This window comes from Nocardia sp. NBC_01730 (genome assembly GCF_035920445.1).
Taxonomy (GTDB): Bacteria; Actinomycetota; Actinomycetes; order Mycobacteriales; family Mycobacteriaceae; genus Nocardia.
Genome location: NZ_CP109162.1, coordinates 8,622,829 through 8,676,891, shown reverse-complemented (window position 1 = coordinate 8,676,891; position 54,063 = coordinate 8,622,829). Strand labels below are relative to the sequence as shown.

At 67.8% G+C, this 54,063-nt stretch carries 49 protein-coding genes (1 of these 49 only partly in view); 16 read left to right on the top strand and 33 right to left on the bottom strand.

Going from position 1 to position 54,063, the window contains the following annotated elements; translation table 11 throughout:
- Nucleotides 1-119: 119 nt before the first annotated feature.
- From tyrS to OHB12_RS35960, 3 genes are all read right to left on the bottom strand, one after another.
- Nucleotides 120-1,409: a tyrosine--tRNA ligase gene (gene tyrS, locus OHB12_RS35970; protein ID WP_327114935.1), complete on the bottom strand. Its 1,290-nt coding sequence runs from the start codon at nt 1,407-1,409 to the stop codon at nt 120-122.
- A 290-nt stretch (nt 1,410-1,699) separates the two neighbouring features.
- Nucleotides 1,700-2,122 carry a DoxX family protein gene (locus OHB12_RS35965; RefSeq protein ID WP_327114933.1) on the bottom strand — a complete coding sequence of 141 codons (423 nt, stop codon included), beginning with the start codon at nt 2,120-2,122 and terminating at the stop codon, nt 1,700-1,702.
- Nucleotides 2,123-2,194: 72 nt separating this feature from the next.
- On the bottom strand, nt 2,195-2,851 hold the full coding sequence (locus OHB12_RS35960) for a DNA-3-methyladenine glycosylase (RefSeq protein WP_442799920.1): 657 nt from the start codon (nt 2,849-2,851) through the stop codon (nt 2,195-2,197).
- 448 nt (nt 2,852-3,299) lie between these two features.
- Here OHB12_RS35960 and OHB12_RS35955 point away from each other — a divergent pair, with 448 nt between their 5' ends.
- From OHB12_RS35955 to OHB12_RS35940, 4 genes are all read left to right on the top strand, one after another.
- Complete coding sequence (locus OHB12_RS35955; RefSeq protein ID WP_327114931.1) at nt 3,300-4,823, top strand: multicopper oxidase family protein; 1,524 nt, start codon at nt 3,300-3,302, stop codon at nt 4,821-4,823.
- 94 nt (nt 4,824-4,917) lie between these two features.
- On the top strand, nt 4,918-5,649 hold the full coding sequence (locus tag OHB12_RS35950) for an ABC transporter ATP-binding protein (RefSeq protein ID WP_327114930.1): 732 nt from the start codon (nt 4,918-4,920) through the stop codon (nt 5,647-5,649).
- A complete protein-coding gene (locus OHB12_RS35945) occupies nt 5,646-6,440 on the top strand; it encodes an ABC transporter permease (protein ID WP_327114929.1) in 795 nt (264 codons plus the stop codon). Before OHB12_RS35950 ends, OHB12_RS35945 begins: the two co-directional genes overlap by 4 nt.
- Nucleotides 6,437-7,075 carry a TetR/AcrR family transcriptional regulator gene (locus OHB12_RS35940; RefSeq protein ID WP_327114927.1) on the top strand — a complete coding sequence of 213 codons (639 nt, stop codon included), beginning with the start codon at nt 6,437-6,439 and terminating at the stop codon, nt 7,073-7,075. Before OHB12_RS35945 ends, OHB12_RS35940 begins: the two co-directional genes overlap by 4 nt.
- A 39-nt stretch (nt 7,076-7,114) precedes the next feature.
- Here the strand turns inward: OHB12_RS35940 and OHB12_RS35935 are convergent, their stop codons facing one another.
- From OHB12_RS35935 to OHB12_RS35910, 6 genes are all read right to left on the bottom strand, one after another.
- Nucleotides 7,115-7,624: a L,D-transpeptidase gene (locus OHB12_RS35935; protein ID WP_327114925.1), complete on the bottom strand. Its 510-nt coding sequence runs from the start codon at nt 7,622-7,624 to the stop codon at nt 7,115-7,117.
- A gap of 269 nt (nt 7,625-7,893) precedes the next feature.
- Complete coding sequence (locus OHB12_RS35930) at nt 7,894-8,127, bottom strand: Trm112 family protein (protein ID WP_327114923.1); 234 nt, start codon at nt 8,125-8,127, stop codon at nt 7,894-7,896.
- Nucleotides 8,128-8,136: 9 nt separating this feature from the next.
- Nucleotides 8,137-8,742 (bottom strand): GtrA family protein, encoded by a 606-nt coding sequence (locus OHB12_RS35925; protein ID WP_327114921.1) that lies wholly within the window; start codon nt 8,740-8,742, stop codon nt 8,137-8,139.
- Complete coding sequence (locus OHB12_RS35920; protein WP_327121795.1) at nt 8,739-11,126, bottom strand: hypothetical protein; 2,388 nt, start codon at nt 11,124-11,126, stop codon at nt 8,739-8,741. Before OHB12_RS35920 ends, OHB12_RS35925 begins: the two co-directional genes overlap by 4 nt.
- 122 nt (nt 11,127-11,248) lie before the next feature.
- Nucleotides 11,249-11,746, bottom strand: a complete 498-nt coding sequence (locus tag OHB12_RS35915) for a GtrA family protein (RefSeq protein ID WP_327114919.1) — start codon at nt 11,744-11,746, stop codon at nt 11,249-11,251.
- Nucleotides 11,743-14,058, bottom strand: a complete 2,316-nt coding sequence (locus OHB12_RS35910; protein WP_442800170.1) for a hypothetical protein — start codon at nt 14,056-14,058, stop codon at nt 11,743-11,745. Before OHB12_RS35910 ends, OHB12_RS35915 begins: the two co-directional genes overlap by 4 nt.
- Before the next feature lie 269 nt (nt 14,059-14,327).
- Between OHB12_RS35910 and OHB12_RS35905 the strand changes: the two genes are divergently transcribed.
- Nucleotides 14,328-15,428 carry a glycosyltransferase gene (locus OHB12_RS35905; RefSeq protein ID WP_442799919.1) on the top strand — a complete coding sequence of 367 codons (1,101 nt, stop codon included), beginning with the start codon at nt 14,328-14,330 and terminating at the stop codon, nt 15,426-15,428.
- Nucleotides 15,418-16,557: a dTDP-4-amino-4,6-dideoxygalactose transaminase gene (rffA, locus tag OHB12_RS35900; protein ID WP_327114917.1), complete on the top strand. Its 1,140-nt coding sequence runs from the start codon at nt 15,418-15,420 to the stop codon at nt 16,555-16,557. The genes OHB12_RS35905 and rffA overlap by 11 nt, the downstream gene beginning before the upstream one ends.
- 41 nt (nt 16,558-16,598) lie before the next feature.
- On the opposite strand, the gene OHB12_RS35895 is transcribed toward rffA, so the two are convergent.
- Both OHB12_RS35895 and OHB12_RS35890 read right to left on the bottom strand, forming a co-directional pair.
- Nucleotides 16,599-17,198: a class I SAM-dependent methyltransferase gene (locus OHB12_RS35895; RefSeq protein WP_327114915.1), complete on the bottom strand. Its 600-nt coding sequence runs from the start codon at nt 17,196-17,198 to the stop codon at nt 16,599-16,601.
- 88 nt (nt 17,199-17,286) lie between these two features.
- The gene (locus tag OHB12_RS35890) at nt 17,287-20,235 is read right to left on the bottom strand and encodes an acyl-CoA synthetase (protein WP_327114913.1); all 2,949 of its coding nucleotides are present in this window, start codon (nt 20,233-20,235) and stop codon (nt 17,287-17,289) included.
- Nucleotides 20,236-20,522: 287 nt separating this feature from the next.
- On the opposite strand from OHB12_RS35890, the gene idi reads away from it, so the two are divergent.
- Both idi and OHB12_RS35880 read left to right on the top strand, forming a co-directional pair.
- Entirely contained in the window at nt 20,523-21,098 is a 576-nt protein-coding gene (gene idi / locus OHB12_RS35885) for an isopentenyl-diphosphate Delta-isomerase (protein ID WP_327114911.1), read from the top strand.
- 173 nt (nt 21,099-21,271) lie between these two features.
- Nucleotides 21,272-21,622 (top strand): hypothetical protein, encoded by a 351-nt coding sequence (locus OHB12_RS35880; protein WP_327114909.1) that lies wholly within the window; start codon nt 21,272-21,274, stop codon nt 21,620-21,622.
- A gap of 6 nt (nt 21,623-21,628) precedes the next feature.
- Here the strand turns inward: OHB12_RS35880 and OHB12_RS35875 are convergent, their stop codons facing one another.
- From OHB12_RS35875 to OHB12_RS35865, 3 genes are all read right to left on the bottom strand, one after another.
- Complete coding sequence (locus OHB12_RS35875) at nt 21,629-22,357, bottom strand: aspartate/glutamate racemase family protein (protein WP_327114907.1); 729 nt, start codon at nt 22,355-22,357, stop codon at nt 21,629-21,631.
- Nucleotides 22,357-23,856, bottom strand: coding sequence for an NCS1 family nucleobase:cation symporter-1 (locus OHB12_RS35870; protein ID WP_327114905.1), 1,500 nt, complete (start codon nt 23,854-23,856; stop codon nt 22,357-22,359). The genes OHB12_RS35875 and OHB12_RS35870 overlap by 1 nt, the downstream gene beginning before the upstream one ends.
- Before the next feature lie 87 nt (nt 23,857-23,943).
- Nucleotides 23,944-24,666, bottom strand: a complete 723-nt coding sequence (locus OHB12_RS35865; protein ID WP_327114904.1) for a GntR family transcriptional regulator — start codon at nt 24,664-24,666, stop codon at nt 23,944-23,946.
- Between the two features lie 155 nt (nt 24,667-24,821).
- Here OHB12_RS35865 and OHB12_RS35860 point away from each other — a divergent pair, with 155 nt between their 5' ends.
- The gene (locus tag OHB12_RS35860; protein ID WP_327114902.1) at nt 24,822-25,982 is read left to right on the top strand and encodes a serine hydrolase domain-containing protein; all 1,161 of its coding nucleotides are present in this window, start codon (nt 24,822-24,824) and stop codon (nt 25,980-25,982) included.
- 211 nt (nt 25,983-26,193) lie between these two features.
- Complete coding sequence (locus tag OHB12_RS35855; RefSeq protein WP_327114900.1) at nt 26,194-28,830, top strand: ATP-binding protein; 2,637 nt, start codon at nt 26,194-26,196, stop codon at nt 28,828-28,830.
- A gap of 235 nt (nt 28,831-29,065) precedes the next feature.
- On the opposite strand, the gene OHB12_RS35850 is transcribed toward OHB12_RS35855, so the two are convergent.
- The 4 genes from OHB12_RS35850 to OHB12_RS35835 all read right to left on the bottom strand — a co-directional run bounded on the left by OHB12_RS35850 (nt 29,066) and on the right by OHB12_RS35835 (nt 32,437).
- Nucleotides 29,066-30,040 (bottom strand): ABC transporter substrate-binding protein, encoded by a 975-nt coding sequence (locus OHB12_RS35850; protein ID WP_327114898.1) that lies wholly within the window; start codon nt 30,038-30,040, stop codon nt 29,066-29,068.
- A gap of 39 nt (nt 30,041-30,079) precedes the next feature.
- A complete protein-coding gene (locus OHB12_RS35845; RefSeq protein WP_327114896.1) occupies nt 30,080-31,105 on the bottom strand; it encodes an ABC transporter permease in 1,026 nt (341 codons plus the stop codon).
- Complete coding sequence (locus OHB12_RS35840; protein ID WP_327114894.1) at nt 31,102-31,908, bottom strand: ATP-binding cassette domain-containing protein; 807 nt, start codon at nt 31,906-31,908, stop codon at nt 31,102-31,104. The genes OHB12_RS35845 and OHB12_RS35840 overlap by 4 nt, the downstream gene beginning before the upstream one ends.
- 205 nt (nt 31,909-32,113) lie before the next feature.
- Complete coding sequence (locus OHB12_RS35835) at nt 32,114-32,437, bottom strand: DMT family transporter (RefSeq protein WP_327114892.1); 324 nt, start codon at nt 32,435-32,437, stop codon at nt 32,114-32,116.
- A 123-nt stretch (nt 32,438-32,560) separates the two neighbouring features.
- Here OHB12_RS35835 and OHB12_RS35830 point away from each other — a divergent pair, with 123 nt between their 5' ends.
- Nucleotides 32,561-33,826 (top strand): hypothetical protein, encoded by a 1,266-nt coding sequence (locus tag OHB12_RS35830; protein ID WP_327114890.1) that lies wholly within the window; start codon nt 32,561-32,563, stop codon nt 33,824-33,826.
- A gap of 73 nt (nt 33,827-33,899) precedes the next feature.
- Here the strand turns inward: OHB12_RS35830 and argH are convergent, their stop codons facing one another.
- The 9 genes from argH to OHB12_RS35785 all read right to left on the bottom strand — a co-directional run bounded on the left by argH (nt 33,900) and on the right by OHB12_RS35785 (nt 43,659).
- A complete protein-coding gene (argH, locus tag OHB12_RS35825; protein WP_327114888.1) occupies nt 33,900-35,321 on the bottom strand; it encodes an argininosuccinate lyase in 1,422 nt (473 codons plus the stop codon).
- 162 nt (nt 35,322-35,483) lie between these two features.
- On the bottom strand, nt 35,484-36,686 hold the full coding sequence (locus OHB12_RS35820) for an argininosuccinate synthase (protein WP_327114886.1): 1,203 nt from the start codon (nt 36,684-36,686) through the stop codon (nt 35,484-35,486).
- A gap of 556 nt (nt 36,687-37,242) precedes the next feature.
- Complete coding sequence (locus OHB12_RS35815; RefSeq protein WP_442799918.1) at nt 37,243-37,758, bottom strand: arginine repressor; 516 nt, start codon at nt 37,756-37,758, stop codon at nt 37,243-37,245.
- A 169-nt stretch (nt 37,759-37,927) separates the two neighbouring features.
- Nucleotides 37,928-38,878 (bottom strand): ornithine carbamoyltransferase, encoded by a 951-nt coding sequence (gene argF, locus OHB12_RS35810; protein WP_327114882.1) that lies wholly within the window; start codon nt 38,876-38,878, stop codon nt 37,928-37,930.
- Nucleotides 38,875-40,077, bottom strand: coding sequence for an acetylornithine transaminase (locus tag OHB12_RS35805; protein WP_327114880.1), 1,203 nt, complete (start codon nt 40,075-40,077; stop codon nt 38,875-38,877). Before OHB12_RS35805 ends, argF begins: the two co-directional genes overlap by 4 nt.
- Nucleotides 40,074-41,009: an acetylglutamate kinase gene (argB, locus tag OHB12_RS35800; RefSeq protein ID WP_327114878.1), complete on the bottom strand. Its 936-nt coding sequence runs from the start codon at nt 41,007-41,009 to the stop codon at nt 40,074-40,076. Before argB ends, OHB12_RS35805 begins: the two co-directional genes overlap by 4 nt.
- Nucleotides 41,006-42,238 (bottom strand): bifunctional glutamate N-acetyltransferase/amino-acid acetyltransferase ArgJ, encoded by a 1,233-nt coding sequence (gene argJ, locus OHB12_RS35795; RefSeq protein ID WP_327114876.1) that lies wholly within the window; start codon nt 42,236-42,238, stop codon nt 41,006-41,008. Before argJ ends, argB begins: the two co-directional genes overlap by 4 nt.
- Complete coding sequence (gene argC, locus OHB12_RS35790) at nt 42,235-43,308, bottom strand: N-acetyl-gamma-glutamyl-phosphate reductase (RefSeq protein ID WP_327114874.1); 1,074 nt, start codon at nt 43,306-43,308, stop codon at nt 42,235-42,237. Before argC ends, argJ begins: the two co-directional genes overlap by 4 nt.
- Before the next feature lie 27 nt (nt 43,309-43,335).
- Nucleotides 43,336-43,659 (bottom strand): hypothetical protein, encoded by a 324-nt coding sequence (locus tag OHB12_RS35785; RefSeq protein WP_327114872.1) that lies wholly within the window; start codon nt 43,657-43,659, stop codon nt 43,336-43,338.
- On the opposite strand from OHB12_RS35785, the gene OHB12_RS35780 reads away from it, so the two are divergent.
- Both OHB12_RS35780 and OHB12_RS35775 read left to right on the top strand, forming a co-directional pair.
- Entirely contained in the window at nt 43,658-43,897 is a 240-nt protein-coding gene (locus OHB12_RS35780) for a hypothetical protein (protein ID WP_327114871.1), read from the top strand. The genes OHB12_RS35785 and OHB12_RS35780 overlap by 2 nt on opposite strands.
- The gene (locus OHB12_RS35775) at nt 43,894-44,676 is read left to right on the top strand and encodes an isocitrate lyase/PEP mutase family protein (RefSeq protein WP_327114870.1); all 783 of its coding nucleotides are present in this window, start codon (nt 43,894-43,896) and stop codon (nt 44,674-44,676) included. Before OHB12_RS35780 ends, OHB12_RS35775 begins: the two co-directional genes overlap by 4 nt.
- 177 nt (nt 44,677-44,853) lie before the next feature.
- On the opposite strand, the gene OHB12_RS35770 is transcribed toward OHB12_RS35775, so the two are convergent.
- Nucleotides 44,854-45,345 (bottom strand): pyridoxamine 5'-phosphate oxidase family protein, encoded by a 492-nt coding sequence (locus tag OHB12_RS35770; RefSeq protein WP_327114868.1) that lies wholly within the window; start codon nt 45,343-45,345, stop codon nt 44,854-44,856.
- 62 nt (nt 45,346-45,407) lie between these two features.
- Between OHB12_RS35770 and OHB12_RS35765 the strand changes: the two genes are divergently transcribed.
- Nucleotides 45,408-46,379: a helix-turn-helix transcriptional regulator gene (locus OHB12_RS35765; RefSeq protein ID WP_327114866.1), complete on the top strand. Its 972-nt coding sequence runs from the start codon at nt 45,408-45,410 to the stop codon at nt 46,377-46,379.
- Nucleotides 46,380-46,430: 51 nt separating this feature from the next.
- On the opposite strand, the gene OHB12_RS35760 is transcribed toward OHB12_RS35765, so the two are convergent.
- Nucleotides 46,431-47,648, bottom strand: coding sequence for an epoxide hydrolase family protein (locus tag OHB12_RS35760; RefSeq protein WP_327114864.1), 1,218 nt, complete (start codon nt 47,646-47,648; stop codon nt 46,431-46,433).
- 63 nt (nt 47,649-47,711) lie between these two features.
- Between OHB12_RS35760 and OHB12_RS35755 the strand changes: the two genes are divergently transcribed.
- Nucleotides 47,712-48,680, top strand: coding sequence for a helix-turn-helix transcriptional regulator (locus OHB12_RS35755; RefSeq protein ID WP_327114862.1), 969 nt, complete (start codon nt 47,712-47,714; stop codon nt 48,678-48,680).
- 124 nt (nt 48,681-48,804) lie between these two features.
- On the opposite strand, the gene OHB12_RS35750 is transcribed toward OHB12_RS35755, so the two are convergent.
- Nucleotides 48,805-50,001: a Cmx/CmrA family chloramphenicol efflux MFS transporter gene (locus tag OHB12_RS35750; RefSeq protein WP_327114860.1), complete on the bottom strand. Its 1,197-nt coding sequence runs from the start codon at nt 49,999-50,001 to the stop codon at nt 48,805-48,807.
- 584 nt (nt 50,002-50,585) lie between these two features.
- Between OHB12_RS35750 and OHB12_RS35745 the strand changes: the two genes are divergently transcribed.
- A complete protein-coding gene (locus OHB12_RS35745; RefSeq protein WP_327114858.1) occupies nt 50,586-51,146 on the top strand; it encodes a TetR/AcrR family transcriptional regulator in 561 nt (186 codons plus the stop codon).
- Here the strand turns inward: OHB12_RS35745 and OHB12_RS35740 are convergent.
- The 3 genes in view from OHB12_RS35740 to OHB12_RS35730 are tightly spaced (at most 9 nt apart) and all read right to left on the bottom strand, a layout consistent with a single transcriptional unit that may run on beyond the window.
- Entirely contained in the window at nt 51,139-52,593 is a 1,455-nt protein-coding gene (locus OHB12_RS35740; protein WP_327114855.1) for a GntP family permease, read from the bottom strand. The genes OHB12_RS35745 and OHB12_RS35740 overlap by 8 nt on opposite strands.
- 9 nt (nt 52,594-52,602) lie before the next feature.
- Nucleotides 52,603-53,232, bottom strand: coding sequence for a bifunctional 4-hydroxy-2-oxoglutarate aldolase/2-dehydro-3-deoxy-phosphogluconate aldolase (locus tag OHB12_RS35735; RefSeq protein ID WP_327114853.1), 630 nt, complete (start codon nt 53,230-53,232; stop codon nt 52,603-52,605).
- Nucleotides 53,229-54,063: the 3' portion of an N-acyl-D-amino-acid deacylase family protein gene (locus OHB12_RS35730; protein ID WP_327114851.1), read on the bottom strand. 779 nt of this gene lie beyond the right edge of the window; only the last 835 of its 1,614 coding nucleotides appear in the window; its start codon lies beyond the right edge, outside the window — the gene reads right to left on this strand; it ends in the stop codon at nt 53,229-53,231. Before OHB12_RS35730 ends, OHB12_RS35735 begins: the two co-directional genes overlap by 4 nt.

Sequence of the window (54,063 nt, the reverse complement as noted above, 5' to 3'; positions counted from 1 at the left end):
CGCCGGAAAACGCTACGTCAAATCGCCTGAACAAGCCCGTGTTTTCGCAGGTCAGAGACTTGCCAACGGGGCAAGGAAAGGCTTGAATCACAATAATGTGATTCAAGCCACCGCGATCTTCATGCGCCCGCCTTCAGAACTCCTGCGAGGTTCTTCTTGCCGCGGCGCAGCACCAGCCACCGACCGTGCAGGTAGTCGGTGTCGGCGGGCGTCCATTCGATGTCGGAGATTCTGACGTTGTTCACCGAGGCTCCGCCTTCGTTCACGGCACGCCGGGCGGCGCCGCGGCTCTCGCAGAGACCTGTCGCGACGAGCAGGTCCACTACGGTGTTCGGCTCGCCCGCCTCGACCTGCGCGATTTCGCCGTCGACCGCGGCCTCGCGCAGCGCGGCCCCCAGCGTCGGCTCGTCGAGGTCGCGCAGCTCGCCACGGCCGAACAACGCACGGCTGGCCAACCGCACCGCGCGGGTGTTCGCCTCGCCGTGCACCAGCGTCGTCATTTCGGCCGCGAGCGTGTGCTGCGCTTCTCTGGCGTGCGGACGCTCGGCGGTCGCCTGCTCCAGCTCGTCCAACTCCTCGCGGGAAAGGAAGGTGAACCAGCGCAGGTAGCGCAGTACATCGGCATCGGCGGTGTTGACGAAGTACTGGTACCACGCATAGGGGCTGGTCATCTCCGGGTCGAGCCACAGGCTGCCACCGCCGGTGGACTTGCCGAACTTCTTGCCGTCGGCGGAGGTCACCAGCGGGACGGTCAGGGCGTGCACGTGCGCGCCGTCGACGCGGCGGTTGAGCTCGACGCCCGCGATGATGTTGCCCCACTGGTCGGAGCCGCCGACCTGCAGCGTGCAGCCGTGCTTGCGGCGCAGCTGCAGGTAGTCGTTCGCCTGCAGGAGCATGTAGCTGAACTCGGTGTAGGAGATGCCCTCGCCGTCGAGGCGCCGCTTGATGGTGTCGCGGGCAAGCATGACGTTCACCGAGAAATGCTTGCCGATGTCGCGCAGGAAGTCGACGACCGACAGCGGGCCGGTCCAGTCCATGTTGTCGACGATGACGGCGCCGGTCGGCGAATCGTCCAGATCGACGAAGCGCTCCAGTTGAGAGCGGATCCGCTCAGCCCAGCTCGCCACGGTGTCGGTCGAGTTCATGGTCCGCTCGCCGATGTCGCGCGGATCGCCGATGAGCCCGGTAGCGCCGCCGGCTAGCACGATCGGGCGATGGCCCGCGCGCTGGAATCGCTTCAGCGCGAGCAGGGGCACCAGATGACCCGCGTGCAGGCTGGCGGCGGTGGGATCGAAGCCGGCATAGAGGGTCAGCGGCCCGGCGGTCGCCGCCGCGCGCAGGGCATCCAGGTCGGTGGACTGCGCGATCAATCCGCGCCAGGTCAGTTCATCGATGATGTCGCCGCTCACGCTGTCCCATCTTTCCGCACGAGGTCTGTGTCCCTGTGTGCGCCTGGGTCTGATTGTGCGACGACGCGCAGTCGAGCGGCGGTTCTCACGCGTTCGGACCGTCGCGAAACGCGGATAGGAATGTCGACAACCGTCGTTATCGGACACCCGGTGAATGCACCAGCCTCGAGCGCCGCTCTACCAGGTAGAGAGGACGATGCCCGCAACCGTTACCGCGTGCACGATCTCCGCTACGCGGCACGACGATCGGCGGGCCGAAGTCCGCCGATCGTCCCTGGTTTCCGAAGTCCTCAGCGGGACAACATCTCCCGCAGCACGACGATGCCGTCGCGCCGCCGGTAGGCCAGCCAGGCGAACAGCACCGCGAGCACAAGCGGGAACGGCGCCAGGCCTGGTGCACCCATGATGAACGCTTGGGTGGCGGCAGCCAGCACCATGGTGACCGAAAGGCCCGCCGCGGCAAGCCCGCTCAGCCGGGGCACCAGCAGACCGATGCCGCCTGCGATCTCGACGATGCCGGTGAGGTAGCGGAACCAGTCGCCGAGTCCGATTTCGTTGAAGATCCGTACGGCGTCGGCCTGGCCGAACACCTTCGGCAGGCCCGAGGCGATGATGAAGAACAGGCAGAGCACGATCTGCAGGGTCCACAGGGTTCGATTGAGCACCTTGCCCGAGCGATCGGCGGTGGGAGCGACGGCGGCGACGGCGGTCATAGCGTTTCCTTCGGGTCGGTCGCGCCAGGCAGTGGCGCGTTCACCTGATAGGACGGGGGTGCTCGCGAGAACTCATCGCGCGTCGCCCGACATTCTTCGACCGCTGGTCATGCCGACTCCGTGGCCGGCAGTGGCACGGGGACTGCGTCGATAAACCGACACCGCGCGGGAACCGGTGAGCCAGAACCGCCACGGCACATCGGCCGCGGTGCTGACACCCACCCGGGGACCGCTGGCGATCTCGGTGAACTCGACCGGCCGGTTCAACTCCAACCGGATCGAGGAGGACGGGTCGAACAGCGGGGTTCCGTAGTCGCTCAACACGATTCCCAACGCACTGCCGAGATTGCCCGGGCCACGTGCCAAGTCGAGATCAGAACGCGCCCCCGGACGCCGCGCCTGGACCGTCTCCCGTCCGGCGATCACCTCACCGGAGCGGATCAGCACGGCACTGGCTGTCCCGTTCGGTCCGCTCGTCACGTTCACGCAGGTGTGCATCCCGTAGCTGAGGTACACATACAGCACACCGGCAGGCCCGAACATGACCCCGTTGCGCTCGGTGCGCCCACGCCCCGAATGCGAGGCCGGGTCCGGCCACGGTCCCGCAGGATCTCCCCCGTATGCCTCGACCTCGATGATCCGTACCCCCACCGCTCCCGACCACAAGGTTGCCCCGAGCAGACGCCTGGCAGCGGCGGGCGGTTCGACGGCGAGTTCTTCGGCAGACACAGCCGCTATTGTCCTCGACGGCTGGGACGGATGATCGGCAGCCACTCGAAGACACGCCGTGGCTGACGCAGGTCGGCTCCGGCAGCTCTGTCACCACAATCGGATATGCGCGCTGCGCCGGCCCTCGCACAGCGTCACCATGTCGAGTCAAAACGTGCATGAGCTGGGTGATGGTGAAGACGAAGACGAGGTCGAAGAACAGTTCCAGCGTCAGGGCCCGCACCTGCCCGCCTGCGGCGGAGAGCTCCGCAGCTCTGATTGGTCACGGCAGGAGCCTGGAACGCGGGGTCACACCGTGATCTGTCATCCGCGCCGGTACGGCACCACCCGAAGGTGTCGATGCCGAGGTAACCCTGACTCGCACGAGGCGGACATCGGGGGCGAACCGGGGAAGAAATGGGGGCGCTCCCGGATGTGTTGTGGCACCGCCGATTTCTACCGTCATGCCATGTCGTCGAATTCCCGGCCGCGCAAGTGGCGGCGGTTGCTTGTCGTCCTCGTCGCGTTCGTGACGTTGCTGGTGCTGATGATCGGCGCCGGCGTCACCTGGGTGTATGTCGAGGCGACCGTGTCCACCGTCGGCAGCACGCGATTCGTCAACGAACTCGCCATCCCTCCGTTGGCGCCATCACGAACGGAAGCCGACGGGACCCGCACTTTCGAACTCGACATGCGCTCGGGGCGAAAGGAATTCCGGCCCGGCCAGGCAACACAGACATGGGGATTCAACGGCGACCATCTCGGGCCGACACTACGGGCCCGGCGCGGAGAGAAGGTAGCGGTCGCCGTGCGCAACAACCTGTCGGAGGCGTCCACCGTGCACTGGCACGGTATGCACCTGCCCGCCGCACTGGATGGGGGTCCGCACCAGATGGTGCAGCCCGGCGCCATCTGGACGCCGAACTGGACCGTGGATCAACCCGCAGCGACGCTCTGGTACCACCCACATCCGCACGGCGCGACCGAAACGCACGTCCGGCGGGGACTGGCCGGTATGTTCCTGCTCGACGATGACGTGTCCGCATCCCTCGCCCTGCCTGACACCTACGGCGTGGACGACCTGCCGGTGATCGTCCAGGATGTGAAATTCGACGGCGCGGCGTTCGATTCCTCCCACGCGATCTTCCGGGACGTCGGATTCCTCGGCGATCGGACGATGGTCAACGGGACGCTGACGCCGTACCGGAGCATCGGCGACGAACTCGTCCGCCTGCGCCTGCTCAACGCCTCGACCGCGCGGACCTACACCTTCGGATTCTCCGACGCGCGCCCGTTCTCGCTCGTCGCCACCGACGGCGGCCTGATGGAGCATCCGATCGCACTCGATCGGCTGCGGCTCTCCCCCGGCGAGCGGGCCGAGATCGTGGTGCAGGTGCGGCCCGGCGAGCGAACGGTGTTGCGCAGCAGTGAACTCGACGCCGGACTCAGCTTCTGGACACAGCGATTCTCCGGAGGCGACGACACATTCGACATCCTCGAGCTGCGCGCGGCCGACACGCTACGGCCGTCACCGGACCTACCCGAAACGCTGGTGAGCCCGGTCGCGCCGGACGGCACCGATTCGGTGCGGGAACGGCGTTTCGAGGTGAATCTCGCCGGCATCAACGGCACGCCGATGGCGATGGACCGCATCGACTTCACCGTCACCCGTGGCACCGCGGAGACCTGGGTGGTGCACAACAACGACGGCATGCCGCACAACTTCCATATCCACGACGTCCAGTTCCGGGTGCTCGCGGTGGACGGCGACGCACCGCCCGCCGCGCTGACCGGCCCGAAGGACACCGTCTTCCTGCCACCCGACGGCACCGTGCGGCTGGCCATGCGATTCGACGGCCCGGCCGATCCGAACTCGCCGTACATGTATCACTGCCATCTGCTATGGCACGAGGACCAGGGAATGATGGGCCAGTTCGTGGTCGTCGAGCCCGGCGTGAGGGCGGGGACGCCGCCCAGCCACCACGGCCATTGACCTTGGGACGACACGCGACGACGCTTGCCAGTTCGTCGCACCCGCGCTAAATTCATCATACAGTGAATTCAACACTCGATGAATTGAGGCGACCATGTCGCAACCGATGCCATCCCCGGCCGTCGACATCCGGAACCTGCGGGTCTCCCGCGGCGGCCGCGAAGTCCTGCACGACGTGTCGCTGACCATCCCGCGCGGCTCGATCACCGGACTACTCGGGCCGTCCGGGTGCGGCAAGACCACACTGATGCGCAGCATCGTCGGCACCCAGATCGTCGAATCGGGCGATATCTCCGCGCTCGGCCGCCCGGCGGGCTCGGCGGGATTACGCCACCGGATCGGCTATGTGACCCAGGCGCCGAGCATCTACTCCGACATCAGCGTCCGCGAGAACGTCGCGTACTTCGGCGCGCTTTACGGCCGCGACCGCGACGCCGTAGACGACGCCATGGTGGCGGTCGGCCTGAACACGCACGCCCACCAGCGCGGCGACGAGCTCTCCGGCGGCCAGCAGACCAGAGCCTCGCTTGCCTGCGCCCTGGTCGCCCAGCCCGAGCTGCTGATCCTGGACGAACCGACGGTCGGCCTGGATCCCGTTCTGCGCGTGGACCTCTGGAAGCAGTTCCGCGAATTGGCCGCGGGCGGAACGACATTGCTGGTTTCCAGCCACGTCATGGACGAGGCCGAACACTGCGACCGACTGCTGCTGATGCGCGACGGGCACCTGCTCGCCCAGCTCAGCCCCAACGAGCTCCGCGCGGAGACCGGCGAACAGAACCTGGAGACCGCCTTCCTCACCCTGATCACGATGGGACAGAACGCATGACCGCCACCCTCGAACCCGCGACGCGGCGCATACCGACGCTGCGACCCTACGCCGCGACCACCAGCCGTATCCTGCGGCAGTTGCGCAACGATCATCGCACCGTCGCCATGATCCTGGTGGTCCCCGCACTGCTGATGTCGCTGCTGTACTTCATCTACAAGGACACCCCGACCAACCCCCTGAACCCGGTCCCACTCTTCGACCGGGTCGGCATCACGATGCTCGGCATCCTGCCGTTCATCGTGATGTTCCTGATCACCGCGATAGCCATGCAGCGCGAACGCACCTCGGGCACGCTGGAGCGGCTGCTGTCCACGCCGTTGTCGAAGCTCGATCTGCTCGCCGGGTACGGCACCGCCTTCTCGCTGGCCGCGGCCGCGCAGGCGGCCGTCGCCTGTCTGGTCTCGTTCGGACTGCTGGGGCTCGACTCGGCGGGCAGCCCCGGCTGGGTCGTGCTGATCGCGGTGGTCGACGCGGTGTGCGGCGTCGCCCTCGGTCTGCTGGCAAGTGCGTTCGCGCGCACCGAATTCCAGGCCGTACAGTTCATGCCGGTCGTAGTGGCGCCGCAGATCTTCCTGTGCGGCTTGCTCGTTCCGCGCGGCCAACTGCCCGATTGGCTGGAGGCGATCAGCAACGTGATGCCGTTGAGCTATGCGGTCGATGCGCTACAACAGGTTTCCACGCACCCGGAGGCGACCAGCGAGATGTGGCGCGACCTGGCCATTGTCGTCGGGTTCACCATCGTCGCCCTCTGCCTCGGCGCAGCGACGCTACGACGGCGGACGGCGTGACGACAGGCAAAGGATCCGACGGCGCCGACCGTCCTACCCGCAGCGGTCGCAGACCGGGACAGTCGGGCGCCCGCGCGGCGATCCTCGCGGCCGCCCGTACTCGCTTCTCCGACGCCGGTTTCGACAAGACCTCGGTCCGCGCGATCGCCACCGATGCCGGTGTCGATCCGGCCCTGGTACATCACTACTTCGGCACCAAACAGGGGCTCTTCGCCGCGGTCGTGGAACTACCGGTCGACCCGGACGCCACGCTGCGGATCATCGACTCGGTGCCGGTGGACCAGTTGGGCGAGAACATGATTCGGGCGGTAGTCGCCGTATGGGACTCCCCTGCGGGTCCCGGGATCATCGCGGTGGTGCGGAGCATCCTGGCAGGCAACGACGACCCGGCGCTGGCGAGGACATTCATCCTCGAAGTCGTGTTGGAACGAGTCAGGCAGCGCATCGCCACCGCGGACGACGACGGTCGCGCCCGGGTCGCGCTGGTGGGGTCGCAGATGATCGGCGTCCTGGTGGCCCGCAAGATCATCGGCGTCGAGCCGATGGCATCCATGCCTGCCTCCGATCTGGTCGCGGCGGTGGGGCCCACGCTCCAGCGCTATCTCACCGGCGACATCGGGCAGAAACCGTTGTGATTACCGTGCGGTCGGGTCGGCACAGTCGCAGCGGACCGGTCACTCCACGACTTCGACAATGTCACCCGGATTCAGATACTCGTAGAACGCCTTGGCACCCTCGTGGAGCATCCGGACGCAACCGTGCGACTTCTTCTCGATCGGTCCCACATGGAAAGCGATGTCGCCGTTGAAGAAGACCGCATACGGCATCGGAGCGTTGTGCATCGTACTCCAGTGGAACTCACGCTTGAACGAAACGCGGAAGACGCCGGGCGGCGTCTCGTATCCCGGCATCCCGTGGGAAATCGGGGTCGGACCGTAGACCACCCGGCCCTCGTCCATCAGCCAAGCGTCGTCGGTCGACAGCCGCATACAGGCCCGGGCGGCCGTGGAACAGGGCGCCGTGGGCGGTGGGGGCGGAATCAGCGCAGGGATACCGGGAATGTCCGGGCCGCCCGGCCAGAGTGGTTCGGCCTGCGCGGGCACCGCCATGGCGAATCCCACTGACGCGACACCGAAGACGATCGCACATCGGGCTGTCCAGTTACGTAAACGCAAGCTGCTCATTACGCTCCTGACCTCTCTACCCTTCCACCGCCTGCCTCGCTCACCAGGCTGGTCGGACCCCCCTGCACTGGAGGGTCCGGACCTTCTCGAGGTGTAAATGATCATGGCGGACCCCGCTTCGCCCGGTCAATGGCCGCACTCGAACGTGACGGATCCGTTGCCGAGCGCCGTCTTCGCCCACAATCGCGACAGGCGAGTCACGGCGAAACAAGGGTGGATGGGCCGGTAGCGGCAGGCCGCGATCGACCAGGAGATGGCTCGAGCAGGGATCAGGTGTCGGACTGCTCGGCGGTGAATGCCTCGTGTTCGGCGTCGGTCACGTCTCTTGCTTCGTCGATGAGCAGCACCGGGATTCCGTTCTCGACGGGGTATGCCCGGCGCAGGCGCGGGTTGTAGAGCAATGTGCTGCCGTCGGCGGCACGGACCAGATGTAGCGGGCCCTTGTCCTGCGGGCAAGCCAGCAGGCTCAGCAGTGTGGCGTCCAAAGTGGTGTGCTCAGGCATATGGTGAACCTACCTCCCGTGCACGTCCAGCCGGGAACCGTCCGCGTCGGCCGCGGGCGCGCGGCGAAACGAGATGTACCGGTGCCCGAAGAAGCTCGCGACCGCGACCAGCGCCATCACCACGACCGCCGACGCAATGCGCGGCAGGTGCAGGACCGACACGGCCAGCTGGAGCAGCACCATGTTCAGTAGCAGCCCACCGGAATTCACGGCGACGAAAGCGCCGAAGTCACGCGCCAAGTGCCCGCGCACCCGGAACACCAAGGTGCGGTGCAGGACGAACGCGACGACCACGCTGATGCTGTAGGCCGCAGGGGGCGCGACGGCGGCGGGTACCCGGTCGCCGAGCACCGCCAGCCACATCACCGTCAGCGCCATGCCGAGGGCGGTGTTCACCACACCCACCATGGCGAAGGCGATCTCCTGCCGTCGCACCACTCGCAAGAGCGGCCCAGGGTCGGCGGCAGCCGGCCCGGTCAGGTCGGCACGGTCGGGCTCCGCATCTGCCGAGTACGACGAATCCAACGCAGGGACAACGATCCGCGCCGTCGCTCCCGTGGCATCCGGGCGCCGCGCGTCCACTCTGCGCGCGCCGACCGGGTCCACCGCGCTCATCGGACGGCGTCCGCCAGATCGGGTTCGGTGGGATCCGGGGTACCGGTGTCCTGCGGCGTCGGCTCCTCGGTCGGTTCGCGTCGCCTGCCGCGCAGATACGCCCACTCCAGCACGCCGACGCCGAGCAGCCCGAGCAGCGCCGCCGATCCGCCGATCCGCCAGCCGGGCGGCTGCCACGTCAGCACCAGGTCACCGGACGTCGTGCCCGCCGGAATATCCACGGCGACAAAGGTTTTCGCGACCTCCGCGAAGGGAATGTCGCGGCCGTCGAGAGTCACGTGGTAGCCCGGCCAGCCGAGCCGCGCGAACACGACCCGTCCGCCATCGTTCGAACTCACCCGCACCCGGCTCGTCGTATCCGATTCCGCGACCGAGGTGGCGGTTCCACCCTGCACGGCGGCGATCCGGCCGTTCTGGGTCGAGATCAGGCCGCCTTCGCGTTCCAGCACCGCGATGTACTTCTCGTGCCCCGGGTAGTCGACCCACTTCCAGCCGGGCGGCGCGGGCTGGTCGCGTGCGTCCGGGTACAGGGCGCGCTGCAGTACGACACGGTCGACCTTCATCAGGTCGACGATGGTCTCGCCGGTGGTCGGCTCGGTCGCGAAGGCCCGACGGTAGGCGTCGGGGCAGACGCTGGTGTCCCAGCGCATGCACAGCATTTCGCCGAACCAATAGTGCCCATTCGGCGTGTACCCGCTGACGTAAGTCAGCTCGAGGTCCTTGGCGTAGTTGCCGAACACCAGCGACCCGTATGCACCGTCCAGCCTCCGCTCATCCGGCCCGATGAGCATCCGGTCGCCGAGTTGCAGCGTGGTGCCAGGGAAATCGGGGAATGCTGCCTTCATCTCCGACCGGTTCTCCGGCAGGTTCCAGCCCATCGGCGTCGGCTGGGCGGCCCACACCTGTAGGAACGCGATCGGGAATGTCGAAACCATCACCAGCGCACAGGCCGCGACCGTGCCACGCCTGCGCCCGATCCACACCACCGCGGCCCCGAGCGCCGCCACCGCCGATGCCGCGACAACGTGCCACACCACCTCGCGCGGAGCCGCCGAGAACGATCGCGCCCACAGCAGACCGATGAGCACCGCGGCAGCGACCCCGCGCCGCCGCCAACCGTCGAAAGTCGCAAACCGACCGAGCAGCACGCACACCAGAACCAGCAGGCCAAGCGCCACCATCGGCAGCACCCGAACGGGCCAGCGCAGGGGGCCGATGGTGCCGGGGCCCGCGGTCCACATCAGCGCCATCACCGTGAACAGCGCGGGTGCGGTGAGCTCACGCGCCGAATCGAGCGCCTTACGCCAGTCGACGAAGGCCAGCGCCGGAATCAGGAACCAGGCGATGTAGACCACCGGCATCGGCTGCACGTAGCCCCACCAGGAGTTGAACGCGGGCAGCGTACTGGGCAGGCTCGCGTTGAGCGACTCCGACCACGGCACGGTGAGGAACTGATCGTTGTTGATCTGTGCCGTGCCCCGCCAGGTCACCTTCGCCGACAGCATGCTCGGCAGGTAGGTCATCAGACCGGTCAGCGCGGCACAGACCGCCACCGTGAGCAGGCGCAGCGGCGGCCGCCACTTCTTCTGGTAGACAAGTTCACCGACCGCGACGGCGCCGATCATCAGACCGGCCTCGACCGCCGGGAAGATGTACTGCACCGAGATAGCCAGGTAGAGGAAGACGAACGTCGGAATCGGCCCGCTGTGTTCGATGCGGCGTCCGCGGAACCCTACGTGGTTACGCAAGCTGCCGCCTCCGGGCCCGTCGCTCCCGCCGGGTTCGATGCGGCGTCCGCGGAACCCTACGTGGTTACGCAAGCTGCCGCCTCCGGGCCCGTCGCTCCCGCCGGGTCCACGCGCGTACCGCACGCCGGAGGCCCACGCGTGCACCAGCCAGGCTGTGCCGGTGAACGCGGTCATCCAGCTGGCTTCGTCGAAGAACAGCAGCCATCCGGTGAACGGGATGGCGCTACCGGCCACCGCAGCCCATGGCGCCTTCGCACCGTAAGCCAGGCAGATCCGATAGACGCCGAGTCCGAGGATGATGGCGAAGATCAGCTTGACCACGGTGGCATACAGCGCGAGGTTACCGACCGAGGGCGCGATCAGATCGATCAGCAGCTGCGGTGGATTGAGCAGACCCGCCTCTTCGATGGTGTAGTTTCCCGCCATCCAATGCTCGGGAACCAGTGCGGGGAACTGTCCTGCGCGCAGTTGTCTGCCGAGCATCACCCACAGCGGCGCGTACTGCGATTCCGTGTCATCGGTGTAGAAATGCCGAATGTTGGCGAATAGAACCGCAACATACCCCGCGACCACCCCGAGCGCGGTAATGATGCCCCATATGTAGACGTCTCGCGAAGCAACGGTTCTACTTTCCACCACGAGTCACAGACCCTACAGGCAAGCCGGTGTTATCCGGGCAAGCCAGTGCCGTGACACCGTCCGATGACGTAATGCGTTGTCGTCGTGGGCTCCGCGACATCGGTGATGACCGGGGAAACCTATCCGACCGCACCTGGGGATCGGACCTCCGGTCGGCGGAACGAGATGTACCGATGGCCGAAGAAACTGGCGACCGCGACCAAGCCCATCACCACGACCGCCGACGGAATCCGCGGCAGGTGCAGCGCCGAGACAGCCAGCGACAGCAGCACCGTATTCATCAGCAGCCCACCGGAATTCACTACGACGAAGCCAGCGAAATCGCGCACCAAACGGCCACGCACCCGGAACACCAGGGTCCGGTGCAGGACGAAAGCCACGACGATGCCCATACCGTAGGCCAGCACGACCGCGACGGCGGGTGGCCACGCGTCACCCAGCACCGCCAGCCACGCCACGGTCAGCGCGATGCCGAGCACCGTGTTGCACACGCCGACCAGCGCGAAAGCAACCTCCTGCCTGCGCACGACGCGCACCAACGGTCCCGCGGTGGACGCGCAGGCCGACGTCGGGTTCGTGGCGGCTGGTGCGTCGTCGGAGCGTGCGTTCGCCCTCATGACACGACGTCAACCAGCTCGCGGTCCGGCTCGCCTGTCACCTGATCACCGGTCCGCTCCGGCTCCGTACGTCGCCGTGACCGCACGTAGAGCCACTGCAGGATGCCGATGCCGAGCAGGCCCGCTACTCCGGTCGCGATGCCGATCTTCCAGCCCGGCGGACGCCAGGTCAGCACCAGTTCGGCATTCTGGGTGCCCGCGGGCACCTGGACGGCGACGAAGGACTTGGCGACCGTCGTGATCGGAATCGATCTGCCATCCAAGGTGACTCGGTACCCAGGCCAGCCGAGCCGCGAGAACACGACACGACCGCCTTCGGCCGAGGACACCCGCACCCGGCTGGTGGTGTCGGTTTCGGAGATCGAGGTCGCGGTCACGTCGTCGGCGTCCGCGACGCGGCCGTTCGTCGTCGAGATGGGACCGGCCACTCGTTCCAGCACCGCGATGTAGCGCTCATGACCGGGATAGTCGACCCATTTCCAGCCCTCGGGGGCGGGTTGGTTCGGTGCCTCCGGGAACAGCGCCCGTTGCAACACCACTCGGTCCAGTTTCATCAGATCGACGAGAGGCCGCCCGGTGGTCGGCTCCGGCGCGAACATCCGCCGGTAGGCGTCCGGGCAGACGCTGCCGTCCCAGCGCATGCAGAGCATCTCGCCGAAATAGAAGTGCCCGCTAGGGGTGTAGCCGTTGACGTAGTCGAGTTCGACTCCCCTGGCGTAGTTGCCGAAGACAAGCGATCCATAGGCGCCTTCGACACTCTTGTCCTGCGGCTGCAACAGACCACGATCACCCAGCTGGATGGTGGTGCCCGCGAAATCCGGGAAGGCTGCCTTCGCCTCCGAACGATGTGCGGGCAGATTCCACGCCATCGGAGTGGGTTGCGCGGCACTGACCTGGAAGTACGCGATCGGGAACATCGCGACGATAGCCAGTACGCAGGCCGCTGCGGTACCCCTGGTGCGCCCGAGCCACACCGCCCCGGCCACCAACGCGGCGAGCGCCAGCGCCGCGACCACGTGCAGGACCGCGTCGTGCGGGTCGGCGGAGAACGAACGCACCCACAGCAGCAGGATCAACACACCCGCCGCCGTGCCGCGGCGCTTGGGATCGGCCACCGTGCCGTAGCGACCGACCAACACGCACACCAGCACGAGCAGACCGATAGCCAGCATCGGAAGTACCCGAGCGGGCCAGCGCAGCGGCCCGATCGACCCTGGGCCCGCGGTCCACATCAGCATCGTGATCGCGAATATCGCGACCGCGCTGAGTTCGCGCCAGGACTCCCGTGCGCGGCGCCAGTCGATGAACGCCAGCGCCGGAATCAGGAACCAGGCGATATAGGTGACCGGAAGTGGCTGAACGTAGCCCCACCACGAACTGAACGCGGGCAGCGAGCTGGGCAGGCTGGCGTTCAGCGACTCCGACCACGGCACCGTGAGGAACTGGTCGTTGTTGATCTGCGAGGTGCCGCGCCAGGTCACCTTCGCGGAGAGCATGGAGGGCAGGAAGGTCAGCAGACCCGCGAGCCCGGCACAGCCCGCCGCGACGGTCAGCCGAACCACCGGCTGCCACTTGCGCTGATACACGAACTCGCCCACGGCCACCGCCAGCAGCATCAGAATCGCCTCGACCGCGGGGAAGATGTACTGCGTCGAAATCGTCAGATAAAGGTAGACGAACACCGGGATCGGGCCGCCGTGTCCGAAGCGGCGTCCGCGGTGCCCTACGTGGCTACGCGAGCTACCGCCTCCGGGCCCGTCGCTCCCGCTGTGTTCGATGCGGCGTCCGCGGGGCCCTACGTGGCTACGCGAGCTACCGCCTCCGGGCCCGTCGCTCCCGCCGAGACCGCGCGTGTAACGCACCGATGCGGCCCACGCGTGCACCATCCACGCGGTGCCGGTGAGCGCGGTCATCCAGCTGGCTTCGTCGAAGAACAGGAAGAAGCCCGACATCGGCAGCGCGATGCCCGCCGCCGCCGACCACGACGGCCGCCCACCGTAGGCGAGGCAGATGCGGTACACGCCGAGCGCGGCGATGATCGAGAAGATCAGCTTCACGACGGTGGCGTACAGGGCGACATTGTCCACCGAAGGCGCGATCAGATCGATCAGGAGCTGCGGTGGGTTGAACAGGCCCGCGTCGTCCATCGTGTTGTTGCCCGACATCCAGTGCTCCGGCACCATCACCGGGAAGTTGCCCTCGCGCAGCGCGCGGCCCAGCCCCACCCACAGCGAGGTGTACTGGGATTCGGTGTCGTCGGTAAAGAAATGCCGAAGGTTGGCGAGCAGAACAGCGACATAGCCCGCGATCACTCCGAGTGCGGTGATGACCCCCCACCGATAGATATCTCGCCGCGAATAACCATCCTGCCGCGAGTCGAGCACTGCACTGTCCGTCACGAGTTCCCAACCCTACAGGCCAGCTCCTCGCTTGGCATCGGTCGCCGACGCCACCATGATGAGGGGGTGATCAGCTGCTCCGGTAACCCGAAACCGCACCGTGCTAGAGTCCACAACGGCTCGGGCCCTGCTGTCTTGCAGCGAGTGCCGGTACGCACCGTCATCGAAAGTCGATCCAGCTGATGCCGATTCCCCCCGTCCGTACACTCCGTTCCGGCGCCCCCGCGACGAACGGTGATCCGGCTCGGCCCGGCATGGACCGGCCGCACATGGTGTCGGTGGTCGTGCCGGTGTATCGGGGCGAGGAAACCATCGCCGGACTGGTCGCCGAACTACACGGTCTGACGCGCCCCACCGAAACTCCGGGTGGCATCACGTTCACCGTCACCGAGATCATCCTGGTGCACGACCATGGCCCCGACCGTTCCGACGTGGTGCTGCAGGAACTGCACCAGACCTACGCCGAGGTGCGCACCGTCTGGCTCAGTCGCAACTTCGGCCAGGATGCGGCGACGATCGCCGGGATGTCGGCCGCGGGCGGCGACTGGATCGTCACTATGGACGAGGACGGTCAGCACGACCCACACTTCATCGCCGACTTCCTGGACACAGCGCTGACCCAGCGTGCCGACCTGGTGTATTCCAAGCCGACCAACACCAGGCCGCACGGGTTCCTGCGCAATCTGACCTCACGCGGGGCCAAGGTGGTGCTCGCGACGCTGTTCGCGTTCCCGGATTCCACCCGGTTCGAGAGTTACCGGTTGATTCGCGGGGACATCGGCCGACAGCTCGCCGAGGTCGCCTCCAACGGCGTCTACCTCGACGTCGCGCTGACCTGGGTGGTCGGCGCGGTCGCGCAGGCACCGGTCGTGCTGCGCAGCGAGGGCCGCGAGGAATCCGGCTACAACTATCGCCGGCTGTTCTCGCTCTTCTGGAAGATGGTGCTGTGCAGCGGAACTCGCGGCCTGCGGCTGGTCAGCCTGCTCGGCGTCACGCTGGCTCTCGCCGGCGGCGTGATGGCCGCTGTCGTCGTGTGCGAGGCCATGACCACCGACGGTTGGGCGCCCGAGGGCTGGGCCTCGACCATCGTCGTGCTGCTGTTGTGTTCCGGCGCTGTGCTCTTCTCGCTCGGACTCATCGCCGAGTACCTCGGAGTCGCCCTGCACATTCTGGTGGGCAAACCGCTCTATCTCACCGTCGAGACACCGACGCCGCGCCCGGCGGATACCCGGGAACTGACCGCGACCACCGCCAGCAAGGGGACCGACCGGGTTGAGCACTGACCGCGTCATCTTCAGCCGCCCGTTCCGGGCGCGCAGGGAACTAACAAACCTGGAGGCCGTGCTTGCCTCCGACCACAGCCACGGCGACGGGCAGTTCACCGCTTCGGCAACCGCGAAGCTGAGGGCCATCACGGGCGCGCCGCACGCCCTGCTCACCACCTCCTGCACCTCCGCGCTGGAGATGGCGGGCCTGCTGCTGGAACTGGGGCCCGACGACGAAGTGATCGTGCCGAGCTTCGCGTTCACCTCCACTGCCACCTCCATGGCGCTGCGCGGCGCCACCTGCGTATTCGCCGATATCGATCCGGCGACCGGAAATCTGGATCCGGAGTCGGTGGCCGCCGTGATCAGCGAGCGGACGAAGGCCGTGGTGGTCATCCATTACGGTGGCGTCGCCGCCGACATGGCGGGATTACTCGCGCTGGCGAACGCACACGGCTTCGCAGTCGTGGAGGACAACGCGCACGGGCTCGGCGGTACCTGGCGCGGCCATCCGCTGGGAACCATCGGCACGATGGGCACGCTCAGCTTCCACGACACCAAGAACGTGCACTGCGGCGAGGGCGGCGCGCTGCTGCTCACCGACGAGATCCTGATGGCGCGGGCCGAGATCATCCGGGAGAAGGGCACCGACCGGGCCCGATTCCTGCGCGGAGCCGTGGATAAATACTCTTGGCAGGACATCGGCTCCAGTTATCTGCCGAGTGAGCTGAATGCGGCCGTGCTCGACGCGCAACTCGACGAGTTCGACACGATCCAGGCCGGACGGCACCGAGTGTGGGATGCGTACGCCGCCGCCCTCCCGGACTGGGCCCGACGCAACGACGTGCGTCTCATGTCGGTACCCGCGGACCGTGCGCACACCGCCCACCTCTACTACTTGCGCACCCCGACCGAACACCGCCGCGACCAGCTCATCGCGCACCTCGCCGCGCGGGGCGTCTCGGCGCCGTTCCACTACGTCCCGCTGGACTCCAGCCCTGCGGGCTTCAAACTCGGCCGCACGCCGCTGCCGTGCGTGCACAGCGCGGACTTCTCGGGAACCGTTGTGCGCCTGCCGCTCTGGCCCGATCTGACCGACGCGCAGATCGACCGCGTCGTGGACGCGGTCACCGCGTTCACCGTGTGACCGAACGGGTCCGTCCGCGGCGACGGGCCCGGATCTCGGCATCACGCCCTGAGCACGTAGAGCTTCTCCCTGCCGCCCGCGATCAGGGACTGCCGCACCACGCGAGGCCCGTACGCCGTGAAGAACTCGTCCAGTGTCTGCTCGGTGAAGCGGTGCGCCTGCTCGCCGTCGCCCGCGTCGGTGAACCGCTTGCCGATGGTGGCGAGGACAGGATTGTTGCTGGTCGCCAGGTTGCGGACCGGCTCAGCGACGATCACCTGCTTGGTCGCCGCCGCGAGCATCCGATCGATCACAGACCGCGGCTCGGGGAGGAAGTGGTAGAGGCTGGCTTGCATGATCACGTAGTCGGCCGGGGGCAGTGCGTCGTCGGAACGCAGGTTCCACACCTTGCCGCGCCCGCCCGCCGCGGCCACACGCGCGACGAAACGCTCGTTCAGATCGAGCCCCGTATAGGCGACCGACTTGTGACACAAATAGCGGGTGTAGAGCGTCGCGGGTCCACAACACAGGTCGATCGCGCTCGCCCCCTCCGGGATGAGTTCCGCGATCGCGCGATACCGAGCCGTGTAATGCCTGCCGTACAACGCACGCATCAGCACCTCGTAGACGGTCCCGTTGCGATAGATGAGGCTCGTTCTCACAAGCACTCACTATGCCCCATCCGTCCGGGAATCCTGTAGTTCGGCCAGGTGAACGGAACCACCCGGCAAAGGGGCGTGCCGCAACGCGTCAGCCGCCGAGTACGACGCGCGCCTGGTCCTCGGTGAGGACCTCGTAGGCCTCCGACGCCCGGTTATACCACCAGGTGCCGGGTCCTGGCCGCAGCCGACCGGCCTCTTGCACCGCACGAGAGGAGGGCCGGTAGGACGCGCTGCGCGGGATCTCGTCCACCACGTAGACCAGGTCAGGACGCTGGTCCGGGTCCAGCGCGCGCAGCGCCTCGGTGAGGTCCTTGGGTTCGAGCCGGAAACTGTCGCGCACGGTCACCGCGCCCACCGCGATGCACTGGTCGCCGACGCCGAGGCCATAGGCGACCTCCATGTCGACGGCGGCGATGTCGTTGAGCACATCGACGATCGGCTGCCCGAAGACCGGCCCGCGGCGGGTGCGGATCACCGTGTCCGTGCGGTCCATCAGCCAGTAATCGCCGTCGCTGTCGCGGCGGAACAGGTTCTCCGTCGGCATCCACGAGTCGCCGGGGGCGAACACGCCGCGCAGGCCTCCCGCCGAGAGGTCGACGCCCTCGGATGCCTTGCCGATCAGAAGACCGACCTCGTTGTCCGCGCAGCGCCGGGCGAAGCCGGACCGGTCCACCAGGATCCGCTCGGCGATCGGGTCGTAGGCGACGAGTTCGACCTTCGCGGTGCCCGGCACGGGCCTGCCTTTGCAGCCGCGCTTCGCACCTGTCACGTTGGCGAGCACCACGTCGCCCTCGATCGAGGCGTAGAACTCGAGCACCCGGGCAGGCTCGAACTGCTCGACGGTGCGCCGCCACAACCCGGGCGGCATGCCGGAGCCGATGAACAAACGGATCGGGTGCCGATGCCCGGCCGGGAAGACCCCCGCATCCAGGATGTCGCGCAGCATTGTCCAGGTGTAGGTCACCACGGTGACGCCGTAACGGTGTACCTCCTCGGCGAAGCGTTCCGGGTCGAGCGAACGGGCTAGCGCGATCCGGCTGCCACCCGCTACCGCCCCGCCGAGGCTGACCAGCAACCCGGACGAATGGTGCAGCGGCGCAAGGCAGTACACCGTGTCTCGGTGGTCGAGGTCGGCGGTGGTCGCGGTGCCGAACGCCGACAGCGCCCAACGATGGTTGGTGATGTACTTCGCCTCCAGCCGGTTGCCGGCGCCGGCGACGAGCACGAACGCCAGCTCCCGCGCGAGGCCGGGATCCGGCCGATACCACGCGGGCAACTGCACCTGGGCGGGATCGATCTGTTCCAGGTCGATCACTTGGTCCCCAGTGGGGATCGCCAGCTCGCGTGTGTCGCCGCCGCCGAGCACCAGCACCCGGGCTCTGGTCGCGACAGCCTGCCGCAGATTCTCCGGGTCGGCGACCAGGGTGTCGACACCGGTGAGCTCGATCGCCAGATCCAGTTCGCTGCCCGGGGCGAGTAGCACCGCCACCGCGCCGAGCCGCGACAGCGCCGCGACCGTGGCGAGCCCACTGGGCCGGGTCTCCATCACCACGCCGATCCGCATCGCGGGGCGAACGCCGACCGAGATGAGGCCGCGCACCACGTTGTCGATACGCACATTGACCGCAGCGTTGGTGTGCACCCGGTCGTCGAACAAGAACAGGCCTTTCATCGGCGCGCGGCGCGCCTGCTCGGCGAGCAGGCGCCCGAGCGAGATGCGGGTGTGCGGCTGGATCATGCCGAGGCGGGCCAGCCTGGGTAGTGCCCGCGCGGCCTCACCGGCCAGCTCGATCGACCCGCGCACCGTGTTGCTCGCGATGCCTTCCAGTGCCTTCCCCACCCCTGCGCCCGCCTCGGCGAGGGTCGCGGCGGTGTGCACGACACGGGTCGCCGCCGAACGTGGGCGATTGTTCGCCACGTGCTCAGCCATCGGGACGATCTCCGGCGGCAGCGGCTTGTCGCGGCTCATCCAGTCGACCCACTGCCGCACCAGCGGCCAAGTGTGCTTGGTCGCCATACTGCCCGCCACCAGGCCGAAGTGCCCGGTGGGCAGGGTCGCCTCGTACACCTCCGCATTCGGGGCGGCCCGCACGATACCGCGGACCGCCGCGGGTTGGCCGATGTCGTCGACCTCGCCGAGGAACGCGAGGATCGGGCATTTCAGTTCGGCCAGCGAGATCGGCTGATCACGGATCACGAATCCGCCGAGCATCAACCGGTTGTGCGCGACGAACTGCTTGAGCAGATCCGCCGCGGCCGGGCCCGCGTAACCGACCCAACCATCACTGTTGAGGAAGCGGCGCTGGCGCTCCTTCGGCAACAGCGCTTCGCGGTCGTGCAGCTGGCGCAGGAAATCGATCCTGGACTTGGCCGTCTTCATCGGGTCGAGCAGCTGGAAGCCGATCCGCACCATGGAATCGGTGATCGGCAGCCGCGTGACCACGTGGTCGGCCAGGAAGTCGGCGACGTCGGAAACCATTCCGTAGGGCAGCCCGAACGGCATGCCCGCGACGATGTCGACCGGGCTGCCGAAGGTCACGATGCTGTCCACCCCCTTGCCGTACCGGTAGGCGGTGGTCTGATAGGCGAACATGCCGCCCTGCGAGTACCCCATCAGATGTACGCCGCTGCCGGTGGCCTCGGTGACGGTGTCGATGGCGCTGCTGACCGCGAGCACATGGTCGGCGAGGTCGCGTTCCCAGCCACCCTCCTCGCTCGCGGGCGAGCCGAAATCGACCACCCAGCAGTCGATTCCGCCGTGATACAGGATACCGACGGCGCCGTCGTCGGCATTCACATCCCAGATGTCGGCGTTGACCATGAGCGGAGGAACGAGCAGGGCGACGGGACGGCCGGGGGTGGTGTCGTCGGGGAAGTAGTGGCGCAACCGGTACATGCGTCTGCGCTCCACGACCTCGAACGGGGACGACTCCACGTCATTGGTCAGGCCGCCGAAGCGGATGACCTCGAGGCCGTTCTGAGCAGTCGACATCAACCGCTGTACGGACCCCACCACATCCTTCGCACTGATCTTCACGATCGCTCCTGGCCCTACCCTAGAAAGTGACCCATATCACACATCCCGGTGTGTTCAGACGAGCTTGCCACACCGCATGTCCATTATGTGTCCGCTGTGACCCGATCCATGCCAGGTAGCCCATGGTCAGCCGCCCAAGACATACGGAAACATGGGTCGGCCGCGCTCCCCTACCGGGAGCCGTCACGAAGTCCGAGCCGGCGACGAGTGCCGAGAGGCGATTCCTGACCGCTTTACCAGGAGGGCAGCGCCCAGTATCTGCTGCTCGCCGGCGATATGGTGGGCTGGTGACCGACACCATCGAGCAGCCGACAACCGACCGGGAAGCCCGGCCGGTCGAGCTCGTCGACGAGGCGGGGCTCGCCATCGGCGCGTGCTCGGTCGCCGAAGCCCATCGCGCGCCGGGACAGCTGCACCGCGCGTTCTCCGTGCTGCTGTTCGACGCGACGGGCCGGGTGCTGTTGCAGCAGCGTGCGGCGGTGAAGACCCGGTTCCCTTCGCTATGGGCCAACACCTGCTGCGGCCATCCCGCACCTGGTGAGCTGGTCGCCACCGCGGCGTCGCTGCGGCTTGCCGAGGAGATGGGTCTGACCGCCACGCTCACCGAGGTGGGGATCTACCGCTACCACGCCGAGGACCCGCGCACCGGGCGCGTCGAGTTCGAATGGGACCACGTGCTGGTCGGACAGCTGGGCACCGGCGCACCGCGGCCCGACCCGGCCGAGGTCGCCGACTACGCGTGGGTCCAGCCGGACGCGCTGCGCGACGCCCTGGCCGGCGACCCGGACGCCTACACCCCGTGGCTGGCGGGGGTCCTCGACATCGCCGACCCCGCTCGGGGCACCGGAACGCCGCTGCACTGACCTTCCCGACGCCCGTCCGCATTCCGGTGGCGAGGTGATCGATGTGTCAATGCGCATATCGGAGTAACGAAATGTTCCGAAACTGAGAGAACTCATAGGAACGGCACAGGCTTTGACCAGGACCGTTCCGCATCCTTGACGGTGTACGAGTTCTCGATGAAGTGAGGTGCCCGATGGTCGAGTTCGAGGTCACGGGAACGACAGTGACGGTCCACGTGGTCGGTGCGCATCAGCTACTCGCGCTGCGCGACCAGCTGACCTTCGATCTGTCCGACGTCATTGCACTCGGCAGGGCCGGGGTGGACCGCCGCCCGCCGTGGGTGCGCGCACCCGGCACGTTCTTCCCCGGCGTGATCGCGGCGGGCACGTTCCGCGGCAAGGGCCGCAAAGAGTTCTGGGACACCCGCTTCGACGGTCGCGCGATCCGGGTCGACCTGGCGAATGCGGAGGTCACACGGCTCGTTGTCGACGTCGCCGACCCGGACGCCGAGCTACGCAAGCTCGTCTCCGCCGTGGCTGCCTGATCTCGCTCAGGAACCGAACGACCGCAGCGGGCCGGTGTACGGCTTGCCTGGCGGCGTGGCGAACTCTCCCCTCCCCGACTTCCGTAGACCGAGCGTGATCAGCGATTGCACGGTCAGCGTCGCGGCCGCCACGCCGTCGACCACCGGCACGCCCACCTCGGCGCCCAGGTACGCGCACAGTTCGGCCATGCCCGCGCACCCCAGGACGACGGCGTCGGCCCCATCCGCCTCCACCGCCTCCCGGCACACCTCGGTGACGATCTTGCGGGCGTCCGGGCCGCTGTCCAGCGCGAGCACCGGGATCTCACACGCGTGGATTCCGCGGCAGAACCGTTGCATCCCATAGCGTTCCACCAGATCGGCGGCCCGGCCGACGGTCCGCCCCAACGTGGTGACCACGCTGAATCCGCGACCGAGATGACTTGCCGTGTGCATGGCCGCCTCGGCGATGCCGATCACCGGTCCCCCGGCCACTTCGCGGGCGGCATCGAGGCCCGGATCACCGAAACAGGCAAGCACGTAGCCGTCGACCCCTTCGGCCTCCCCGCGCCGGATCGCGGCGAGAAGGCCGGGGACGCTGAGCGCTTCGTCGTAGTGACTCTCGATCGAAGCGGGTCCCATCTCCGAGGTCACCGCATCGAGGAGGGTGCCAGGGCCCGCGACGGCCCTGGCGCACTCCTCGATCGTGTCGGTCATCGACCGGGTGGTATTCGGGTTGATCACGCGGATGCGCATCAGGCCGGAGTTCCCTGCACCGCCAACCGTGTCCGGGTGGCCAACGCGTAGTAGGCGACGAACCCGACACCGCAGCCGATGAACCAGCTGTACTGCGCCGCGGTGTACATGCCGGTGACATCCTTGGCCAGCACCGGGATCACGGCGACCAGCGCACCGATCGCCGTCGCGATGACCGCGGCAGGGTTGTATCCCTTGCGGTACCAGTAGCTTCCGGTCGGCGACAGGGTGAACAGGTCGGCGACTACCACGCGCTGTTTGCGCACCAGGTAGTAGTCGGCGATGAGCACTCCGAACAGCGGGCCGATGAACGCACCGAGCACCTCCAGGGTGTAGTGGATGACCTCCGGGTTGTTGTACAGGTTCCACGGCGTGATCAGCACCGAGCCGACTGCCGCGATCATGCCGCCCGCGCGCCAGCTGATCCGCTGCGGACTCACGTGCGAGAAGTCGAAGGCCGGGGAGATGAAATTCGCGACGATGTTGATGCCGATGGTGGCGACGGTGAACGTCAGCGCGCCGAGCACGATCGCGAATGTGCTGTCGATGCGTGCCACCGTGGCGACCGGGTCGGTGATCAACTCACCGTAGATCGGGACCGTCAGCGAGGCGGTGATCACCACAAGCAGCGAGAACAGCAGGAAGTTCAGCGGAAGGCCGAGCAGGTTGCCCCGGCGCACCGCGGCGAAGGATTTTCCGTAGCGGGAGAAGTCGCCGAAGTTCAGCATCGGGCCGGAGAAGTAGGACACGACGAGCGCGATAGCGCCGAGCATCACCGGCACCGAATCCCATCCGGTGTACTTCACCGCGCCGAGGTTCAGATCAATGGCGCCCCAGCCGGCTTTCGCCATCAGGTAGCCGCACAGCAGGAACATCACCACGTACACCGCGGGCCCGCAGAAGTCGATGAACCTGCGGATGGACTCCATACCCCGCCAGAACACGCAGGCCTGCACTACCCACAGCGTCAGGTAGCTGCCCCAGCCGAGCAGCGAAAGGCCGAGGAAACCGTAGTCGTCGGCCACAGCGTAAGGCGCGAGCGATGGAAAGAGCTTCACCAGAACCACGTCCAGCGCCGCCGAGGCGAGAAACGTCTGGATCCCGTACCAGGCCACCGCGATCAAGCCGCGGATGATGGCCGGGATATTGGCGCCGAGCACGCCGAACGCGCTACGGCAGATGACCGGATACGGCACGCCGGTGACCTGACTCGGCTTCGCGACCAGGTTGCAGAAGAAGTAGACCACGGTGATGCCGATCAGCAGCGCCGCGAGCACCTGCCAGCTGGCGAGGCCGAGCGCGAACAGGCTGCCCGCGGTGACGTACCCGCCGACGCTGTGCACGTCCGACATCCAGAACGCGAAGATGTTGTAGGAGCCCCAGCTCTGCGTGTGCAGCGGCGCCAGGTCCTTGTTGGTGAGCCGCGGAGCGTACTCGGCAGGTGGTGCGGTGACAGCCGGCACGGCACGCGGCGCCACCGGGGCGATGGTTTCGGTCATTGGCGTTTCCGATCCGAAGGGTGGAACTGTGAGCGAGACGACGGTAGAAACCGGCTATTGCCCGCCCGTTGCGCGGTCATTTCCCGGCTATTGCGCCGCAGATATATCTTCCGGCGCCAGCAGCCCCGTGTCGGTGGGCAGCGTCGCGATCACCGTCTCCAACCTGCGGTGATGCCCTTCGGCGATGAGCAGCAGGCGATCGACGTCCCTGGCGAGGAACGCGTCGAGCATCAATGTGTGGTCGGTGTGCAAGCGCTCCCGGGCGGCCGGCCCGATGTGCACCATCGACTGCACCGGCTCGGTGACGTTCCATGCCGATTCGAGCATGTGCAGCAGTCGGAACATCCGCGACGGCCTGGTCAGCGCGACGTGGAAGACCCGGGACTGGCGATGGTAGGCGACCGGGTCATCGTCGCGGATGGCCTGTTCGAGGCGCGCGTTCACCTCCAGCAGCTCGGCACGGTCGGCGGCCGAGTGGTTCATCGCCGCTGCGGCGAGTGACGCCGTCTCCAGGGTCTCGCGCACGATGTACATCTCGCGCAGTTCGGTGGCGGTCAGCTGGGCCACCGTGTACCCGCTGTGTGGCTCGTGCGTGACCAGGCCCTCCCCGATCAGCGTCTTGAGCGCCTCGCGCACCGGAATATGACTCACTCCGAACAGCTCCGCCACCTCGCGCAGCGGGATGACGGTGCGGGGCGGTACCGCGCCGTCCAGGATCACCCGGCGTAGTTCGCCGAGGATCACCTGCGGGCGGCCTGGTTCGTCGACGACCAACCTCGCGAGCAGCGCCGAACGTCGTCTCGGTGGCATGGCAACACGCTAGGCGAGCCGTGTTGCGTCCCCGGTCACCTTTGTGACGGTCAGGAAACGTCTTCTCACCGTACCGACCGGTCGCGTGGAAGGGTGCGCGGCGTCGCGTCGAGGGCATGCGATGCTGGAACGGACCGTACGACAGAGAGTTTCCGATGACAGCACAGTTCGTCGATCGTCGCTTCGCGCGCCTGGTCACCGAGTTCGACCGGCTGTTTCGGCGGCCGTCCGACGGCGGTGGAGCCTTGGCGGTCTACCTGCACGGCGAACCGGTCGTCGACGTCTGGGCCGGGTTCGCACACCCCGAGGTGCCGTGGCAGCGCGACACCGTCGCCATGGCGTTTTCCACCAGCAAGGGCGTCGCCAGCACTCTCGTACACCGGTTGGCGGAACGCGGCCTGATCGACTACGACGAGCCGGTCGCGACCTACTGGCCGGAGTTCGCCGCGGCCGACAAGGAACGCATCACCGTGCGCGCCATGCTCAGCCATCGGGCGGGGTTGCACCGGCTGCGCGGGCTGCTGCCGGGACCGATCGAACGGTTCTTCGACGACGCGGCGGTGACCGCGGCGCTCGCGGCCGCGGCTCCCGACCCACGGCATCGGGTCACAAGCGGCTATCACGGCATCACCTACGGGCACTTGGCCGCGGAATTGGTACGCCGGGTCACCGGTGCGGAATTCACCGACGTGCTGCGCACCGAGATCGCGGAACCGCTTGCGGCCGAAGAACTCTGGTTCCGGGTGCCGGAGTCGGAACGCGAACGCATCGCCACCAACTTCCCACGTCTGACCGTCGCGGGCCTGAGCTGGGAGCGGGGCTCCCGACTGCTGGGCCGCACCCGATTCGCGGCCGCCGCCGACACCACCCCGGCGGGGTTCGCCGAACTGGTTTCCGATCCACGCCTGCACGATTCGGTGATGCCCGGCCTCAATGGCGTCTTCTCCGCTCGCGCGCTGGCCCGCATGTACGGGGCGCTCGCCAACGGCGGGCAGCTCGACGGATACCAGTTGCTGCGCCCGGACACCATCGAGCGGATGACCCAGCGCCAAGTGTTCACTCCGGACTATGTCCTGGCCTTCCGGATTCCATGGGCACTCGGCTACCACGGCGTGCCCATGAAGCCGTCCAAGACTGAGCCGGTGTCGGCCTTCGGCCACTTCGGGCTCGGCGGCTCGGGCGGTTTCGCCGACCCGGCGACCGGGATGTCGCTCGCCTTCATCACCAACCGCCTCGGCAGCAGGGTCACCCCGCTCGGCGACGCTCGTCTGGCCCGGCTCGGCACACTGGCCCACAACCTCGCCAAGACCGCCTGACACCGAAGCCGTGCGTTACCCGGGATGGCCGTGAGCCGGGGTGGCAGCATGGCGGCATGGCGGCATGGAATTGGTCGAGATGGCGAGGGACCGACCACGCGCACGTGTGGCGCCCGCGACGAGCCTGAGCTCGGCCACGGCCTCGCCGATGTATCGGGACAGGATTCGGAAGTACCTGGACAGACCGCCGGGGAAGACTATTCTTGGCGTTGTGCCGGAACCGCGTCGTGAGCTGGCCCATGATCGGATATGGGCAGCAAGTGATTTCGTCGGTCGTGAGGATGAGCTGGACAAGATCGTCCCCATGCTTGTGCATTCGACACGGTTGATCACCTTGATCGGTTCGGGTGGTATCGGGAAAACCAGACTCGCAGTGCAGGCTGTCGGCCGTTACCAAATGGCCAGGCATGTGTCGGTCCATTGGGTGCGGCTGGCGCGTCTGTCCAAGGGTTCGGATGCCTCCGCGGTCGAGGAAGAAATCGCCCAGTCGGTGATCGGTCCGGATTTCTCCGGGCGATCGGTCTGGGAGGCGCTTGTCCACACATTCACCGAAAAAGACGCAGTGGGGCGATACCGGCAGTCGATATTGGTGATGGACAATTGCGAGCATGTCCTGACTGGTGCCGGTGCCGTGATAGCCCGGTTGTCGGAGGCAGTGCCGGGGTTGAACATTCTGGCGACCAGCCGCGAACCGATCGGATGGGTCGATGAGCAGCTGCTCGTCGTGCCGCCGTTGTCGCGCCGACAGGCTCTGACGTTGTTCCAGCAACGATCCGAGCTCACCGGTCACCCCGTCACCGGCGCCGACCAGATCGCCACCGCAGATCTGATCTGCCGGCACATGCACAATCATCCGCTGTACATCCGACTGGCCGCGGCACGACTGGTGCGCCAACCGTTGGCGGCGATCCTTGGGGACCTCAGTGGTGACGAAACCGACGACAAACGTATGCGATGGTCGCCAGGGCCCAGCGTGGGAGCCGATCCCCGACATCGAGGAGTCAGGGATGTGATCGCCTGGTCCTATGACCTGTGCACCGACAAGGAACGCCTGCTGTTCGAGCGCATGTCGGTATTCGCCGCGGGATACGACACCAATCCCGAAGACGACCACAGCGGCGCTTCCCTCGATGTGGGAGCAGAACTGGACGCGATCGAAGGCGTTTGCGCCGACGACCGGCGACCCGGAGACCGTGGACCGGGAGAGGACGACGACCCCGCGTCGCTTTCCGGTGATGGGCCAGTGAGCCTGGCGAGAGAAGAGATCGAGGATCTGCTCGATCGCCTCGTTGATCGATCGCTGGTGACGGCGCACTTCACGCCGACCACAGTCCGGTACTCGCTACTCGAAAGTCTTCGGATATTCGCTCGGCAACAGCTCGAGCGGCACTCCACCGCTCGAGCCGACGAATCGGCACGGCTGGCCGAACGACACCGCCACTACTACCGCCACAAAGTCGCGCACGCCGCAGCCAACTGGCTGGGTCCGGCGGAACACGACCTGCTGGACTGGGCCCGCGCGGCGTGGGACAACATCCTCACCGCTATCGACACCAGCATCACCACACCCGGCGAAGCAGCGGTCGGCTTGGAGATCTGCTCCGGACTGCTCACCTTACGATTTCCTTTCATGAAAGGTCCATTGCGCGAGATGCGGCGGTGGACCATGCGCTCCTTACAGGCCACCCGGGAGTTGGACCCACAACCCGCCGAACTCCAGATAGGGGCGATGGCGATGATCGTCCAGCTCACCCTGTGCCAGGGCGAGCCCGAGGACGCCAGACGGATGCTGGAGGACTGCGTCACCGCCTGCATCCCGGACGCTCACAGCAGACGGAACTGGCGAAGCACCGCCGAGACCGATATCGGCCTGCCCGCGGTCGTCGAATTTGCGTGGGGCATCGAATTGCTGCTGGCCCACCGTGATGCACGAGCTATCACTGTCCTGACACGAGCCCGCGAAAAATGGCATCGCCTGGACAACTACGGCGCCACCACAATGGCTGACTTGTGGGCGGCACTGGCGGCAGGTGTACTCGGAACCGCGCAACAAGCCCATCAGATCGCACGACATCACCTCGACGAAGCGAACGCTTCGGGTGCTTTGTGGGTGAAGTCCTGGGCTCAGCTGGCGTGGGCGCTCACTTTGACCAGACACGGCAATCCCACCGCGGCATTGGACTTCGAACGGCAGGCGCTGACACACCTGCTGCCCGCCCGTGATCCCTGGGGGAGATTCTGGGCGGTCCAGTTTCGGGCTTGGTCATTGGCACAATGCATCACCGACGCCATCGCCGCCGGGAACCCCGACCGCGACGCGCTCACCGCATGGGCTGTCGAAATCGCCCAACTCGCCGGAGGAACCACAAGGCAACAAGCCAAGTTCGGCATCCGCCTCGAAGCGCTGGGGCCCTTTGCCGATGAAGCCGACAAAGCCCTCGCCGTGGCCCGTCGGACACTCGGCCCCGAGGCGTTCACCGCAGCGGAAACCCAAGGATCCCGGCTGCGCCCCGAACTCGACGAGGTGCAACAACTCGCCATGGGGACCCTGTCCATCAACACTCTGGCAGCATCCCGTCCGGCAGGCCGAGCCGCTTCGTCGTCTTGGAACGAGTTGACCACCGCCGAGCAAGAGGTCGCGATATTGGCGGCGGCCCGGTGGACCAATGCCGCAATGGCCGCGCGCCGCGGAAACTCCGTCAGAACCGTCGACGCACAGATGACCGCGATCCTGCAGAAACTGAACATCACCTCACGCGAAGACATCATCGGATTCGTCCCCGAAGACATCATCGACAATGTCCGAGCAGAAACCGCACGACGCCCACGCCGACGGAACACTCACTGACACTCACACCGACAGGATCCTGTGCCATACCTACGACTGCGCGAAACCCAACACCGCCATGATTCCCGGGTGGCCGTACTCGGTGGTTGGTGCACTGGATTCGGGCCGTAGTTCCTCCGGCCGCGCCGATGGACGCCACATGGCCGGCTTTTAATTTAGTGACGATGCCGACGGACCGGACGTGCCGACCGGAGCGCGCGGGCGCTTCCGGTCGGCACGTCCCCTCATCAGGCGGTCAGCATGTGCGTTTGTAGAAGTACTTGGCGTTGACGTCCATGTCCGCATGGGTGATCGCGATCATCGCGGTCTGCATGTTCCTGGTGACCGGCTTGCCCTCGAGGGCAGCGACCGCCTGGTCGACGCCTTCGGCGCCGATCCCCGCCGGGTCCTGGGCGATGAGAGCTTGCACGGTACCGGCTTTCAAATCCTCGACCTGCTTCGGGCTCGCGTCGAAACCGACGAGCTTCACCTGTCCGAGCTTGTTGGCGTTGCGCAGTCCGGTCGCCGCCCCCTCAGCCGAACTCAAGTTGGTCGCGAACACACCCGCGAGATCGGGGTGTGCGGCCAGCGTCGCGGTGACGATCGACGCCGCCTGCGCCGCGTCGTTGTTGTTGTATTGCACGCCGAGCGAGGCGATGCCCGGGTAGCTCTTGATCGCCTCTTCGAAACCCTGCGCCCGCTCGTCGGTGGTGGAGGTGCCCGCCTTGGTGTTGATCACCAGAACCGGGCCCTTCTCCCCGACCAGCTTCGCCAGCGTCGCGGCCGCGAGCGCACCGCCCTTCTTGTTATCCGACGAGATCGACGACACCGCGATGGATGTGTCGTCCAGCGCGGTGTCCACCTCGACGATCTTGATGCCCGCGGCCTTGGCCTGCCGTAGCGGATTGGCCATGGCGGTGGCGTGTGTCGGTGCGATCAGGATGCCGCCGGGATTGTTCGCCACCACACCGGTAAGCACCGGAGTCTGCGCTCCGGCGTCGAATTTCGTCGGGGCCTGGGTGTCGAGCCGGTAGCCGAGTTTCGCGGCCTCGTCCTGCGCGCCGCACTGCATAGAGATGTAGAACGGCTCGTCGGCCACGCCAGGGATCAGCACCAGCCGCTTGCTGTCGCCGCCGCCCGAATTACGCACCCCCCCACCGCAACCCACCACTAGCGCGCCGATCACCACCAGCGCGCCGATCACGACCACGTTCCGCTTGGCCACCCGCATCCGGCACCTCCACATACGTTTTCTGTTATCGAGGGATTTCTACTTCCGGTCCCGTGCCCTGCGACGGGCTTGGTCGAACCAGACCGCGGCGACCAGGACCACGCTCACCGCGATCGGCTGCCAGAACACCGGCACCTGCGCGATAACGAAACCTTTCTTCAGCACCGACGGGATGAATACGCCGATTACGGTGCCCACGACCGAGCCGACACCGCCGAAAAGGCTTGTCCCGCCGATCACCACGCCCGCGATGGCGTCCAGGTTGTCGGTGCCGTGCCCGCCGATGGTGGTGGTACCGAAGTAGGCCAGGTTCATGAACCCGGCAAGTCCGGCCAGCAACCCGGTGAGCAGATACACCAGCACAAGATGCCGGGTCACTGCGATCCCGGAGCGGCGGGCGGCCTCCTGATTGGAGCCGATCGCATAGGTGTGGCGACCGAAGCGCGTGGTGTGCAGCACCCAGGCGGCCAGCACCGTCACGGCGGTCGCAACCAGTACCAGGTTCGGCACTCCCCCCAGCGACGTGCCGAAACCCAATGAATCACGCAACTTTTCGGGCACCGTCCTGGTGTCAACGCCGCCGGTGATCAACTGGGCCGCGCCCAGCGCCGCACCGAAGGAACCGAGCGTGACGATCAGCGGCGGAATCCCGGCCTTGGCCACCAGAAGGCCGTTCAGCAGGCCCCAGACTCCGCCGCCTGCGACCGACAACAGTAACCCGACCGCGATGACGCCCCAGCCCGCGCCGGTGGCGTCCTCGTTCGGGCTCAGCCACTCCATGGACTTCGCGCCGAGCACGCCTGCGAATATCAGCACCGTCCCGACCGAGAGGTCGATGCCGGAGGTGATGATCACGAAGGTCATGCCGACCGAAAGCACCAGCAGCACCGACGTTTCGATCAGCAGAGTCTGCAGGGTGAACCGGGTGGGGAAGGCGTCGGGCCGGATGAGGCTGAACACCACACACAGAACCACCAGCACGACTCCGATCCACACCGTGCCGGCGCCGAGCAGTCGCTGCAGGACCGTGCGTTCGGCCGGTGCGACGGCCTCGATATCCCTCATGCAGCGTCCTCGTGGGACAGTGCGCCGGTCATGGCGCCGACCAACTGCTCGAGCGTGGCGTCGGCGGCGGCGAACCGAGCTACCCGCCTGCCGCGCCGCAGCACCTCGATGCGGTCCGCGACCGCACGAACCTCCGGCATGTTGTGACTGATCAGGACTACCGCGACGCCCTGGTCGCGTACCCGGCGGATGACGTCGAGAACGCGCTCGCGCTGCACGACACCCAGTGCCGCGGTCGGCTCGTCCATGAACACGACCCTGCTCGCCCAGAACACCGCCCTCGCCACAGCGACGCTCTGGCGCTGTCCGCCGGAGAGCGCGCCGATCGGGACGTCGGCGCTCTGCAGGGACACCCCGAGGCGCCGGAAGTGTTCCATCGCCCGGGCTCGCATCGCGGCCTTGTCCAGCATGCCGAGCTTGCCAAGGAGTCCGGAGCGGACGAGTTCCCTTCCGAGGAACAGATTGGCGGCGGGGTCGAGGTCCGGCGCGACGGCGAGATCCTGGTACACGGTTTCCACGCCGAGTTTCCGCGCGGCCGTCGGCGAATTCAGCACGACCGGAGCGCCGTCGAGCACGATAGTTCCGGCATCCGGTTGCTCGGCGCCGGAAAGACATTTCACCAAGGTCGATTTCCCGGCGCCGTTGTCGCCGATCAATGCGACGACCTCCCCCGCGCGCACCTGAAAATTGACGCCCCGCAACGCCTCGACACCGCCATAGCGCTTCACCAGTCCGACAGCTTCCAACAGGACTGCGGATTCGCCGGTCGTCTCGGGCTGCTTTTCGGAATCGTCCGAGGTCATCGGACACATCCACGTAAAATCCGCTGAGCGAACGTCCAATCCATTGCCCGATGGTACGTTCGTCGGCCCGTCCAACGGGACGTATTCGGGAAAATGCAAAGGGCGCAACGGAGCCGACCTACACGACCATTCTTTTCGGTCGAGAAAACAACGAACAAAAGGCACGGCGAGCCAACGCGTACGATATTCCCTGCCGGACCGAATGTCAGTGTGCGCCGCCGAGTTCCAACGCCAGCACACCGAGGATCACCAGCCCGATTCCAACGACCTGCACCAGGGTCAGAGGCTCGTCCAGAAACAGCACGCCGATCACCGCTATCGCGGCGACACCGACCGCCGACCAGATACCGTACGCCACCCCGATCGCCATGCCGCGCTTCAAAGCCTGGGACAGGAAGAAGAACGCCGCGACGTAGCCGACTACCACTACGAACGAAGGTATGAGCTTGCTGAACCCGTCGGAGAGCTTCAGCGAGACGGTCGCGGTCACCTCGGAGGCGATGGCCAATGCAAGCAGTAGCAAGGTCATCGCCGCAGCGTAGCCAGTTCCGCGCACCGCACAGCGCGATCCCCTGCGCCGGACGGCACACGGCTCCCCAAGATGGGGAAGACCAGTCCGACCGGAGCTACCGCGGAGCATACGATCTGGCAAATGATCGGCAGGAATGACGTTGCGGTGGTTGAGTTTCCCTTTGAAACGCTGACCTGCAACGAAATATCGTTCGCGGAACGCGACGAACGCTATCGGCTACTGCACGAATGGCCGGAGCCGACCTATCGGCATCCGTCCGGACTACGCATGATCTGGCAGTACGCCGACGTGCGCGAGGTGCTGGACGCGACCACTCCCGGGCTGTCCAATGCGAATTCGCTGGATCCGCTGGTGGGTTACGCGCGGATCGCGGCGACTCCGCGGGCCATTCCGCATTTCGTCCGGCACCTGGTTCCGCCGCCCGCCAAGGCGACCGCCAACTTGACCGACGACCACCTGCACAAGCGCGTGTGGAACACCATGGCCGGTCCGTCGGGGCACTTCACGATCTCCCCCGGCGACCGGCCGCACCGTGCCGCCGCCATGGTCGAGCACTTCCACGACGCGGTGCGCGATTCGGGCAACCGGCCCGGCGTCCACCTCGACGTGACGGCATTGTCGATTGCGTACGCCGCACGGACGTGCGGTGCGGCCGTGGGGTTGCCCGAGTCGGACTGGCCGCATGTGGCGGCGTGGAGCGGCGCGCAATCGGGACTACTCGGCCGCGTCATGCGCGGTCGCGAATTGGCCGAGGCGGTGGGCGCACTCGGATGGTTGTTCACCGTGAGCGGCCGGGCGGTCCGGGAGGGCCGTGGCAGCGAGGCGATCGGATTGGCACGCAGGCTTCGCGACGCCGGGGTCTCCCACCGAATCGCCGTGTCGGCCATGGCGAATTCCCTTGCCGCTGGAGTGCATACAGTGAGCGGCAGCATCCAGCAGGGGGTGCAGCGGTTGCTCGCCGACCCGGATCGGGCGTGGTGGGATCTGCTCGCCGACCCGGAAGGCTCCGGGCTGGTCGCCGCGAAGATCCTCCAGCTCGACCCTGGACTCGTGGCGTGGAAACGTCGTGTCAAGACACCAGTCGTCCTGCGGAGCGGCACACGACTCCCCGCGGGGCCGGTGCTGGTGATGTTCGCCGCGGCCAACCGCGACCCGGAGGCATTTCCCGACTGCCTGAATCTGCATGGTACCGGCAAGCTGCCGTTGACCTTCGGGTTCGGCAGGCACATCTGCCCCGGCAAGAGCATGGCCACGCTCGCCGTCGAGGTGTTCCTCCGGCAGCTGCGCGAGCTCGCGCCCGCGGCCGAGCTGGTGCCGGAGGCGGGTCGCACCACGCGGCCAAGCGATCTCCTGTTCAGTGGAGCCGATATCACCATCACCCGGTAGGACCGATCGACTCGAACTCATTCGGGAACAGGGGCGTCCGCTCCGAACACCGGATCCGCGCGGCCCCGCCGAATCAGCCCAGCCAGGCGCGTGCCTCGACCGCCGCCCGGCGCACCTCCTCGAGCTGTGACGCGACCCGCACGCCCGCGGTTCCGCCGCGGGCGTCCCGAGAGGCGATGGAGCCCTGCACGGTGAGGACCTCACGCACCTTTCCGGTCAGCGCTGGGTCGATGGCGGCAAACTCGTCGTCGGTGAGTTCGTCGAGGCCGACACCGCGGGATTCGGCGGCTCGCACGCAGGCGCCCGCTGCCTCGTGCGCGACGCGGAACGGAACACCCTGGCGGACAAGCCATTCGGCGATGTCGGTGGCCAGCGTGAAACCGGCGGGTGCGAGTTCGGCCATGCGGTCGGTGTGGAAGGTGAGCGTCGAGACCAGGCCCGCGATGGCCGGGAGCAACAGCTCGAGCTGCGCGACCGAATCGAACAAGGGCTCCTTGTCCTCCTGCAGGTCGCGGTTGTAGGCCAGGGGCTGCGCCTTGAGGGTGGCCAGCAGACCGGTGAGGTTTCCGATCAGCCTGCCCGCCTTGCCGCGGGTGAGCTCGGAAACGTCCGGGTTCTTCTTCTGCGGCATGATCGAAGAGCCGGTGGACCACGCGTCGGCCAGGGTGATGTAGCCGAATTCCGGTGTGCTCCAGAGGATCACCTCTTCAGCCATCCGGCTCAGGTCAACGCCGATCATGGCGAGCACAAAGGCGGCCTCGGCGGCGAAATCCCGCGCCGAGGTGGCGTCGATCGAGTTGGCGGCGGCCGTGTCGAAATCCAGGTCCGCCGCGATCGCCTCCGGGTCGAGCCCGAGCGAGGAGCCCGCCAGCGCGCCGGAACCGTAGGGCGACACTGCCGCCCGCTTGTCGAAGTCGCGCAACCGGTCCAGGTCGCGCAGCAGCGGGTGGGCGTGGGCGAGCAGATGGTGGGCCAGTAGCACCGGCTGGGCGGCCTGCAGGTGCGTCTTGCCCGGCATCACCGCGTCCGGGTGCGCCGCGGCCTGAGCGACCAGCGCGTCGACCACCGCGAGCACACCCGCCGCGACCCGGCGCACGCCGTCGCGCAACCACATCCGGAACAAGGTGGCCACCTGGTCGTTGCGCGAGCGGCCAGCACGCAGCCTGCCGCCGAGCTCGGCGCCCACCCGCTCGATCAGCCCGCGCTCCAGCGCGCCGTGCACGTCCTCGTCCGAGTCGGCGGGCTGGAACACACCCGAAGCCACGTCCGCCGCAAGCCGATCCAGACCAGCCAGCATCCCCGACAAGTCGCCGTCGGAGAGCAGCCCCGCCTTGTGCAGCACCCGCGCGTGCGCTTTCGACGCGCGGATGTCGTATGGGGCCAGGGCCCAGTCGAAATGCGTCGACTTGCTCAGCGCGGCCATGGCCTCGGCGGGCCCGGAGGCGAATCGCCCGCCCCAGAGCGCACCCTGGTTCGTGCTGCCGCTCTGCGTCACTGGTCCGCCTCTCCGAGCCTTCAGGCCGTACTAGTTGGGTGATGAGGATTTGCGTTCAGGTCCCGCGTTGGGTGCCCCTCGGGTTCTGGAGGCACCCGGACTGCGACTGTGGCGGCAGCCGACAGCGCGCCGGTGCACGTCCGTGCACCGGCGCGCGTGGGATTACTTCTGGCTCAGGTCGCGGCGGGCGGCGACCTTGGAGGACAGGCCGTGGATCTGGACGAAGCCCTTGGCCAGCGACTGGTCGAAGGTGTCGCCCTCGTCGTAGGTGGCCAGGTTGAAGTCGTACAGCGACTGCTCGGAGCGACGGCCGTTGACCACGGCGGAGCCGCCGTGCAGGACCATCCGGATGTCGCCGGAGACATGCTGCTGGGTGTCGCCGATGAAGGCGTCCAGAGCCCGCTTGAGCGGGGAGAACCACAGGCCGTCGTAGGCCAGCTCGCCCCAGCGCTGCTCGACCTGCCGCTTGTAGCGGCCCAGCTCACGCTCGATGGTGACGTTTTCGAGGGCCTGGTGCGCGGTGATCAGCGCGATGGCGCCGGGCGCCTCGTAGATCTCGCGGCTCTTGATGCCGACCAACCGGTCCTCGACCATGTCGAGGCGGCCGACGCCTTGGCGGCCCGCGCGGTTGTTCAGTTCGACGATCGCCTCGAGCACGCTGACCTGGCGTCCGTCGATGGCCACCGGCACGCCCTTGTCGAAGGTGACGATGAGCTCGTCCGGCGCCTCGAAGTTGACGGTCGGGTCGGAGGTGTAGTCGTAGACGTCTTTCGTCGGAGCATTCCACAGGTCCTCGAGGAAGCCGGTCTCGACGGCACGGCCCCAGACGTTCTGGTCGATGGAGAACGGGGATTTCTTGGTGACGTTGATCGGCAGCGCGTTCTCCTCGGCGAAGGCGATGGCCTTCTCCCTGGTCCATGCGTAGTCGCGGACCGGGGCGATCACGTTCAGGTCGGGCGCGAGCGCGCCGATGCCGACCTCGAAGCGGACCTGGTCGTTGCCTTTGCCGGTGCAGCCGTGCGCGACGGTACTGGCCCCATGGAACTTGGCGGCCTCGACCAGGTGCTTGACGATCAGCGGGCGGCTGATCGCCGAGACGAGCGGGTACTCGCCCATGTACAGGGCGTTGGCCTGGATGGTGGGCAGGCAGTACTCGGTGGCGAACTCGTCACGGGCGTCGACCACGATCGCCTCGACGGCGCCGCAGTCCAGCGCTCGCTGACGCACCACGTTCATGTCCTCGCCACCCTGGCCGAGGTCGATGGCCACGGCCACCACCTCGGCGCCGGTCTCCTTGCCGATCCAGCTGATCGCCACGGAGGTGTCCAGCCCACCGGAGTAGGCGAGTACGACGCGCTCGGACATGTTCTGTGTGCTCCTCGGTTTTCGGTAGGTGTACCAGCAGTATGGCGGGTGTCTGAGCGGTGGGCGCGGCCCGGCCCCGACTCCTCGGGACCAGCCGCGGCGCACCCGCGTCGTTCTACAAATGATTATGCACGACGATGCAATCCCATTCACAACCGGGGGCTAGCGTTTGCGACCGCACCGAACTGACGAACCCGGCAGCCGTGCCTTTGCCTCACCGTCGCTGCGTAGCGAATTGACCGCGCTCCGAGCCTTACTCAGCGACACCGAGAGGCCGTACGCGGAACCCGCCGATGTCGATGAAGTCATCGACCAATCCGAACCCGACCTCGATAGGCCACCGGTAGATGGACTCGGCTGGTCCGCAGGGTCCCGGACGCGCTCGCGAATATCGACACTCTCACACGGATCGTCGACCGCTTCGAAAAGGTGCGGGCGCTCGCCGAGTGAGTGTGGCCCGCGGCGGCCCACCGGCGGGTGAGTACACCTAGCTCCAGGAGAGGGCCAGTTCAGCCAGCGGGCCATTGATCCTGCATGCCGCAGCGAGCTCGACGGCTCAGGCCAGTTGTTCGATCTTCGCGGCGACCTCGGCGCCGGTCAGGGGTTCGCGGGCGATGACAGCGATGGTGTCGTCGCCCGCGATGGTGCCGACGATATACGGCAAGGCGGCGCGGTCCAGGGCGCTGGCCAGGAAGTGGGCCGCGCCGGGCGGGGTGCGCAAGACGGCAATATTGCCGCTGGCGTCGGTGGAGACCAGGAGGTCGCCGAGCAGCTTCGACAGCCGATCGGTGCCGCCGATCACGCCGCGAACGGGGTTGCCGTCCTCGGGAACGATGTAGACGCCCACACCGCCGTCGGCGGCCCGCAGCTTCACCGCACCCAGTTCGTCCAAGTCCCGCGACAGCGTCGCCTGAGTGGTCTCGATCCCCTCGGCGGCGAGCAGCCCGGCCAGCTCCGTCTGGCTGCGCACCGGGTGCGCAGCCAGCAGCTCGATGATGCGCGACTGCCGCCCGGCCCTGGTGCGGGCAATCGCGGCACCGCCCCTACCCTGCTTGGACTGCGGAACGCTCACGACCACACCTCGCCGATGCTCGGCTCTGTCCTGCGCGACTGTCGCTGACGCTCGGCCCCGTCGTGACCGAGCGATGCTCGGCCGCGCCCACAGTTCAGCTCACTCACGACTCCACCTCGCCCGGCTGGGCACGGACGCGCCGTGCGGGTGGTTCGCTCGCCGCACTCGCTCACGCCGTGCTCCCCTGTCGTCGCTCCAGCAGCCAGACCAGCAGCGCCTTTTGCGCGTGCAGCCGGTTCTCCGCCTCGTCCCACACCACGCTGTGCGGACCGTCGAGCACCTCGTCGGTGACCTCCTCGCCACGGTGTGCGGGAAGGCAATGCAGCACAACGGCGTCCGGCTGTGCGTGCGCGAGCAGGCCGGCGTTGAGCTGGAACGGCCGGAACGGGCCGACCCGGTCCAGACCGTCGTTCTCCTGTCCCATGGACGTCCAGGTGTCGGTGACCAGCGCGTCGGCACCCTCGGCGGCGGCGACCGGGTCACCGGTCAGCGTGATGACGGCACCGGTGTCGGCGGCCCGCTTGCGCGCGGCGTCCACGATCCAGGGCAGCGGCTCGAAACCGGCGGGCGCGGCGATGGTCACGTTCAGACCCGCCGTGACACCGCCGAGTAGCAGCGAGTGCGCCATGTTGTTGGCGCCGTCGCCGAAGTAGGCGAGGTTGCGGCCGATCAGGTCGCCCTTGCGCTCGGCAAGGGTCTGTAGATCCGCTAGCACCTGGCATGGATGGAATTCGTTGGACAGCGCGTTCACCACCGGGACCGTTGCGCTGGAGGCCATTTCGTCCAGCCGGACCTGCTCGAAGGTGCGCCACACGATCGCGTCGACATAGCGCGACAGCACGCGGCCGGTGTCGCCGAGCGTCTCCTCCCTGCCCAGCTGGGTGTCGCGGCCGTCGACGACCACCGCGTGCCCGCCGAGCTGGGCGATACCCATCTCGAAGGAGAACCGGGTGCGGGTGGAGTTCTTCTCGAAGATCACGCCGACGCCGCGCGGACCCGCCAGGGGCCGCCGGGAGAACGGTGCCTTCTTCAGGTCGGCCGCGAGCGCGAGGATTTCGGCCTGCTCGGCCGGGCTGACGTCGTCGTCCCGCAGGAAATGCCGTAGCGGCGAGGAGGTCATTGCGCCGCAACCCCTTTCGCGTCCGCTAGCGCGCCGTCCAAGATCTCCGGCAGGTCGGCGACGAAATTGTCGGCCTGGGTCTCGGTGAGCACCAGCGGCGGAGCGAGCCGGATCACGTCGGGCTTGGCTGGGTTCACCAGATATCCCGCCGCCCGCGCCCGCGCCTCGACCTGCGCCGACAGGTCGTCGGTGAGCACGATGCCCAGCAGCAGGCCCGCGCCGCGCACCCGGTCGATCAGTGGGTGCTCCAGCAGTTCGATGCCGTCGCTGAGCCGCTTGCCGACGGACTGCACATGAGACAGCAGATCGGTGTCGTCGATCGTGCGCAGCACCGCGAGGGCAGCCGCCGCGCACACCGGGTTGCCGCCGAAGGTGGTGCCGTGCAGGCCCGGCGTGAGCAGTTCGGCCGCCTGGCCATTGGCCAGCACCGCACCGATCGGAAGCCCCCCGCCGAGTCCCTTGGCCAGGGTGATCATGTCCGGCACGATGCCGACGGCTTGGTGCGCGTAGAACGTCCCGGTCCGGCCGATGCCGGTCTGCACCTCGTCGAGCACCAGCAGCGCTCCGTTCCGCGCGGTGATCTCGCGGGCCTTGGCCAGGTAGTCGAACGGCGGAACCACCACGCCGCTCTCCCCCATCATCGGCTCGAGGAATACCGCGGCAGTGTCCTCGTCGACCACGGCGTCCAGCGCCGCGGCGTCACCGTAGGGCACGTGCACGACGCCAGGGGGCATCGGCTCGAACGGCGTCCGCTTGGACGGTTGCCCGGTGAGGGCGAGCGCCCCCATGGTGCGGCCGTGGAACGCCTCGTCGCAGGCGATGATCTTGCGCCGCCCGGTCAGCCGCGCGATCTTGAACGCCGCCTCGACAGCCTCGGTGCCGGAGTTGCAGAAGAACGCCCGGCCCTCGCCGTCGCCGAAGTGCGCGAGCAGCCGCTCGGCCAGCTCGATGACCGGCTCGCTGGCATACAGATTCGAGACGTGCCCGAGCGTGCCGAGTTGCTGGGTGACCGCCTCCAGGATCGCCGGGTGCGCGTGGCCGAGGCTGTTGACCGCGATGCCGCCGAGGAAATCGATATAGCGGTTCCCGTCCGCGTCGTAGACCACTGCGCCCGCGCCGCGCACCAACGCGACCTTGGGGGTGCCGTAGTTGTTCATCAGCGCGGCGGACCACCGCTTCTGCAGTTCAGCTGTCGTCATTGTTTCGTTCCGTCCAGTGGGCGCGACCCGTTCGGGATGAGCGGGGCGGGCGTCACCATCGTTCCGATTCCTTCTCCGGTGAACAGTTCCAGCAGCACGGCGTGCGGGACGCGACCGTCGATCACATGGGCGGTCGGCACCCCGGCTCGCACGGCGCGCAGGCAGGCTTCCATCTTGGGCACCATGCCCGCATCCAGGCTGGGGAGCAACTCCGTCAGCTCGGCCGTGTCGATGCGCGTCGCGAGCGACGACCGGTCCGGCCAGTTCGTATACAGGCCCTCGACGTCGGTGAGCACCACCAGTTTCTCGGCCCCGATCCCCTCGGCGAGCGCGGCGGCGGCGGTGTCGGCGTTGATGTTGTGCACCACGCCGTCGGCGTCCGGCGCGATCGTCGATACCACCGGGATACGGCCCGCGCCGATCAAGTCGAGCACGGCGTCCGGGTTCACCGCGGTGACGTCGCCGACCAAGCCGATGTCGGTCGGCTCGCCATCCACGTCGACGGTGCGGCGGGTCGCGGTGAACAGCCCCGCGTCCTCACCGGAGGTGCCGACGGCGTACGGGCCGTGCGCGTTGATCAACCCGACCAGTTCGCGGCCGACCTGACCGAACAGCACCATCCGCACCACGTCCATCACCTCGGGTGTGGTCACCCGGAATCCGCCGCGGAATTCCCCTTGCATGCCGAGCTTTTTCAACATCGCGCTGATCTGCGGTCCGCCCCCGTGCACCACCACCGGGTGCACGCCGACCGTGCGCAGAAAGGCCATGTCGGCGGCGAAGGCCCGCTTGAGTTCCTCGTCGATCATGGCGTTGCCGCCGTACTTCACCACGACGATCTTGTCCCGGAACCTCTGCAGCCACGGCAGCGCGTCGGCCAGGACGTGCGCCTTGTCCAGTGCGGAGAGCGTGTGCAGCACCTGACTGGTCATGAGCTGTAGGCCGAGTTCTCTTCGACGTAGCCGTGCGAGAGGTCCGTGGTGCGGATCGTCGCGCGCGCGGCGCCGACGTTCAGCTCGATCAGCACCTCGATGTCGGCGCCGGACAGGTCCACCTCGCGGGCGCCCGGCGCACCGACGCCGTCGACGCACACCGGGTTCCCGTTGAACGACACCGAGATCCGGTTCGGATCGAGCGTGACCGGCGCCATGCCGACCGCGGCGAGCACCCGGCCCCAGTTCGGGTCGGAGCCGAACAACGCCGTCTTGACCAGGCTGTCGCGGGCGACGGTCCGCGCCGCGGCCACCGCCTCGTCCTCGCTGACCGCGCCCGCGACGGTGACCAGCACCCGCTTGGTGACGCCCTCGGCGTCGGCCATCAGTTGGGCGGCCAGGTCGTCGCAGACCGCGAGCACGGCGGCATCGAGCTCCTCCTGGCTCGGGGTGACCTCGCTCGCGCCGTTGGCCAGCAGCAGCACGGTGTCGTTGGTGGAGCAGGAGCCGTCCACGTCGAGCCGGTCGAAGGTGCGCCCGGTGGCATTGCGCAGAGCCTGGTCGAGCTGGTCGGCGGTGACCGCGGCGTCGGTGGTCAGCACCACCAGCATGGTCGCCAACGCGGGGGCCAGCATGCCCGCCCCTTTGGCCATGCCGCCGACGTTCCATTTGTCGCGGTGGTGATAAGCAGCCTCTTTGGGCACGGTGTCGGTGGTCATGATCGCGTACGCGGCGTCCGAACCACCGGAGAGGCCACCACCCATCTCGTGCACGATCTCGGTGACGGCGGGAATCAGCTTGGCCATCGGCAGGCGGTCGCCGATGAGCCCGGTCGAGCAGACGGCGATCTCACCCGCGCCGGTCTCGGTACCCCAATTGCTCAACGCGGCGGCGAGTTCCTCGGCGGTTCTGTGTGTGTCCTGGAATCCGGCGGGCCCGGTGCAGGCGTTGGCGCCGCCGGAGTTCAGGATCACCGCGCGCAACCGCTTGCCGGTCAGCACCTGCTGCGACCACAGCACCGGAGCCGCCTTCACCTTGTTGCTGGTGAACACGCCCGCGGCCGCGTATTCGGGGCCTTCGCTGAACACCAGCGCCAGATCCGGCTTGCCGCTGGCCTTGATGCCCGCGGCGATACCCGCCGCGCGGAAGCCGAGCGGCGCCGTGACGCCCTGGTTGCGCACCAGCTTGCCGCCCGCACTCTCGGTCGATGTCCCAGCGGTTGTCGTCACGGTGCCACTCCTACGGTGGAAAGTCCTGCGGTCTCGTCGAATCCGACGGCCAAGTTCATCGATTGCACCGCGGCGCCCGCGGTGCCCTTGGTCAAGTTGTCGATCGCGCCGATGACGACAAGCAGGCCGGCGTCGGCGTCCACCGCCACCTGCAGCGTGACGGCGTTGGAACCGAGCACCGAACCGGTCTGCGGCAGCACGCCTTCCGGCAGCAAATGCACGAAAGGCTCGTCGGCATAGGCTTTTTCGTAGACGGCGCGCGCCTGCGCGGCGTCGACACGGGTGGGTGCGGTGCAGGTGGCGAGAATGCCGCGCGGCATCGGCGCGAGCACCGGGGTGAACGATACGGCGACGTCCGTGCCGGCCGCCGCCGTCAGGTTCTGCGCGATCTCCGGGGTGTGCCGGTGCGCGCCCGCGATCCCGTAGGCCCGCGCCGAGCCCATCACCTCGGTACCGAGCAGCGCCACGTCCAGCTTGCGGCCCGCACCGGAGGTGCCGCTGACCGCGACCACGTGCACGGCGGGCTCGACGATGCCCGCCGCCACGGCGGGGGCCAGCGCGAGGCTGGCCACGGTCGGGTAGCACCCGGGGACCGCGATCCGGTGCGCGCCGCGCAGCTTGTCCCGGCCGCCGGGCAGCTCGGGCAGACCATAGGGCCAGCTGCCCGCGTGCGGGCTGCCGTAGTACTTCTCCCACGCTTCCGGGTCGGTGAGGCGGAAATCGGCACCGCAGTCGATGATGACCGTCGACTCGGGCAGCTCCTCGGCGATGGCCGCGGACTGGCCGTGCGGCAGGCCGAGAAAGACCACATCATGTCCGGCCAGCTCGTCCGCCGTGGTCGGCGCGAGTGTCCGATCGGCAAGCGGCAGCAGATGTGGCTGCAACTCCCCCAGCGTGGCTCCTGCGTTCGATCCCGCGGTCAGCGCCCCGATGACGAGGCGCCCGGCTCGGTAGGCCGGATGCCCGAGCAGCAGGCGCAGCACTTCGCCACCCGCGTATCCGCTCGCACCAGCGACCGCGACCCGCACGACGGGTACGGGCGGGTGGGGCATATCCGAGGAATCAACCATGTGATGATTATGCATGACTATGCAATCTCATTCACAGACCGGGGGTCGTCCTGGTCGTCCACGCGCCCGTGATACCCGGCCCGAGGGTACCCAAACAGCCCGCCACCGAGCACCGGACGACGCGAGGAGCACGGCATCGAGCACCTCCGGCGGCGGAGTACCCCCGGCGCGCGTGATCCAGGCCAAGTCCCGCAACCGGCGGCACAGCTGCGCGCCCGCCGAGCCGCCGAGGTGGGTGCGGCGCTCGGACCAGTCGAGGCAGGGGCGGACGACCGGACGCCGAGTGGCGCGCAGCGCCTGCGCGGTTGTTTCGGCGGGCGCCGAAATGATCGCGGGATAGCCTCGCGGCATGAACCGAACATGCTCAGTGATCAGCGAGCCCGAGCGACGGCGTGCGGTGCTCGGCCGCGCGTCGGTGCGCGGGGTTCCGTCGGCGTCGACCGGTACGGCGTGGCTGCGCGCGAACGCCGCCCGGTTCTGCGAGGAAGCAGAGCACCAGCGGCGGACTTTGGTGCTCGCCGAGTTGGAGCGGCTTTCGCCTGCCGAGCCCAGTGCGCGCGCCCGCGCGGCGGCGGGCAGCCGTCGATGACCAGAACCGAGATATTCCATGCGCTGCATCACCGCGACGAGCCGCTGGTCCTGCCGAATGCCTGGGACTTCGGTTCGGCGGCGATGCTTGCGGCCGAAGGCTTTCCGGCGATCGGCACCACCAGCCTCGGAGTGGCCGCCGCGGCGGGGCTCGCCGACGGCACCGGGGTCACCGGCGACGAAACCCTCGCGTTGGCGCGACGACTCGCCAGGCTGCCGGTGCCGGTGACCGTCGACATCGAGGGTGGGTTCAGCGACAGTCCGGCCACCGTCGCCGAATACGTCGGACGGCTGGCCGAATTCGGTATCGCCGGAGTGAATCTGGAGGACGGCCGGGCGGACACCGCGCTGACCGGACCAGAACATCAGGCCGAGCTGATCTCCGCGATCAAGGCACGTTCGCCGGAGTTGTTCGTCAATGCCCGCGTCGACACCTACTGGTTGAACCTCGAGCACGGTGCCACCCTCGCCCGCGCCGAGCGGTACACCGCCGCCGGCGCCGACGGCATCTTCGTCCCCGGCCTGGCCGATCCGGACGAGATCGGCCGGTTCGTCACCGCGATCCCCGTACCCGTCAACATCCTCTTCTCGGCGACCGGGCCGTCGATCGCGACGCTCGCCGAGCTCGGTGTCCGCCGGATCAGTACCGGCTCACTGCTGTACCGCGCTGCCTTGACGGCAGCCGTCGACGTCGCGCGCGCGGTGCGCGACAGTACGCCCGTCACCACAGGGGTTCCGAGCTACCGCGAGATTCGCGCCATCACCCAACCCGACTCGTGAGACAAGGGCCGGACGGCCCACGACAACTCGGTCCGGACGGCCCACGACAACTCGGTCCGGACGGCCCACGACAACTCGGTCCGGACGGCCCACGACAACTCGGTGTGGACGTCCGATGGGCGGCGTCCTCTCTACGACCAGCTCTCGACGCTCTCCATAGCCGCCCGCCCGTCCGTCTCAGTGCTTGCGCACCACGCGCTCACCCGCGCCCGGCTTCCAGATGGTGATGTCGAGGTGGTCGACGACGACTTCCACCGTCGAGGCGCCGGTGAGATCGGCGATGTAGAAGTGGTCGAACTCCTGGCCTCGGATGTCGAACCCGCTGTCGTCGAAGAGTTTCTGGGCGAAGCGGGCGTGCACCTCCTTGTCCGGAAGGTCGACGACGGTGCCGAAGAGTTTGGCGTCACCGTCGGACACATTCGTGTCGACGGTGGCGGTATGCAGGCAGAACCGCGGATCACGGGCCAGATCACGGAACTTGGTCGTCCCCGGCATACCGGCGATCACGAGCATCCCCTCGAAGACCCTCGGCTCGATCGGACTGATCCGCGGGAATCCGTCGGAACGGAGGGTCCCGAGCATGCAGAGATTGCCCGCGGCCCGGTGCCTGCGGGTGAAGATCTCGGCGACGCGGGGGGCTTCTTCGACGAATGCGCTCCAAGTGGTCATGGCGACGACGGTACGGCGAATTCATGACATCTTCTGTCAGGCTTTCCGGCTAGTCTCGCGGCATGCGGGCGAGTCGACTGATACAGCTGCTGTTGCTGCTGCAAACGCGGGGCCGTACCACCGCGCCGGAACTGGCCGAGAAACTGGAAGTGTCGGTGCGCACCGTCTACCGGGACATCGAAGCGCTCTCGGCGGCGGGCGTGCCGGTCTACAGCGAGCCTGGCCGCGGGGGTGGCGTGCAGCTGGTGGACGGCTACCGGACCCGGCTGACCGGACTGACCACCGAGGAGGCCGACGCGGTACTCCTGGCTGGATTACCCAGTGCCGCAGCCGATCTCGGGCTCGGCACCGTGCTGGCCACCGCGCAACTGAAGGTGCTCGCCGCATTGCCGCCCGAACTGCGTGGGCGCGCGACGCGCATCGCCGAGCGCGTGCACGTCGACGCACCGGGCTGGTTCCACCGTCCAGACGAGACGCCGACGCTCGCCACGGTCGCCGACGCGCTCTGGCACGACCGCAGGCTGCACGTGCGCTACGGCCGCAAGGACAAGGTTGTCGAACGCCACCTCGACCCGCTCGGCCTGGTCTTGAAGGCGGGCACCTGGTATCTCGTCGCACGCGGCGGATCGGCGGTCCGCTCCTACCGCGTCGGCCGGATTCTCGCCGCCGAGCCGATCATCGAGACCTTCGTCCGTCCCGTGGACTTCGATCTGCGGGCGCACTGGTCCGACGCCGCCGACGATTTCGCACACTCGATGCTGCGCGTCCGCGCGCGCTGCCGGATAGCGGCGACGCACCTGCGGCTGCTGCGACTGATGAACGATCCGGTCGCAGTCGCGGAGGCGATGGCGTCGGCGGGCCCGCCCGATGCCGAGGGGTGGGTGGAGGTGGTCGTGCCCTCGGAGTCCTACGAGGTGCTCGCGCACGGCATTCTGCCGCTCGGTGAATTCCTCGAGGTCCTCGAACCGGCCGAACTGCGCGCCCGGCTCGCGGCAACGGCCGCCGCCATGCACGCGCGCTACTCTAGCGCGTAGATCGACGCCGCCCTGGCGAGCACCGGGGCGGCGTCGGGAACACCCGAGCGGTCAGCGCAGCGACCGGAAGAACTCCCGCACGTCCACGGTCAGCAGATCCGGTGCCTCCATCGCCGCGAAATGCCCGCCGCGGTCGAATTCGGTCCACCGCACGATGTTGTGCTCGTTTTCGGCGAGCTTGCGGATGGACATGCTGCCGGGGAAGATCGCCGCCGCGGTCGGCACGCCGGACTTCTGCTGCGGCGCGCCCCACGCCGCGGACTCGCTGTAGAGCCGCAGCGACGAAGCGAAGGTCCTGGTGAACCAGTAGAGGCTGATGTTGGTCAGCATCGCGTCCCTGCCCACGGCGTCCTCGGGCAGTTCGATGGCCGGATTCGTGTACTGCCGGAACAGGTCGGTGATCCAGGACAGCAGCCCCACGGGTGAGTCGTGCACGCCGATCGCCAGCGTCTGCGGCCGCGTGGATTGCACCATCGCGTAGTCGTAGCGGGAATAGCTTTCCGGGCCGGTCAACGCGGCCAGCTTCGCCTGGTCCTCGGGGCTGTACTCGGATTCGCCACCGCCCCAGGACTGTTCGCCTGTGGTCGTGGATTCGTCTGCGCCACCCCAGGATTCGGCGTCGCCGCTGTCCCATCCCGGGATGGTGATCGGTCCGCTCATGTGGATCCCGGCGAGGCGCTCACCCGCGATGTGGCCCAGTCGGCTCGCAACGAAGAAGCCCGCGTCGCCACCGTGTACGCCGTAACGGTCGTAACCGAGTCGCGCCATGAGTTTCGCGACCACCTCCGCGAACTGCTCGGTCGCGCCCGCACCGGCGGCGGTTGCCACCTCGGAGAACGCGAACCCGGGCAGCGAAGGGATCACCAGGTGGAAGGCGTCCGCCGGGTCACCACCGTGCGCGCGCGGATCGCTCAGCGGTCCGATCACGTCCAGGAACTCGACGAACGAGGCCGGCCAGCCGTGATTGAGCAGCAGCGGCAGCGCATCCGGCTCCGGCGAACGGACATGCAGGAAATGCATCTGCTGCCCGTCGATCTCGGTGACGAACTGCGGCAGCTCGTTCAGCCGGGATTCCGCCGCGCGCCAATCGAATTCGGTGTGCCAATATTCGGCCAGCGGCCGCAGATACGCCACGCGCATACCCTTGTCCCAGCCGACGCCGGGCAGGTCGTCCGGCCACAGCGTGTTCGCGAGCCGGTGGTGCAGATCGTCGATCCGGTCCTGCGGGATGTCGATGTGGAAGGGGCGGATGTCCTGTTCGGTGCTCATGACGACCACGCTAGAAACCGCTTAGGACAGTTTCGGTCCTAAGGTATTGGCATTCTGGACGTCATGCTGGAAACCTCGGCGCGATTGCTCAAACTGCTGGCCCTGCTACAGACCCATCGCGACTGGACCGGTGCCGAACTGGCCGAACGGCTCGGCGTCACCGGACGCACGGTGCGCCGCGATATCGACCGGCTGCGCGAACTCGGCTACCCCGTGCACGCCACCAGAGGCGCCGCGGGCTATCGGCTCGGCGCGGGCGCCGCGCTGCCGCCGCTGCTACTCGACGACGACGAGGCTGTCGCAGTGGCGGTCGGCCTGCGCAGCGCCTCCGGCGGCACCGTGACCGGCATCGAGGAGGCATCGCTGCGGGCGCTGACGAAATTGGAACAGGTGCTCCCGCCACGGTTGCGCCACCGGGTCCGCACGCTGCGCGGCGCCACCCTGCGCGTCGCCGCGCCCGGCGCGACCGTCCCGCCGGACACGCTGATGGCCATCGCGGAGGCGTGCGATCGGCACGAACGCCTGCGGTTCGACTATCACGCACACAGCGGCGCGTCGAGCGTCCGCTCGGTCGAGCCGCACACCCTGGTGCATTTCAGCAGGCATTGGTACCTGGTCGCCTGGGACGTGGACCGCGCCGACTGGCGCACCTTCCGCGCCGACCGGATCACGCCACGAATCCCCACCGGGCCCCGGTTCTCGCCGCGCGATCCGCCGGAAGGTGATGTGGCCGCGTATCTTTCGATGCGATTGTCCGCCCGCTCGTGGCCCTATCAGGCGACGGTGCTGCTGCACAGCTCCGCCGAAGACGCCGCCGACAGCGTATGGCCCGGTATAGGTGTCGTGGAGGCCGTCGACGACCGCAGCTGCCGACTACACGTCGGCGGCGAGTCCCCCGAGGGACTGGTCTGGATGATCACCTCGGTCGACATCGATTTCACCCTGCTGACCGGTCCACCGGAACTGGTCGGCGCGATCCGTGCCCAGGCCACCCGCTGCGACCGTGCGGTGCACGACTTTCCGGCGCCGTAGTTCCGCTGCGCCCGACCTCCGCCGAGCCGGCGCGAAGGCGATATCGACGTTCACCGCAGGGACGAGCCGATCGGCCCGCCACCGCTCGGCCCACCCGCGCCGACCTTCCACGGACAGCTGAGCGTCAGCGTGCATCGACACGCACCTCCCCGACCGGCGTCGCGGTGCGTAGACGACGACCGACCAGGACGACAGCCACCGCGGCGAACGTGAAGGCGCTGCTGCACCACAGCGCCGTGGTGGGGTGGTCGGTGTGGTCGACGACGATGCCGGCAGTGGCGGGGCCGAGGACGGCACCGATGTTGAAGGCCGTGGTGGCCAGCGCACCCGCGATACGCGGCCCGGTAGGCGCAGCGCTCCACATAATCGTCGCGATCAGGGTCGACCCGACGCCGAACGCGACCGCACCCGACACCGTCGCCATGATCGACACGCCGGTCAGCGTGTGCGCGGTCAGAGCGGCAAGCAGCCAGACCCCGACGAGCACCACCGTTCCGACAGTGACGATCCGCCTGCGATAGCGATCGATGTAGCGGCCGGTGAGAGTCACACCGACGAACGAACCGATGCCGAACAATGCGAGCACGACCGGAACCCAACGGCCACTCGCCTCGGGAATACCGGCAGTGATCGTGCCCAGGTAGGTGAAACCGGCGAACGTCGCCGCGTTGACCAGCACACCGACGATGACGACACCACCGACCGGCTGTCTGACCACTACGGCCCACTCGCGCCACATCGACGGACCCCGCGTGTCCGGGCGGTCACGCTCGCGCACGTCACGAGGAACCATCGCCCACACCGGCACGAGCGCCGCTCCGCTGACAATGGCAACGGCCCAGAACGCCGAACGCCATCCCCAGACCTGTCCCAGCAATGTCCCGGCGGGCACACCGGCGATGCAGGCGACAGTCACCCCGGACACGACCACCGAGGTGGCGCGTCCGACCACGGCCGGGCCGACCAACCGCGGCAGAGCAGCCAGCACTGTCGCCAAGAATCCAGCATTGGCGACCGCCGCCACGACCCGGGTCGCCAGCAGCGCCGCGAAATCCGCGGTAACAGCACCGACGACATGAGCCACACCGAACAACGCCAAAAACGCTGCTGCCGAATACCTGACCGGCAATCGGCCTGCCGCCATCACCATCACCGGCGCCCCGAGGACCATGCCGGCCGCGAACAGCGACGTCAGCAATCCCGCGGTCCCGGGCGAGACCCCGACGTCGGCAGCGATCTGCTCCAGCAACCCTGACACCATGAACTCGGACGTGCCCTGCGCGAAGACCGCAACAGCCAGCACGAACACCACAATGGGCATAGAAAGAAAACTCCCCGGATACAAGGGGTGCCACGCGCACAGCACGGCACCCGAGATCGTCGCAGAATCGGGCGAAACATCACCCGACGGCAGGAAACCGACATCGCCCGGCGTTGCGAAATACCCCACCCGTCATCAGTCGCTCAACGACCGGCGGGCCCCGCACTCACAACGCCGCCCAGCACACAGGCCGGACGGCTACCGTCTGGCCGACTCCGGAGAATTCACGCCCACACCATAACAACCCACCCACGTCCAGCCAACGCGGTGACTGCGATGTCATCGCCGAAAACAGCTGGCTTCTCATCCAATCCAGCATCGGCGCAATCGATTTGAGCTGCACGGAGGCCGGAAATCCGGAATGTTGCGGATCGCGACTGCGGGCGCGAACGAGGGTTGCGCCACCACGCCGATGCGGCGCGACGGGTCGCGATCATCTGGGTACGTACCCTGCGTTCGCGGTCGTAGCGGGTCGAGTCGCCGCCTTCGACCGCCATCGACAGGGGCGAGCCCACACAGCACTACTGATGCGGTGTCGAGCGACATCGCCGCGGCACACGTCACTACCGATGTAGTATCAACAGGTGCCCACGAAGCGCGAACTCCTCTTGGACGCGGCGATCGACCTGCTGGGATCGCACGGCACGCGCGCGCTCACCCACCGCGCCGTCGACAAGGCCGCCGCCATGCCGAGCGGGTCGGCTTCCAACTACTTCCGCACCCGCGAGGCGCTGCTGATCGGCATCGCCGAGCGGCTCGAGGAACGCGACCACGCGGACTGGGCGATGCTGAACCGGATACCCACGCCGCGCACGCTCGCCGAACTCGTCGACGCCATGGCGGGCTTCGTCGTCCACGCGGTAGCGACCGATCGCACCGGGACACCGGCCAGATACGCCCTTCTCCTGGAAGCGCAGACGGTGCCCGCGCTGCAGGACATCGTGCGACGCGGGCACCCTCGGCTGACCGAATGGGCGGCGACCCTGCTGGCGAGCGTCGGCGCCGAGCGGGCGGTGGCGAAGATTCTCGCCGACTACCTCGACGGCGCGATCCTGCACCAGGTGGTGAGCCCCGCGCCGGACTTCGACCCATACGGCGCGTTGAACCGGCTGGTACGCGCGCTGGTCGGCGGCGCGCTCAGCTGACGAGCGCGAACAGAATCGCGGCCACCGCGAAACTCACCACCGACAGCACCGTTTCGAGCACGGTCCAGGACTGCAGCGTCTGCTTCACCGTCAGGTTGAAGTACTTCGCGATGATCCAGAACCCGCCGTCGTTGACGTGACTGAGGATGATGGAGCCCGCCGCGATGGCCATGGCGATCAGAGCAATGGCCACCTGCGAGTAGCCCTGCCCCGCGACCAGTGGGGCGACGATGCCGCCGGTGGTCACGATGGCGACCGTGGCCGAGCCCTGCGCGATGCGCAGCCCGCAGCTGATCAGATAGGCCAGCACGATCACCGGAAGTCCGGCCGCGGACATGGTGTCGGCCAGCGCGGTGCCGATCCCGGTGGCGGAGATGACCTTTCCGAAGAACGCGCCCGCGCCGACCACCAGCAGCAGCATGCCGACCGGCCGTAGCGACTCCGCGGTGAGGGTGCTCAGTTCCTGCACGGTGGATCCGCGCCGGACACCGAGGACGAAGAAGGCGACGAGCACCGCAATGAGCAGCGCGACCGCCGGCGTGCCGAGGAAGGTCAGCACCGAAAGAAGCGTGGAGCCACCGTCCAACAGCTGGCTGCCGAAGGTGGCGCCGAGAATCAGCAGCAGTGGGATCGCGATAATGGCCCCGATCACCCAGACCGACGGCGGCCGCACCTCGGTGCTCGTCGCCCCCGCCGCCTGGAGCGCGCCAGGCCCGTCACCGGCGTTCGCGGCGACCTTGTCCTCGGGCCGTACCAGGAACTCGTCGGGTACCTCGACCTGCATCCGCTTGCCGATGTAAGTCCCCCACACCAGACCGGCAGCGATGAATCCCGGTATACCGCAGACGAATCCCATCAGGATCAACCAGCCGAGGCTCACATTGAGCAGCCCGCCGAGCGCGACCGGACCGGGGTGCGGCGGCAGGAACGCGTGCGTCATGGACAATCCGGCCAGCATCGGCATGGCGTAGAGCACCAGCGACCGACCCCCTCGTTTGGCGGCCACGTAGATCAGCGGCGCCAGCACGAAGATGCCGATGTCGAAGAAGACCGGGATGCCGAAGATCAGCCCGAGCAGGCCCATGGCGACCGGAGCGCCCTTGTCGCCGAACAGATTCAGCAGCCTGCCGGTCAAGACATCCGCGCCACCGGAGCGTTCGAGGATCGCGCCGAGCACCGTGCCGAGCCCGATGATGACCGCGATATGCCCGAGAATTCCGCCGAACCCGGTCTCCAGCAACGACTCTCCGGGTTTGATCACGGTGCCGACGATCTTGGTGACGGGCAGCCCTGCGGCCAACGCCAGCCCCAGTCCGGTCAGCAGCAGCGCGATGAACGGCTCCAGCTTGAGCTTGATGATGGCGAGCAGTAGTACGGCAATCGCGAGACCGCAGAGCACCAGCAGCCCTGGGGTGGTGGTGCGCAGCCAGTCGACGGTGGCGCCCATGGGTACCTCTCAATTCATGGATCGAACGAACGACGCCGCACGCGAGGCGATGGCGAACCAGCGGCCCGCGGCGACATCGGAGGGGGCGACGACATCGGTTCCCGCGCTCACGGCGACAGCACCGCAAGCGAGGAATTCGGCGGCATTGCCCACGTTGACGCCACCGGAAGGGATGAACGCCACGTCGGGGAAAGGACCGCGCAGGTCCTTCAGGTAGCCGGGGCCGAGGGCCCTGGCCGGGAAGATCTTCACCGCTGCCGCGCCGAGATCGAGCGCCTGCATGACCTCGGTGGGAGTGAACGCGCCCAGGACGACGGGGATGTCGCGACGCACCGCGACAGCGGCGACGTCCGCGCGCAGGCCAGGGGTGACCAGGAATCGGGCTCCGCTGTCGATAGCGGCCTCGGCCTGTTCGGCGGTCGTCACGGTGCCGACGCCGACCACCGCCTCCTGCACCTCGGCCGCGGCGGCGAGATAGCCGAGCACGCCCGGCGTGGTGAAGGTGAGTTCGACCGCGCGAATTCCGGAGCGCGCCAGCGTATCCGCCAGCGCCACCGGATCGGGAATCTCCGGCGCCCGGACCACGCTGAGCACCCGATCGGCCCGTATCACGTCCACGGCGCTCGCAGCGGTGGTCACACCGTCTCCTTCCGTGCGGCATCCCTGCGCAGCGTGCGGCCTGCGAGATGACCGGTGGGTGCGCCGTTCTCGATCGCGAACTCGCCGTTCACGAGCACATGCCGGATGCCGCGCGCCTGCTGTCTGGGGTTGTCGAAGGTCGCCGTGTCGGCGACGGTCGCCGGATCGAACACCACGAGATCGGCGGCGTTGCCGGGCCGGACGAGGCCGCGGTCGCGCAGCCGGAGCCGGTCGGCGGGCCGTCCGGTCAGGTGGTGCACGCATTCCTCCAGCCCAAGCACGCCGAGATCGCGCGCATAGCGGCCGAGGTACCGCGGGAACGTGCCCCACGCCCGCGGATGTGGGCGGTCGCCGACGAGCAGCGCGTCGCTTCCTCCCATATGCCCGGGATGCACCATGATCGCGCGCACGTTCTCCTCGTGCCCGACGTGCTGGAGAATCGTGGTGGCCAGCTGATCGCGGCGCAGCAGATCGAAGAACACCTCCACCGGCGCGATACCGCGGTCGGCGGCGATCTGGTCGACCGTCTTGCCGACATACTCGTCCAACGTCGCGTTGCCGACGCCGCTGATCTGGATGGTCTCCCATTCGACGGTGACGCCGTGGCAGCCGTCGGAGCCCCGCACGTCGACGTCCACCGTGATGCGCGCCCGAGCGGCGGGGTCCTCCAGCCGCGCCAGCGCGGCGTCCGGACCACCCGACATCGCCCAGCTCGGCAGCAACGCCGAGAGCGTGGTCGAGCCGGGCAAATACGGATAGGTGTCCAGCGTGATATCACAGCCCTCGGCCCGCGCCGCGTCGACGAGCGCCAGGAATTCCGGTGCGCGCCCT

Excerpts from the sequence above, each read along its gene's own strand:
- OHB12_RS35880 (WP_327114909.1), top strand. The coding sequence starts at position 21,272 with ATGGTCGAGTTCGAGGTCACGGGAACGACAGTGACGGTCCACGTGGTC.
- OHB12_RS35905 (WP_442799919.1), top strand. The coding sequence starts at position 14,328 with ATGCCGATTCCCCCCGTCCGTACACTCCGTTCCGGCGCCCCCGCGACG.
- OHB12_RS35835 (WP_327114892.1), bottom strand. The coding sequence starts at position 32,437 with ATGACCTTGCTACTGCTTGCATTGGCCATCGCCTCCGAGGTGACCGCG.
- OHB12_RS35770 (WP_327114868.1), bottom strand. The coding sequence starts at position 45,345 with ATGACCACTTGGAGCGCATTCGTCGAAGAAGCCCCCCGCGTCGCCGAG.
- OHB12_RS35760 (WP_327114864.1), bottom strand. The coding sequence starts at position 47,648 with ATGAGCACCGAACAGGACATCCGCCCCTTCCACATCGACATCCCGCAG.
- OHB12_RS35775 (WP_327114870.1), top strand. The coding sequence starts at position 43,894 with ATGACCAGAACCGAGATATTCCATGCGCTGCATCACCGCGACGAGCCG.
- OHB12_RS35930 (WP_327114923.1), bottom strand. The coding sequence starts at position 8,127 with ATGCCTGAGCACACCACTTTGGACGCCACACTGCTGAGCCTGCTGGCT.
- OHB12_RS35750 (WP_327114860.1), bottom strand. The coding sequence starts at position 50,001 with ATGCCCATTGTGGTGTTCGTGCTGGCTGTTGCGGTCTTCGCGCAGGGC.
- OHB12_RS35780 (WP_327114871.1), top strand. The coding sequence starts at position 43,658 with ATGAACCGAACATGCTCAGTGATCAGCGAGCCCGAGCGACGGCGTGCG.
- OHB12_RS35785 (WP_327114872.1), bottom strand. The coding sequence starts at position 43,659 with ATGCCGCGAGGCTATCCCGCGATCATTTCGGCGCCCGCCGAAACAACC.
- OHB12_RS35805 (WP_327114880.1), bottom strand. The coding sequence starts at position 40,077 with ATGACGACAGCTGAACTGCAGAAGCGGTGGTCCGCCGCGCTGATGAAC.
- OHB12_RS35870 (WP_327114905.1), bottom strand. The coding sequence starts at position 23,856 with ATGACCGAAACCATCGCCCCGGTGGCGCCGCGTGCCGTGCCGGCTGTC.
- OHB12_RS35765 (WP_327114866.1), top strand. The coding sequence starts at position 45,408 with ATGCGGGCGAGTCGACTGATACAGCTGCTGTTGCTGCTGCAAACGCGG.
- OHB12_RS35915 (WP_327114919.1), bottom strand. The coding sequence starts at position 11,746 with ATGAGGGCGAACGCACGCTCCGACGACGCACCAGCCGCCACGAACCCG.
- OHB12_RS35955 (WP_327114931.1), top strand. The coding sequence starts at position 3,300 with ATGTCGTCGAATTCCCGGCCGCGCAAGTGGCGGCGGTTGCTTGTCGTC.
- OHB12_RS35850 (WP_327114898.1), bottom strand. The coding sequence starts at position 30,040 with ATGCGGGTGGCCAAGCGGAACGTGGTCGTGATCGGCGCGCTGGTGGTG.
- argF (WP_327114882.1), bottom strand. The coding sequence starts at position 38,878 with ATGACCTCCTCGCCGCTACGGCATTTCCTGCGGGACGACGACGTCAGC.
- OHB12_RS35945 (WP_327114929.1), top strand. The coding sequence starts at position 5,646 with ATGACCGCCACCCTCGAACCCGCGACGCGGCGCATACCGACGCTGCGA.
- OHB12_RS35845 (WP_327114896.1), bottom strand. The coding sequence starts at position 31,105 with ATGAGGGATATCGAGGCCGTCGCACCGGCCGAACGCACGGTCCTGCAG.
- OHB12_RS35935 (WP_327114925.1), bottom strand. The coding sequence starts at position 7,624 with ATGAGCAGCTTGCGTTTACGTAACTGGACAGCCCGATGTGCGATCGTC.
- OHB12_RS35755 (WP_327114862.1), top strand. The coding sequence starts at position 47,712 with ATGCTGGAAACCTCGGCGCGATTGCTCAAACTGCTGGCCCTGCTACAG.
- OHB12_RS35820 (WP_327114886.1), bottom strand. The coding sequence starts at position 36,686 with ATGTCCGAGCGCGTCGTACTCGCCTACTCCGGTGGGCTGGACACCTCC.
- argC (WP_327114874.1), bottom strand. The coding sequence starts at position 43,308 with ATGGTTGATTCCTCGGATATGCCCCACCCGCCCGTACCCGTCGTGCGG.
- OHB12_RS35925 (WP_327114921.1), bottom strand. The coding sequence starts at position 8,742 with ATGAGCGCGGTGGACCCGGTCGGCGCGCGCAGAGTGGACGCGCGGCGC.
- OHB12_RS35865 (WP_327114904.1), bottom strand. The coding sequence starts at position 24,666 with ATGCCACCGAGACGACGTTCGGCGCTGCTCGCGAGGTTGGTCGTCGAC.
- OHB12_RS35860 (WP_327114902.1), top strand. The coding sequence starts at position 24,822 with ATGACAGCACAGTTCGTCGATCGTCGCTTCGCGCGCCTGGTCACCGAG.
- OHB12_RS35950 (WP_327114930.1), top strand. The coding sequence starts at position 4,918 with ATGTCGCAACCGATGCCATCCCCGGCCGTCGACATCCGGAACCTGCGG.
- OHB12_RS35840 (WP_327114894.1), bottom strand. The coding sequence starts at position 31,908 with ATGACCTCGGACGATTCCGAAAAGCAGCCCGAGACGACCGGCGAATCC.
- argB (WP_327114878.1), bottom strand. The coding sequence starts at position 41,009 with ATGACCAGTCAGGTGCTGCACACGCTCTCCGCACTGGACAAGGCGCAC.
- OHB12_RS35740 (WP_327114855.1), bottom strand. The coding sequence starts at position 52,593 with ATGGGCGCCACCGTCGACTGGCTGCGCACCACCACCCCAGGGCTGCTG.
- OHB12_RS35875 (WP_327114907.1), bottom strand. The coding sequence starts at position 22,357 with ATGCGCATCCGCGTGATCAACCCGAATACCACCCGGTCGATGACCGAC.
- OHB12_RS35830 (WP_327114890.1), top strand. The coding sequence starts at position 32,561 with ATGATCGGCAGGAATGACGTTGCGGTGGTTGAGTTTCCCTTTGAAACG.
- OHB12_RS35965 (WP_327114933.1), bottom strand. The coding sequence starts at position 2,122 with ATGACCGCCGTCGCCGCCGTCGCTCCCACCGCCGATCGCTCGGGCAAG.